This window comes from Marvinbryantia sp. (assembly GCF_047017445.1).
GTDB lineage: Bacteria > Bacillota > Clostridia > Lachnospirales > Lachnospiraceae > Marvinbryantia.
Map to the genome: position 1 here is coordinate 288,025 of NZ_JBKXTT010000002.1, position 57,671 is coordinate 345,695.

Annotated in this window: 51 protein-coding genes (2 of these 51 only partly in view); 7 read left to right on the forward strand and 44 right to left on the reverse strand. The window is 51.9% G+C overall.

Features of this window, described 5'->3' with window-relative positions:
• The 15 genes from ACLU9Q_RS03240 to ACLU9Q_RS03310 form a co-directional block, all read right to left on the reverse strand.
• On the reverse strand, positions 1 to 459 hold the 5' end (the start) of the coding sequence (locus ACLU9Q_RS03240; RefSeq protein WP_412624649.1) for an ATP-dependent RecD-like DNA helicase. 2,472 nt of this gene lie to the left of the window's left edge; only the first 459 of its 2,931 coding nucleotides appear in the window; its start codon is at positions 457 to 459; its stop codon lies beyond the left edge, outside the window.
• A 187-nt stretch (positions 460 to 646) separates the two neighbouring features.
• The gene (locus ACLU9Q_RS03245) at positions 647 to 2,026 is read right to left on the reverse strand and encodes an MATE family efflux transporter (protein WP_412624650.1); all 1,380 of its coding nucleotides are present in this window, start codon (positions 2,024 to 2,026) and stop codon (positions 647 to 649) included.
• A 137-nt stretch (positions 2,027 to 2,163) separates the two neighbouring features.
• Positions 2,164 to 3,192 (reverse strand): LacI family DNA-binding transcriptional regulator, encoded by a 1,029-nt coding sequence (locus ACLU9Q_RS03250; protein ID WP_296831767.1) that lies wholly within the window; start codon positions 3,190 to 3,192, stop codon positions 2,164 to 2,166.
• 92 nt (positions 3,193 to 3,284) lie between these two features.
• Positions 3,285 to 4,769: a 4-alpha-glucanotransferase gene (gene malQ, locus ACLU9Q_RS03255; protein ID WP_412624651.1), complete on the reverse strand. Its 1,485-nt coding sequence runs from the start codon at positions 4,767 to 4,769 to the stop codon at positions 3,285 to 3,287.
• Positions 4,770 to 4,803: 34 nt separating this feature from the next.
• Positions 4,804 to 5,643 carry a carbohydrate ABC transporter permease gene (locus tag ACLU9Q_RS03260; protein WP_412624652.1) on the reverse strand — a complete coding sequence of 280 codons (840 nt, stop codon included), beginning with the start codon at positions 5,641 to 5,643 and terminating at the stop codon, positions 4,804 to 4,806.
• Positions 5,643 to 6,491 (reverse strand): carbohydrate ABC transporter permease, encoded by an 849-nt coding sequence (locus ACLU9Q_RS03265; RefSeq protein ID WP_412624653.1) that lies wholly within the window; start codon positions 6,489 to 6,491, stop codon positions 5,643 to 5,645. The genes ACLU9Q_RS03260 and ACLU9Q_RS03265 overlap by 1 nt, the downstream gene beginning before the upstream one ends.
• Before the next feature lie 88 nt (positions 6,492 to 6,579).
• Positions 6,580 to 7,854, reverse strand: a complete 1,275-nt coding sequence (locus tag ACLU9Q_RS03270) for an ABC transporter substrate-binding protein (protein ID WP_412624676.1) — start codon at positions 7,852 to 7,854, stop codon at positions 6,580 to 6,582.
• A gap of 353 nt (positions 7,855 to 8,207) precedes the next feature.
• Positions 8,208 to 9,044, reverse strand: a complete 837-nt coding sequence (locus ACLU9Q_RS03275) for an LPXTG cell wall anchor domain-containing protein (RefSeq protein WP_412624654.1) — start codon at positions 9,042 to 9,044, stop codon at positions 8,208 to 8,210.
• Positions 9,041 to 9,553, reverse strand: coding sequence for a hypothetical protein (locus ACLU9Q_RS03280; protein WP_412624655.1), 513 nt, complete (start codon positions 9,551 to 9,553; stop codon positions 9,041 to 9,043). The genes ACLU9Q_RS03275 and ACLU9Q_RS03280 overlap by 4 nt, the downstream gene beginning before the upstream one ends.
• Positions 9,554 to 9,609: 56 nt before the next feature.
• A complete protein-coding gene (locus tag ACLU9Q_RS03285; RefSeq protein WP_412624656.1) occupies positions 9,610 to 10,179 on the reverse strand; it encodes a hypothetical protein in 570 nt (189 codons plus the stop codon).
• Positions 10,180 to 10,285: 106 nt separating this feature from the next.
• A complete protein-coding gene (locus tag ACLU9Q_RS03290) occupies positions 10,286 to 10,822 on the reverse strand; it encodes a hypothetical protein (protein WP_412624657.1) in 537 nt (178 codons plus the stop codon).
• Positions 10,823 to 10,925: 103 nt separating this feature from the next.
• Positions 10,926 to 11,468, reverse strand: coding sequence for a hypothetical protein (locus ACLU9Q_RS03295; RefSeq protein WP_412624658.1), 543 nt, complete (start codon positions 11,466 to 11,468; stop codon positions 10,926 to 10,928).
• Positions 11,465 to 18,178, reverse strand: a complete 6,714-nt coding sequence (locus tag ACLU9Q_RS03300) for a GLUG motif-containing protein (RefSeq protein ID WP_412624659.1) — start codon at positions 18,176 to 18,178, stop codon at positions 11,465 to 11,467. The genes ACLU9Q_RS03295 and ACLU9Q_RS03300 overlap by 4 nt, the downstream gene beginning before the upstream one ends.
• A 126-nt stretch (positions 18,179 to 18,304) precedes the next feature.
• Positions 18,305 to 18,907, reverse strand: a complete 603-nt coding sequence (locus tag ACLU9Q_RS03305; protein ID WP_412624660.1) for a hypothetical protein — start codon at positions 18,905 to 18,907, stop codon at positions 18,305 to 18,307.
• Between the two features lie 7 nt (positions 18,908 to 18,914).
• Positions 18,915 to 19,295, reverse strand: a complete 381-nt coding sequence (locus tag ACLU9Q_RS03310) for a hypothetical protein (protein ID WP_412624661.1) — start codon at positions 19,293 to 19,295, stop codon at positions 18,915 to 18,917.
• 385 nt (positions 19,296 to 19,680) lie between these two features.
• On the opposite strand from ACLU9Q_RS03310, the gene ACLU9Q_RS03315 reads away from it, so the two are divergent.
• The 5 genes from ACLU9Q_RS03315 (at position 19,681) to ACLU9Q_RS03335 (ending at position 24,892) form a co-directional block, all read left to right on the forward strand.
• Positions 19,681 to 20,403 carry a LytR/AlgR family response regulator transcription factor gene (locus ACLU9Q_RS03315; protein WP_412624662.1) on the forward strand — a complete coding sequence of 241 codons (723 nt, stop codon included), beginning with the start codon at positions 19,681 to 19,683 and terminating at the stop codon, positions 20,401 to 20,403.
• Positions 20,400 to 21,758, forward strand: coding sequence for a GHKL domain-containing protein (locus tag ACLU9Q_RS03320; protein WP_412624663.1), 1,359 nt, complete (start codon positions 20,400 to 20,402; stop codon positions 21,756 to 21,758). The genes ACLU9Q_RS03315 and ACLU9Q_RS03320 overlap by 4 nt, the downstream gene beginning before the upstream one ends.
• A gap of 77 nt (positions 21,759 to 21,835) precedes the next feature.
• Positions 21,836 to 22,930 carry an AAA family ATPase gene (locus ACLU9Q_RS03325; protein WP_296841200.1) on the forward strand — a complete coding sequence of 365 codons (1,095 nt, stop codon included), beginning with the start codon at positions 21,836 to 21,838 and terminating at the stop codon, positions 22,928 to 22,930.
• Positions 22,908 to 23,528 carry a PD-(D/E)XK nuclease domain-containing protein gene (locus ACLU9Q_RS03330; RefSeq protein WP_308594321.1) on the forward strand — a complete coding sequence of 207 codons (621 nt, stop codon included), beginning with the start codon at positions 22,908 to 22,910 and terminating at the stop codon, positions 23,526 to 23,528. Before ACLU9Q_RS03325 ends, ACLU9Q_RS03330 begins: the two co-directional genes overlap by 23 nt.
• Before the next feature lie 140 nt (positions 23,529 to 23,668).
• Positions 23,669 to 24,892: an ATP-binding protein gene (locus ACLU9Q_RS03335; RefSeq protein ID WP_296837486.1), complete on the forward strand. Its 1,224-nt coding sequence runs from the start codon at positions 23,669 to 23,671 to the stop codon at positions 24,890 to 24,892.
• Between the two features lie 84 nt (positions 24,893 to 24,976).
• Here ACLU9Q_RS03335 and atpC read toward each other — a convergent pair whose 3' ends face one another.
• The 18 genes from atpC to ACLU9Q_RS03425 form a co-directional block, all read right to left on the reverse strand.
• Entirely contained in the window at positions 24,977 to 25,399 is a 423-nt protein-coding gene (gene atpC / locus ACLU9Q_RS03340; protein ID WP_296837483.1) for an ATP synthase F1 subunit epsilon, read from the reverse strand.
• 8 nt (positions 25,400 to 25,407) lie between these two features.
• Positions 25,408 to 26,799, reverse strand: coding sequence for a F0F1 ATP synthase subunit beta (atpD, locus tag ACLU9Q_RS03345; protein WP_296837480.1), 1,392 nt, complete (start codon positions 26,797 to 26,799; stop codon positions 25,408 to 25,410).
• Positions 26,800 to 26,831: 32 nt separating this feature from the next.
• Positions 26,832 to 27,716: an ATP synthase F1 subunit gamma gene (atpG, locus tag ACLU9Q_RS03350; protein WP_296837477.1), complete on the reverse strand. Its 885-nt coding sequence runs from the start codon at positions 27,714 to 27,716 to the stop codon at positions 26,832 to 26,834.
• 13 nt (positions 27,717 to 27,729) lie between these two features.
• Complete coding sequence (atpA, locus tag ACLU9Q_RS03355; RefSeq protein ID WP_296837474.1) at positions 27,730 to 29,238, reverse strand: F0F1 ATP synthase subunit alpha; 1,509 nt, start codon at positions 29,236 to 29,238, stop codon at positions 27,730 to 27,732.
• Positions 29,239 to 29,259: 21 nt separating this feature from the next.
• The gene (atpH, locus tag ACLU9Q_RS03360) at positions 29,260 to 29,829 is read right to left on the reverse strand and encodes an ATP synthase F1 subunit delta (protein WP_296837471.1); all 570 of its coding nucleotides are present in this window, start codon (positions 29,827 to 29,829) and stop codon (positions 29,260 to 29,262) included.
• Entirely contained in the window at positions 29,817 to 30,332 is a 516-nt protein-coding gene (atpF, locus tag ACLU9Q_RS03365) for a F0F1 ATP synthase subunit B (RefSeq protein WP_296837467.1), read from the reverse strand. Before atpF ends, atpH begins: the two co-directional genes overlap by 13 nt.
• A gap of 168 nt (positions 30,333 to 30,500) precedes the next feature.
• Complete coding sequence (gene atpE / locus ACLU9Q_RS03370; RefSeq protein ID WP_006860439.1) at positions 30,501 to 30,761, reverse strand: ATP synthase F0 subunit C; 261 nt, start codon at positions 30,759 to 30,761, stop codon at positions 30,501 to 30,503.
• 33 nt (positions 30,762 to 30,794) lie between these two features.
• A complete protein-coding gene (gene atpB, locus ACLU9Q_RS03375) occupies positions 30,795 to 31,469 on the reverse strand; it encodes a F0F1 ATP synthase subunit A (RefSeq protein WP_296837491.1) in 675 nt (224 codons plus the stop codon).
• A gap of 64 nt (positions 31,470 to 31,533) precedes the next feature.
• On the reverse strand, positions 31,534 to 31,971 hold the full coding sequence (locus ACLU9Q_RS03380; protein ID WP_296837457.1) for an ATP synthase subunit I: 438 nt from the start codon (positions 31,969 to 31,971) through the stop codon (positions 31,534 to 31,536).
• A complete protein-coding gene (locus tag ACLU9Q_RS03385) occupies positions 31,958 to 32,209 on the reverse strand; it encodes an AtpZ/AtpI family protein (RefSeq protein ID WP_296837453.1) in 252 nt (83 codons plus the stop codon). The genes ACLU9Q_RS03380 and ACLU9Q_RS03385 overlap by 14 nt, the downstream gene beginning before the upstream one ends.
• 155 nt (positions 32,210 to 32,364) lie before the next feature.
• Positions 32,365 to 33,405, reverse strand: a complete 1,041-nt coding sequence (gene ytvI, locus ACLU9Q_RS03390) for a sporulation integral membrane protein YtvI (protein WP_296837449.1) — start codon at positions 33,403 to 33,405, stop codon at positions 32,365 to 32,367.
• A 75-nt stretch (positions 33,406 to 33,480) separates the two neighbouring features.
• On the reverse strand, positions 33,481 to 34,281 hold the full coding sequence (locus ACLU9Q_RS03395; protein ID WP_296837446.1) for an HAD family hydrolase: 801 nt from the start codon (positions 34,279 to 34,281) through the stop codon (positions 33,481 to 33,483).
• Between the two features lie 80 nt (positions 34,282 to 34,361).
• A complete protein-coding gene (locus ACLU9Q_RS03400) occupies positions 34,362 to 35,033 on the reverse strand; it encodes an RluA family pseudouridine synthase (protein ID WP_308594327.1) in 672 nt (223 codons plus the stop codon).
• A 149-nt stretch (positions 35,034 to 35,182) separates the two neighbouring features.
• On the reverse strand, positions 35,183 to 35,383 hold the full coding sequence (locus ACLU9Q_RS03405; protein ID WP_040781595.1) for a cold-shock protein: 201 nt from the start codon (positions 35,381 to 35,383) through the stop codon (positions 35,183 to 35,185).
• Positions 35,384 to 35,630: 247 nt separating this feature from the next.
• Positions 35,631 to 36,881, reverse strand: a complete 1,251-nt coding sequence (gene hflX / locus ACLU9Q_RS03410) for a GTPase HflX (RefSeq protein ID WP_296837435.1) — start codon at positions 36,879 to 36,881, stop codon at positions 35,631 to 35,633.
• 10 nt (positions 36,882 to 36,891) lie between these two features.
• A complete protein-coding gene (locus ACLU9Q_RS03415) occupies positions 36,892 to 37,848 on the reverse strand; it encodes a tetratricopeptide repeat protein (protein ID WP_296837432.1) in 957 nt (318 codons plus the stop codon).
• A 218-nt stretch (positions 37,849 to 38,066) separates the two neighbouring features.
• Positions 38,067 to 39,590, reverse strand: coding sequence for a sodium/proline symporter (locus ACLU9Q_RS03420; protein ID WP_296837430.1), 1,524 nt, complete (start codon positions 39,588 to 39,590; stop codon positions 38,067 to 38,069).
• A gap of 229 nt (positions 39,591 to 39,819) precedes the next feature.
• Positions 39,820 to 40,593, reverse strand: coding sequence for a hypothetical protein (locus tag ACLU9Q_RS03425; protein ID WP_296837427.1), 774 nt, complete (start codon positions 40,591 to 40,593; stop codon positions 39,820 to 39,822).
• Positions 40,594 to 40,812: 219 nt separating this feature from the next.
• Here ACLU9Q_RS03425 and ACLU9Q_RS03430 point away from each other — a divergent pair, with 219 nt between their 5' ends.
• On the forward strand, positions 40,813 to 42,051 hold the full coding sequence (locus tag ACLU9Q_RS03430; protein ID WP_412624635.1) for an IS110 family transposase: 1,239 nt from the start codon (positions 40,813 to 40,815) through the stop codon (positions 42,049 to 42,051).
• A complete protein-coding gene (locus ACLU9Q_RS03435; RefSeq protein ID WP_296928017.1) occupies positions 42,041 to 42,343 on the forward strand; it encodes a hypothetical protein in 303 nt (100 codons plus the stop codon). Before ACLU9Q_RS03430 ends, ACLU9Q_RS03435 begins: the two co-directional genes overlap by 11 nt.
• 118 nt (positions 42,344 to 42,461) lie before the next feature.
• Here the strand turns inward: ACLU9Q_RS03435 and ACLU9Q_RS03440 are convergent, their stop codons facing one another.
• From ACLU9Q_RS03440 to ACLU9Q_RS03490, 11 genes are all read right to left on the reverse strand, one after another.
• Positions 42,462 to 42,680: a hypothetical protein gene (locus tag ACLU9Q_RS03440; RefSeq protein ID WP_296834475.1), complete on the reverse strand. Its 219-nt coding sequence runs from the start codon at positions 42,678 to 42,680 to the stop codon at positions 42,462 to 42,464.
• Positions 42,681 to 42,980: 300 nt separating this feature from the next.
• Positions 42,981 to 43,565 (reverse strand): TetR/AcrR family transcriptional regulator, encoded by a 585-nt coding sequence (locus ACLU9Q_RS03445; protein ID WP_296834473.1) that lies wholly within the window; start codon positions 43,563 to 43,565, stop codon positions 42,981 to 42,983.
• Between the two features lie 199 nt (positions 43,566 to 43,764).
• The gene (locus ACLU9Q_RS03450; RefSeq protein ID WP_296834471.1) at positions 43,765 to 45,864 is read right to left on the reverse strand and encodes a glycoside hydrolase family 36 protein; all 2,100 of its coding nucleotides are present in this window, start codon (positions 45,862 to 45,864) and stop codon (positions 43,765 to 43,767) included.
• Between the two features lie 3 nt (positions 45,865 to 45,867).
• Positions 45,868 to 46,767: a carbohydrate ABC transporter permease gene (locus tag ACLU9Q_RS03455; protein WP_296834470.1), complete on the reverse strand. Its 900-nt coding sequence runs from the start codon at positions 46,765 to 46,767 to the stop codon at positions 45,868 to 45,870.
• Positions 46,764 to 47,630: a carbohydrate ABC transporter permease gene (locus ACLU9Q_RS03460; protein ID WP_296834468.1), complete on the reverse strand. Its 867-nt coding sequence runs from the start codon at positions 47,628 to 47,630 to the stop codon at positions 46,764 to 46,766. Before ACLU9Q_RS03460 ends, ACLU9Q_RS03455 begins: the two co-directional genes overlap by 4 nt.
• Positions 47,631 to 47,700: 70 nt before the next feature.
• On the reverse strand, positions 47,701 to 48,951 hold the full coding sequence (locus ACLU9Q_RS03465) for an ABC transporter substrate-binding protein (RefSeq protein WP_296834466.1): 1,251 nt from the start codon (positions 48,949 to 48,951) through the stop codon (positions 47,701 to 47,703).
• Positions 48,952 to 49,096: 145 nt separating this feature from the next.
• Positions 49,097 to 50,689: a response regulator transcription factor gene (locus tag ACLU9Q_RS03470; RefSeq protein ID WP_296834464.1), complete on the reverse strand. Its 1,593-nt coding sequence runs from the start codon at positions 50,687 to 50,689 to the stop codon at positions 49,097 to 49,099.
• Positions 50,662 to 52,470 carry a sensor histidine kinase gene (locus tag ACLU9Q_RS03475; RefSeq protein WP_302592013.1) on the reverse strand — a complete coding sequence of 603 codons (1,809 nt, stop codon included), beginning with the start codon at positions 52,468 to 52,470 and terminating at the stop codon, positions 50,662 to 50,664. Before ACLU9Q_RS03475 ends, ACLU9Q_RS03470 begins: the two co-directional genes overlap by 28 nt.
• A 132-nt stretch (positions 52,471 to 52,602) precedes the next feature.
• Positions 52,603 to 54,792 (reverse strand): alpha-galactosidase, encoded by a 2,190-nt coding sequence (locus ACLU9Q_RS03480; protein ID WP_296834461.1) that lies wholly within the window; start codon positions 54,790 to 54,792, stop codon positions 52,603 to 52,605.
• A gap of 120 nt (positions 54,793 to 54,912) precedes the next feature.
• Positions 54,913 to 56,781: an alpha-amylase family glycosyl hydrolase gene (locus ACLU9Q_RS03485; RefSeq protein ID WP_412624664.1), complete on the reverse strand. Its 1,869-nt coding sequence runs from the start codon at positions 56,779 to 56,781 to the stop codon at positions 54,913 to 54,915.
• A gap of 11 nt (positions 56,782 to 56,792) precedes the next feature.
• Positions 56,793 to 57,671: the 3' portion of a glycoside hydrolase family 32 protein gene (locus ACLU9Q_RS03490; protein WP_412624665.1), read on the reverse strand. It continues 639 nt past the right edge of the window; 879 of the gene's 1,518 nt are visible here — the last part of the coding sequence; the start codon falls outside the window, past its right edge — the gene reads right to left on this strand; the stop codon is at positions 56,793 to 56,795.

Below are 57,671 nucleotides of genomic sequence, written 5' to 3' on the forward strand. Positions count from 1 at the left end.
ATAATGCTCTGCCAGGTCGACCAGCCTGTGATGCGAAAGCTGCGGCAGCACTTTTCTCGCCAGAATTAAGGTGTCTGCATAATCATTATCCGGCACCTTTTGAAAATATTTCTGCGCATCCCGATACAGAAACTTCATATCAAAGCTGCTGATGTTGTGTCCCACCAGGACCATATCTCCGGCAAATTGAAAAAAGTCTCCAAGAACGTCAGGAAACCCTGGCGCTCCGGCGACCATTTCATCTGTGATCCCGTTCACCCGGCTGGCTCCGGGCGGAATCCTGCGTCCCGGGTTTACCAGCGTGCTGAATTCTCCCGTTACTTTACCATTGTTCACTTTTACCGCAGAAATCTCAATTACCTCATCATATTTCGATGAGATTCCGGTGGTTTCCAGATCGAACACTACATAATCCGAAACATATTGATTTATCAGCTTTCCTCTTTTGCTTCCTAACACGGCGTTATCTCCTCTGTCTGGCAGGCTGTTTTAACGATATCATATCACACACCAAACAGATATGTAAAGAATGGATAGCTTTTACTTATCCGATGGAATAACAGACGTTACTGTTCACGTCGTTCACAGTAACATTCGCAAATCCATTTAAAATTCGCTCCGCGAATGGGATTTGCTCACACCTGTATCACTTTCTTACGGACTTTGCAGTGAATGCAAAGTCCTGACCTGAACAGTAACTAACAGACCTCCTGCGCAGTACCGCAAAGGCGATCACACAGACAACCACCGACAGCAGCGAGCCTCCGGGCGCTGCCATTCCCATCGGATAAAGTGTGTCGGCAAAATATTTTGACGCCAGAAACGCCCCCGGAACGCGCACCAGCAGAATGGACAGCACGTTATGTAAAAACGAAATTCCCGACAGCCCGTAAGCACAGAAATAGCCGCTGAAGCTGAAGTGCACGCCTGCGAACATGCTGTCCCAGATGTACGACCGCAAATACTGGTCACCCAGCCGGATTACCTCTGCGTCCTTCGTAAACAGCCCCACAATGCCGCTGCCGGTAAACTGCACGATAACCGATACCACCAGACCAAAGCCTGCCGCCATCAGAATGGCATAACGCAGCGTCGCCGCCGCCCGGTCATGCCTGCCCGCCCCGATATTCTGTGCGGAGAGCGCGGATACCGTCGACAGCATGGTAGACGGAACCAGGAACACCACGCCGATAAATTTCTCTACGATGCCGACTGCTGCAGCGTCATTTAAGCCTCTGCGGTTGGCGATAACGGTGATAATGATAAACGAGATCTGGATAAAGCCGTCCTGCAGCGCAACGGGGATACCTATTTTCAATATCTGTCCCATGGTCGCTGCCTGAGGCTTAAAATCCTCTTTTCGCAGCGCGATGCCGGTCTTTTTCTTCAGAATGACCGTCAGCGCCACGATCACGCTGATCGTCTGCGCCAGTGTTGTGCCAAGCGCTGCCCCTGCCGGTCCCAGATGAAACACCCCGATAAAGAGATAATCGAGCGCAATATTCGCCGCACACGCAACAGCAATAAAATACATAGGGCTTTTGGAATCCCCCAGTCCCCGGAAAATCGAGCTAATGATATTATATGCGGTAATAAACGGAATCCCGATAAAGCAGATCGTCAGATAAAGGGTCGTCCCGGAAACAGCCTCCGCCGGTGTAGACATCACCGCCACGATCGGCTTTACCAGAATGAGCAGCAACACCGTCAGAGCGATGGACACACCCATGAACAGAGTAACAGTATTTCCGACCGTGAGCGCCGCCTGCTTAGACTGCTTGGCGCCGACCGCCTTCCCGATCGTCACGGTAGCGCCCATCGCCAGCCCAACGATCATCACCGTCAGCATGTGCATGACCTGGCTTCCCACTGAAACGGACGTAATGCTGTCCACACCGTTAAACTGCCCGATGATAAACAGATCCGCCATCCCGTATAGAGTCTGTAAAAAATAAGATAACAGATAGGGTAATGAAAAGAAGGCAATGTTTTTAAACACACTGCCCGTCGTTAGATTTTTTTCCATATTTTTTGTCTGCCGCCGGCCTTTGCCGTGCAGACACACCGCTCCTTCCTTTTTCCATCACAAGGATGAAAGTACTTCGGAGCTTATTATAAACTTTATAATAGTTGTAGAGTCAAGTATCATTTCCAGGTAATTTTTCAGATTTCCCGCACCGACTGCGCTTCCACAAGCTCCCCGTCAAATACGATGTGCCGGTTCTTACTCTTCTTGCGGATCAGCTCCAGCAGCGTCCGGATCGTGGCTTCCGCCATCTCTTCCATCGGCTGGCGCAGTGTCGTGATCGACGGGTTATAAAACTGGGCAATATCCAGACCGTCAAAGCCAGTCACCGAATAATCCTCCGGCACAGACTTGCCGCTCTCAAATATGGCCTTGCATGCGCCGACTGCCATCTGATCCGAGATCGCATAGATCGCCGTGAATTCCTCGCCGGACTCCAGCAACTCTTTTGCCATCTCATAGCCATTCTCCATCGTGTAAGAGCCGATTTCCTGGTTCATGTATTTCACGAGCGACGGATTGGCTGCAATGCCGTGCTTTTTAAGCGCCTGATAATAGCCCTCCAGGCGGAGGCGCCCAATACTTTCGTCGTCCTCCGTGGAGGCGAGGATCGCGATCTTTTCGTGTCCCTTTGAGATCAGGTAGTCCACGATCTTACCGCTCTCCTTCACATCATCCACGGAAACGGACGCGTACTTCTTCTTGTTTTCATCCTCCAGCAGACCGATCGTACTTAAAACAAACGGTACAGAGATCTGCCTGAGCTTATCCTCCGAGTGGGAGAAATAGCCGCCCAGGAACACAATACCCCGCAGGCGCTTTTCTTTTTCAAGCTGGATCGCCACATCCACCTCATCCTGCCAGTCGTCGACATGCTGGAGCACCAGAGAATATTTCTCTTTCTGTGTCTCGGCCTCAAAAATCTTAATCATACGGTTAAACAGAGGATTGCTGATACCCTTTACCAGCACGGCGATGGTTCTTGCGTCGGTCCGTTTTAAATTCCTTGCGCTGTTGTTCGGAACGTAATTATGCTCCGCAATCGTTCGCATGATCATTTCCTTTGTCTCCTGATTAATATCCGGATGATTGTTGATCGCACGCGAGACTGTACTCACGCCCACTCCGCACATCCGCGCAATATCTTTAATCGTAACGCTTTCCATCTATCTTTCCCTCATTTCCTCTGTCGCAGTGTATCTTTCGTGTATCCGCTGTTCCTTTTGCACAGTCTGTTCGCAAAGGAACCCTATCTACTCTAACATCTGCCGTACAGTTCTGTCAATTCCCGAATTTTCTTTTCCATTTCCTCCGTCAGTGCATTTTTCTTCATTCTCCAGATCCAGTTTCCGCCAAGCTTCGACGGCGTGTTGATGCGCGCCGCATCGTCCAGCCCCAGATAATCCTGGATCGGAATGATCGCCGTATCTGCAACGCTCGCCAGCACGGTGCGGATCATTTTCCAGTTGATCTCGTTCTCATCTTCTCTTTTCAGATCCAGATAGCGCACCGCCATCCGGTAATCCTCCTCCGGCAGAGAGCGGAACCATCCGACCACCGTCTGATTGTCATGCGTGCCGGTATATGCCACGCAATTCTGCGTGTAGGTATGCGGCAGATAATTGCTCTCCTCCCTGGAATCAAAGGCAAATTCCAAAACCTTCATTCCCGGATAACCGGTATCCCGCACGAATCTGATCACGCTGTCCGTCAGAAAGCCCAGATCCTCCGCAATGATCCTTGTCTCGCCAAGCTCCTTTTGCAGTGCATGAAAGAGCGCGATTCCCGGTCCCTTCGCCCAGTGACCGCCCTGCGCTGTATCCTGCCCGTAGGGGATGGAGAAATACTCGTCAAATCCCCGGAAATGGTCTACGCGAACGATATCATACAGCCGGAAGCATCTGCGCATACGCTTTATCCACCACGCATACCCCGTCTTCTCATGGTATTCCCAGTCATAAAGCGGATTTCCCCAGACCTGCCCGGTTGCCGAAAAACCATCCGGCGGACATCCGGCGATCGCAGACGGCGTTCCGTTTTCGTCAAACTGGAAGAGTGCCGGCTCAGACCAGGTATCCGCACTGTCAAACGCCACATAAATAGGGATATCCCCGATGATCTCTACCCCATGGCTGTTTGCATATTTCTTCAGCCGGTACCATTGCTTCTGAAAATAAAACTGCTGGAAGCGATAGAAATCAATTTCCTCCGCCAGAAGCTCCCGAAAGCGCTCCATCGCCTCCGGTCTGCGCAGACGGATATCCTCGTCCCACTCGGCGAAGCTTTTTCCGCCGAACCAGTCTTTTACCGCCATGAACAGGCAGTAATCCTCCAGCCACTCCTTATTTTCCTCCAGAAAGTCCTGGTATTCCGGCTTTTCTGCAAGACTGCTTCTTTCATATGCTTTTCTTAAAATGTCAAACCGTGTTTCATATAATTTTTGATAATCAATATACTGACCGTCTTCCTGCGCGTCGATAGCCTCACATTCTTCCTCTGACAGAAGCCCCTCTTCCGCCAGCTGATCCAGATCGATAAAATATGGATTTCCTGCAAAGGTGGAGAAGGACTGGTACGGGGAATCCCCGTACCCTGTAGGTCCAAGCGGAAGGATCTGCCAGTATCTCTGACCTGCTCTCTCTAAGAAATCCACGAAATCATACGCACATCGGGAAAATGTACCGATCCCATATCTGGAAGGCAGGCTTGCGATCGGTAAAAGTATACCGCTTGCTCTTTTCATATTCACCCTCCCTGTCCGCCGGCAAAGGCAGGCATCAGCCTTTTACCGCGCCGGCAACAACACCTTCAATAATATATTTCTGACATGCCATATAGAAAACGATGATCGGAATAATGCTCAGTACCAGCACACCCATCATGGCTCCCATATCCACCGAGCCGTATCCGCCCTTTAAATACTGCACCGCGATCGGGATTGTCTTAAATTTTCTGATATCCAGTACCAGATACGGCAGCAGATAGTCGTTCCAGATCCACATTGCCTGCAGGATCGCCACCGTAATGCAGGTCGGCTTTAAGATCGGCATAACTACTTTGAAAAAGGTCTGGAGCGGCGTGCATCCATCAATCATCGCCGCTTCCTCGATTTCAAGCGGGATTGATTTCACGAAACCGGTAAACATAAATACCGCAAGCCCCGCTCCAAATCCCAGATACACCACAATAATGCCGACCGGATTGCTCAAATGCAGGATATTCGCGATCTTGGACAGTGTAAACATTACCATCTGGAACGGCACGATCATCGAGAACAGGCACAGATAATAAATGGTGGACGTCACCTTGTTCTTTACCCTGCTGATATACCATGCACACATAGAGGTGCAGAGGATGATCGCCGCCACGGAAAATACCGTGATAAACAGAGACCAGCCAAACGCCTGGACGAACCCGGTCTTTTCGATACCGTTTATATAGTTGTCGATACCCACAAACATTTTATCCACCGGGATCGCAAATGGATCTCTGCTGATATATGCTTTTTTCTTAAACGAATTAATCACAACCAATGCGATCGGGTACACATAAAAAATACTGAGGATCGTAAAAAATACGGTTAAAAATCCGCCGTGCTTTGCTTTTCTCGCGTCCATTACTGCTGCACCTCCTTCGATCTCGTAAGCAGATTCTGCGCGATCGCGATCACCGCAACCAGAATAAAGAACAATACCGCCTTCGCCTGGCCGACGCCTTCATATCCGGCACGTCCGTAGAACGTGTTGAAGATATTCAGGGCAAGCATTTCCGACATCTTGGAAGGTTCGCCGTTGGTCAGCGCCAAGTTCTGGTCAAACAGCTTGAAGCCGTTGGTCAGTGTCAGGAAGGTACAGATCGTAATGGACGGCATTACCATCGGAATCGTTACCTTAAACAATACCTGACGGGAATTTGCGCCGTCGATCTTCGCCGCCTCGATAAGCTCCGGCGGAATATTCTGGATACCGGAAATATAAATGATCATCATATAACCGATCTGCTGCCAGCACATCAGGATAACCAGTCCCCAGAATCCAAAGCTGGAGGAATAGGTCAGCGTGCGGTTAAACTGCATCAGAATACCGTTCAGCAGAAGCTGCCAGATATAACCAAGAATAATGCCGCCGATCAGGTTCGGCATAAAGAATACTGTTCTGAAAATGTTCGTTCCTCTGATTTTTTTCGTCAGCAGCATTGCCACCGCAAATGCCAGGACGTTGATCAGGATCACGGATACCACGGTAAACGCCGCCGTATACCAGAGCGAATGCAGGAACGGATCCGTCGGATCCCCGAATATTTTCAGATAGTTGCTGATGCCGATGAATTTCGCATCGGTAACAGTGGTAAACTTACAGAATGATAAATAGATACCCATCACAAACGGGGCAATAAATCCAATCGTGAATGCCAACATGGTCGGAAGCACAAACACCGGCCAATATTTCTTAATTGCCTTATCCATACTCTGCTCCTTATTTTATAAAAGGGCGAGCGAAGCATCGCTCACCCTTTTGCTCAAATTCTGACTGTTTCTCTTATTTCTGCTGTGATCAGCCCTCGTTTGCCGCTGCGTACTCTGTAGCCCATCCGTCTACGAATGCGCTTACCACGCCGTCCCATTCGCCGGTGCCCTGTGCGTACTCAAGAAGTGCGCTGCCGACGCCGTTCTTCCAGTTTTCAGACGGCATTGTTGTGAAGCACCATGCTACTGCGGTATGTCCTGCTGCGATGTCCTCGTTTGCCGCTACAACCAGCGGGTTAGCCGGAGCATATTCATCACCGATAGAGGAGAACGGAGTTACAAAGCCCATATCCTGTGTCAGAGCAGTCTTACCGGTCTCGCTGGTTACTACCCAGTTCAGGAAATCAAGTGTTGCCTGGATGTCTGCTTCAGACGCTTTGCTGTTTACGCACCAGTAGTTCTCAGAACCTGTGCAGAGACCCTGATTCTCTTCGCCTTCTGCGCCAATGTAGATCGGCATCATGCCAAGATCCTCGTCTGCTACTTCATTACCCTGGATATCGCCGTATGCCCAGGTACCATTCTGATAAAATACTGCCTCGCCTAATGCGAATTCAGAAGCTGCATCCTCGCCAGTTTTGCCGGAGAGCATCGTCGGCTCACAGGTAGCGTTGTTGATGTACAGATCCCAGATTGCTTTGTAGTTGTCAAGGTAAGTGCCCTTGATCGCATCGGTGGAACCGATACCGTCTGCCTGATATTCATAGTAGATCGGCAGGTTTGCAAGGTGTGTCTTGAATCTCCAGTCAGAGGAGGAATCCATACCTGCGGAAGTGAATGCGCCGAGAATTCCAAGCTCATCCTTCTTCGCCTGGATATCTTCTACGACTGCTTTGAAGGTATCAAAGTTGTTGATCTCGTCCATAGAGGTAACTACTGCGCCCTCTGTCTCGAAGTAAGCGTTCATCAGCGCCTTGTTGTAGATGATGCCGTAGGTCTCGATTACATATGCGATACCGGATACAGAACCGTCATCATTTACCAGCGCAAAGTCGTCGCTCTTTAAGTTCTTGTAAATCTCGCTGTCCTTTAAATCCAGGCAGTAATCTTTCCATGTTGCAAGGCCAACCGGACCATTTACCTGGAACAGTGTCGGAGCTTCGCTCTTTGCCATCTCGGATTTCAGCGTGGACTCGTAGGTGCCGGAAGCTGCGGTAACAACCGTAACCTCTACGCCCGTCTCATCCGTGTAAGCTGCCGCCAGGTCTTCCCACTGCTCAGCCTGCTCCGGCTTGAAATTCAGGTAATAAACCTTTCCGGTTTCTTCTGCGCTTGCCGGTACGGCTGCCAGACCTGCTACCATTGCTGCGGATAATGCCACTGATAATGCTTTTTTCATTGTTTTCATAGTGCCTCTCCTTTTCTTTTATAAAATTGATTTCTTTTTGGAAACGTTCTCGGTATTGTTACCGGTAACGTTTCCGGTTTCTGGTATTATAATAGCACTGTTTGGAAGTATTGACAAGTCCTTTTTTCTCCCTTTACACTATTTCGTTTGATTTTCACAAAATCAACGTCTTGTTTTTGTGCATTTTCTCTAATACCTCTGCGTTTACCACGTTGTTTCACACTCTGCATCTGCTGCCCGTAACTGTTCAAAAAAGGGCAAACAATACGGCGGCCGGATTCTTCATCCAGGCCGCCGCATTGTTGCTGCTAGACCACCGTTTTCCGTTTGCGCCTTGTCAGTATTACGGCGATGCCAACGCCGGAAATACACATCAGGGCGATCCACATCCATATGCCGGAGTCGTCGCCGGTCTTTGGGCTGGCCTTCCCGGCGCTGCCGGTTTTGCCGGGACGGGTGCTGTTACCTGCCGCCGGGCCGGATGTCCGCTCCGTCTCGCTGCCTGGCGTTTCGGTTTCCTCCGTTTCACTGCCGGGCGTTTCCGTTTCCTCCGTTTCACTGCCGGGCGTTTCCGTTTCCTCCGTCTCACTGCCGGGCTCCTCTTTCTTCTCCGCCAGCACATAATAACTGTTATGATCCGTCTGAAATGTGATCCGCTTTCCGTCCACGCTGCTGTCCATCACAGTCACATTGCCTCCCGTGGAAAGGTGGCAGATGACCGGGGACGCATACGCTTCCAGCGTCTCCACTGTGACCGTGACCGTCCGGCTGACCTCCACACGGTTCCCATCCTGATCGATGAAATAAATATCCATCGGATAAATATTTGTCCCATAGGCTGCCATGCAGCTTTCAAACCAGCGAAAGCCCTGTGCGTCCGTTTTCGGGATGGGATATACCACCAGACGGAGTTCGTTCCCCGTGACGCCGCTGACCGCCACGCTGCTCCCGTCCCCCAGCGTGACCGCCGCTCCCCCGTTTTCCACAGGGGCAGTATACCGGTCTGACTCCTGGATATACCGCGCACGTACCTCAATCTCGGTCTTTCTGCTTTCCGTCAGCGCTGCCGCAGAACAGGGGAGCGCCATAAGCAGGCACAAAAGCAGGGCGATGCCCAAAGCCCCGGTCCGTTTCCTTTTCATCATTTCCCACCTCCCATCGTGACTGTCGTTTTCAGGGATACGCTTCCCTCTGAGTAATAGGTCTCCGGCTCATATGCCATCAGCTTCAGTGTGACGGCGTCTCCGTCCTCTGGCAGCGCATCAAGGGTGACGGACTGCACATATTCTCCGGGTCTTATCAGCCCGGTCTCTCCGAGCGTATCTCCCTGCGCATCCAGCACCCGCAGCTTTAACCAGACCGTATTTTCCGCCGGGTTCGTCAGCCAGATATCCGCCGTGTCCCCGTCCAGGATGACAGCACCGCAGACGGAGACCTGAAAAGCCTGCGCATCCAGTTCCTCCCATCCCAGACCATCCGGTACGTCGGGCGTCCCCTGCACAGCAGAAGGATCAAAAGGAGGAGGGGTAAAATCTGTCTGTCCGCTTCCTTTGCCGGCGCCGAAGGCAAGCACTGCGGTCATCACCGCCAGGGCAGCCGCACAAAGGACTGCCGCCAGCAGTAACAGCAGATCTTTCTGTTTTTTCTGATTCAAGATGTTCTGCCCCTCCTCTCATGTTTCTTTTGACCACTATTTTTAGAGCCGTCCTGTCAGTTCCCTGCCTGTTCGGACGCCGTGATCGTAACCGTGATCGTGCCGATGGTAGCCCCATTTGTATTTTCCGGGAGCGTACCGGTCGGTGTGACGGTCAGTATCCCTCCCGTCTCCTTCCCTGCGCCATTCTCACCGTTCCCGTTGTCGGCGGTACCAAGCTGCAGGGAAGTCTCCGTAAATTCCATCCCGGCACTCTCATAACCTGTTTTCGCCTCATAAGCGGGCGTTGCCGTGATCCCGGCATTGGAATGGTTGGTAACGGTAATGGTTCCTGACTGGCTGCCCCAGCCGCCCTCTGTAGCTCCGTTGTAAGTATGAGTGTCCGGATCCCACGTGCCTTCGGAGCCGGACGTATAAGTAAAGCTCAGGTCCGTCCATGCGATATCTACCTTATATCTTGCAGCGCCGGACTGTCCTTCTTTATAAGTACCCGTGACATTCGCCACAGCGCTGCCGCCGATCTGGTCAACTGTCTTGGGGCTTTCATCCGCTGCAAAAGCGGTGATGTTCACGCTGCAGGCCAGCGCAAGGGAAAGAAACAATGCTGCTGTCTTCTTATCTCTCATAATAAATCATCCTTTCTTCAGAAAATTACATTTCGCGTCTCTGCGATTCGGGAATGCTTCCGGAAGGCCAGAAACAGTCCCGTGCCATTCTGCGCAAAACAGCTGTTTACTGTGCGGCGGAGACCTTTACGGTGATCGTACCGACCGTCACGCCCTCAACGCTGACCGAAGCGTTCGGCGTTCCGCTGATGGTAAATGTGGACTTTTTGTTGTCTGCGGAAGCATAGCCGTTTTCTGTGCCGGCTTTCAGGGTATATGCCGGTTCATCCAGCGCGCCGCTTATGCCGTTCCCCTCAACCGGAACGTATTCCAGGGCAACGGCAACATCCGCATTGGAATGGTTCGTCACGGTAACGCCTGCCGTGGTCTTATCCCATCCGGCGGAGGTGTTATCCGTGTAGGTGTGGTCGGACGGGTTCCATGTACGGGTACCGCTCTCGTGATAGGTAAAAGTCATATCGTCCCATACGATATCCACGCTGTAGACCGTATCCGTGGCGGTGCCTCCCGTATACTTTGCCGTGACGTCAATGGGCTGGCTCCCATTCTCCCCGACAGTCCCGCTGCCTCCCGCTGCCAGAGCGGCGGTTCCCATGCCTGCCATCAAAGACAGTGCCAAAAACGCTGTGATCATTTTTTTCATGATATATTCCTCCATTCAGTTTTGATCGTCCGGGCATTTTAAGGGCGCCCGTTTCCCTGTTTATCTACACCTCCAGCTGATGCTTTGAGGCTGTAAACCACTTTCATTCGCTGACGGTGATGGTGACAGGTATTTCTGTGTTCACCACTGCCTTCTCCCCGGTGTCCGGGTCATAGTACAGCACTGCAAATTTCCCTTCGTAGCCTCCCGCCGACAGCTTCCCCGCCGCGCCGTCCAGCAGCTCCAGCGCTGTCACCTGGTTTCCGGGCTTCAGCAGGCCGGACTGGACGATGATCTCATCCTGTACCACGATCTGCAGCACCATGTCCTGCGTGGATTTCGTCGGGTTGGCGAAGAAAAGCTTTGCCGTCCCCGCTGACAGGGAGATATCTACTTCGTTGGAATAGCTTAAAGATACGGCTCCGCCGCCCTCCTCTGCTTCCAGCTTTTCATCATCCTCATCCCCAATAGGTTCTGCGTTCGTTTCTTCCTGCTGGGGCGCATAGTCCGGCGTAAGTGCCGGAGCCGTGTCCCGGAAGAACAACGCCCATATGGTCACGCCGACGGCGATGACCGTGATGAGCAGGAGAAGCAGGATCAGGATCTTGCTCCTGTTCCCGTTTTCCCTGTTTGCATTCTGCATCATTCCTCACCTCCTATCGTGACTGTGACCGTGCCGAGCGTCCCGGCGGTAAAATCAGAAGACGGTCTGCCCGCCAGCGCCAGGTGCGCTTTTCTTTCTTCTCCCCTGGCCAGAGCCACAGGCGCATCGATAAAGTTCCCGTCATCACCGGAAAATCTTCCGGATACGGTTGTAACAGACGGGCTGTACAGATAAGAAACCGTGGTATCCACGCTGCCTGTGTTTTTGACTGTAATGGAGTCTCCTCCATTGTCCGCCGTCCACTTACCTTCCTCATAGGTGTAGGTGTCCGGATTCCATGCGCCGTCTGTGTAGGTGTATTCCAGCGCATCCCAGGAAACCTCCACGGAGATAACATCTTCATTTGAATTCTTTACGGTTACGGTGCCGTAACCGTCCGCCGCAGAAAGACTGCTGCCAGCCGCAGCCTCCTCTGGAATCAGTGTCTGCGTACCATCTTCCGCCACAGCATACAGGGAATATCCCTCTGCCGGCAGATCGCCGGCAACTGTTCCGTCCTTCAGATATACGCTGCATACACTTCCGGTAAAGGTTCCGCCAAAAAGCTCTGGAACCCTCTTATTCTCAACCCCCGCGTAAATACCATATTCTCCATAAAATGTCCCGCCATAAATACAGATCTGGACTTCCGCTTCTGTGCTTCTTTCGTACAGATAAATACCGCTTCTTGCGCCGTCGAATTCTCCTCCGCGGATTGTCAGCTTCACCGCCTCTTGCGTACCATGCTCGGCATACACTCCGTGATATCCCGTTCCGCGGATTGTTCCGCCAAGTATCTCCGCCTCCCCATAGGACATGTAAAGCCCGTAATCGCCAGTAACGGTTCCTCCGGAAACTGTCACGTTTCCGCCTACATTCCAGATACCGATATCAATTCCGCTGACCAGACCGCCGTTTACTGCAAGCTTCCCGCCCTGTACAAACGTTCCAAAAGACAAACTATTTCCTGTCGCTTTGATCTCGGCGTCTCCTTCGACAGAAACCTGCCCGCCATATATCCCTATTCCACAACCATATCCTGCAATCAGTCCGCCGCTGATCTGTACCGAAGCATCCTCCCCGGCGCCCTCCGGCAGATAAATGGCATAATTGCCGACCACCTCTCCGCCTTCCACACTGAGACTGCCAGACTCCACGTAAATACCGAAGCCCTGCCCGCCATAGCCATAGGTAATGGTATTTCTGACGGTTCCACCGGCAAGCACGAAACTGCCTCCGGTAATCTTGATAATGCCTCCCGTTTTTTCGTTATTGCTGCCTGACAGCGCGATATCGTCCGCCATTTTCAGTGTAATGCTGCTGCCTGCCGGAACCTCCAGAGAATCCGTTCCGATATTTATGTTCTGCAGAAGCGTGACTGTTGCATTCTCTCCCGCTGCCGCCGCAGCACTCCATGCCGCATTGAGAGCATCCAGAACAGTTTCATATTCTTCTCCGGTGGAATACAAGGTTTCACTGCCGCCCATCTCCACCAGCGCAACATACTCCAAATTGCGGGCCACCGTGACCGTACCGTAACCGTCCACTGCAGAAAGCTCTGTGCCACTTAGAACCGTATCCTCAATTCTGACCGTTGTGTCATCTTTTCCAACGTAACAGTCATGATACTCTGCCAGCAGCCCCGCCAGGGCGGTATTATCCTTACAGGATATGCTATAGGTGCCGCCGATAAAGGTTCCGCCGGACAACTGTGTATTATCAGCTTCGGTAGAAAGTCCGATCTCCGTGCCGGTAATCGTTCCGGACAGAACCGACAATCTGCCCTCGTTATTCACACCTGTTTTCCCATTGATGGTACTTCCGTCAATTTTCATCGTTCCCAGACTATGGATTTTTACCCCGTTATCCGCACTGTCGATGGTTCCTCCATTCAGGTAAGCCGTTCCATCATACACATATACGCTGGCGCTTTCTCCGCTGATTTTCCCGCCGTTTATACTGACGCTGCCGGAAAACACCTGTACACCATACTGTCCGCCGGAAATTACAGTATCACCTATGGTAACACTTCCAGTGACACCGTCGTTTATTCTTATATATACTCCGTCTCTCGTGCCGCTGACATTCCCTCCTTTCAAATCAATGTTTCCTCTCGCATATATTCCATAGTAGCTGTCGTCGCCGTTGGCCGCAATGCTCCCGTCTTCAAGCGTAAAATTCCCAGAATCAGGAACCCATATTCCATATGGTCCGCTCGTAACGATACTGCCGCTTTTCATGGTAAAGCTGCCAGAACTACTTACATAGATTACATAGTTAGCTTTTTCTGCAGACAGGACAACCCCTTCCTGCATAGCAAGTGTGATATCCGAACCAGTCTCCACCCACAGAACCGACTGGCATGTCACACTCGTCAGCAGCATAACCTCTGCGGAATCCACAGCGTTTGCCGCCGCCCATGCTTCATCAATATCCGTATACCAGGCCGCCTCTCCGTCCGCTGTCACGCTGGCTACAATCGTTCCCTGTGCATCGCAGCCATCTACCGTACACCTTCCATTTTCATCCCAGGTATGATTTTCTGACACCTTTGCGCTGCAGACCACGCATTCTCTGCTGTGGGTTTTTCCATCCCCGTCATCTGTCCATGCGCCGTAGCTGTGTTTGCACTCGCCTATGGTCACGGTGCCGTACAGCCTTGTTCCAGTCAGATCCGTAATCAGATTTTCTGCAATCACATCCGTTCCGCTGTAATATGCCATGCCCGGTTCCAGTATCGTCTGCAGCGTTCCGCTCACATTCCTTAGTAGTACCGCAGCCGAATTATCAGCAACCAGATAGGTTCCCGTAAAGGTTCCGCCGGAAACAGTGCCGGAACCGCCGTCTACGATTGCCAGACCGTTGTATCCGCTGGCGCTTCCCCCGTTTATCTCCGCCGTTCCTCCTTTGTATACGCAGATGCCGGAATGTCCGTCCGCCTGTGCGACAGCCGAGCCGCCGTTCATGATAAATTTACCGCCGCCACTTACTGCAATGGCATTGCTTCCATTTTCGCCATTTTTGACAGTTCCGCTCACCAGTGTAAACGTACCGCCTGCGATATTAATCAGACCGCCATTCGTTTCGTTTGCGTCGCCGAACAGGGTATGATTCGTCCCCGCCGCACTGGCAAAGATGATGTCGTCGCCGCTTTCCACGGTCAGCGTCGTGCTGACTGTCACATTCTGGAGCAGCGTCAGTGTTGTCTGCGTATCCCCGTTGCTTAGCTCTTTTGCCGCTGCCCACGCTTCTTCTATGGAAATATAATACTCTGCCATCCTGCCGCCGTCCCTGCTCACGCTTGCCGCTGCCGTCTCTGTCGCGTCGCAGTTTTCACAGGTGCGAATATAGTTTCCGGAGCTGTCTGCTCCCCATGCACCCCATTTATGCTCTCCGCTCTCCTCTGCGCCGCAGTCCGAACATGTCCGGATATGGTTCCCGGTTTCCTCATCCTCTGTCCATGCTGTCCAGTTATGGGCTGCGGTTTCTCCGGTTCCGCAGTATTCGCATACATGAGTGTGGTTTCCATCGCCCGCGTCAGACCAGCCGCCATAGCTGTGATTCTCGCACCTGCCCACGGTATAGATTCCGGCCGGAAGCGTCGGACTTGTCGTATTCACACCATAGGACGGGGTCTCCGCCACATTCTCTCCGCTATAGTAGGCATAGCCTTCCTGCAGCAGTTTTCCAACGCCGGCAGAATCGGTGTCGCAGGAAATCGCACGGTAATCTCCGATAAATGTGCCGCCGGTAAGTACTGCGTCTTCACTACCGATAGAAAGACCATCGCAGCTGCTCTTTATTGTTCCTCCGGTAACAGTAACCGTAACTAAGGAAGCGGCAAACATTCCATAAGCAGGTTCACCGGTCCTTGCATTGGTTCCGCTGATCGTTCCAGACTTAATTTCAACAGCGCCACTCATTGCATAAACACCAGCAGCGGGGGAATTGCTGTCAGTAACTCCAGAAAGCATTCCGCCCTCGACAATCATTTCGCCTCCATTTACACAGATAACATACGCATGCGCATCATCCCCGGCAGTGGTATTTGTAATATTGCCGCTCCGGACAGTCAGCTTTGCATTCTCCGGCACAATAATCATTCCGGAAGACGCTGTGGAATGCGAACCGGAAAGGGTAAATGACTGACCTTCCAGCGTAACATCGCCGGAAATGATAATATTCTTTTCTGTTTCCAGGTTCACATCGCAAAGCAATGTGACCGTCGCCAATTCCCCTTCGCCGACGGATCCGAAGGCATCCGTGATATCCGTATAATAAGCCGTTTCCTCATTCGCCGTCACCCGTGCGACCATCTGTGCGCCGCAGACCGTACAGCAATAATTCTCTTCACTGATCTGGTGCGCCTCTTTCTTCAGGCCGGGATCGTTGGTCCAGCCCGCTTCGCCGCTGCAGCGTTCATAATAGTAAACTGTCGCTCCGGAAAAAACGGGCAGGCTGTCCGTCCCGATTTCCTGCTTCCAGACGTCTCCTTCCGGCTCCGTCACCGTCCCGTCCTCTGCGATGCTCCCGCCGTTCAGCAGCCATGCCGCCATGCCGGAAGCAAATTCCTCCGCCGTCAGGCTCACGGTGATGCCGGAGCTTACGTCATCCGCGATGCCGGTTCCCGCTGAGGTATCCAGATAATAGCAGACCGTGACCGAGCCACTGTTGTATCCTACAATGCCCGCAGCAGCAGTGTTGCCGCTTATCTCGCCGGTGCTGCAGCAGCCTTTGATGCTACCATAGCTCATTCCCGTAATGCCGCCTACATAGGTTCCTCCACTTACCTTGCCGGTATTGGAACAGTTTGTAACGGTGCTGCGCTGAATATCCCCGACAATGCCTCCGGCATAATAGCTGCCATAACCGCCGCCATTCACCGAGCCGCCGTTAGCACAGCCGGTAATCACTGTGCCGCCATCCGCTCTCCCGGCAATGCCTCCCACACCAACACTTCCGCTTACTTCACCGCTGAAGCTGCAGCCCGTAACCTTGCCCCTGGTGTTATATCCCAGAATTCCTCCCACATCGCTGCTCCCGACCACTGTGCCGCTGAAGCTGCAGCTTTCTATCGTGCTGTCGAAGGCGAATCCCACAATGCCTCCCACATACTCGGAACCTGCTACTGTACCGGTCACATAGAGGTTCCGGACCGTGCCGCAAAAATACCCGAACAGCCCCTGGTAATTCGAATCTGAGCTGACTGACAGACCGCTGACGGTATGTCCGCCGCCGTCAAAGACGCCGGCGAATCCCGCGCCCGGATTTCCAATCGGCGTCCACGGGCGGTCCCCAAGATCGATATCCGCCGTCAGCACCGCGCTGGCTCCCGGATCTGCTTCCTGTCCGCCGCTTCCGTTTACAAGCTCTGCAAACCAGAAGAGCTGCCCCGCGTTCCCGATCTCATATCTGCCATTCTCCTCCTTCCACACGGCCGGTTCATACGCGCCGCAGGCCGTGCAGATACCATCCGCATACGCATGCTCTTCGGTCATTTCCGTCCCGCAGTACGCGCACACCCGGCTGTGCCCGCTGTCGCCGCATGAAGCCCATTCACCAAAGGAGTGGCTGCCACACTTCCCCACGGTATAGGTTCCCGCCGGAAGGGCGTCGTCCGTGGAATCGACGCTAACGGCAGGCGTCCCCTCAGCCGTTCCTCCCGGATAATAAACAAAGCCATCCCCCAGCAGGTCGACCGCGTTTGTCTCCGTCTGCTCCGAATCGCAGAACACCGCACTCACGCTGCCGGTAAATGTGCCGCCGGTAAGTGTCCCTCCGCCAAGTCTTACGTACAGCCCGTACTGGCCGCTGAAGGTTCCCCCGCTGATATTCGCACTGGTATCTGTGAGGTTATAGGCAATCTCCGCTCCCTTCAGGCTGCCGCTGATGATGCCCCCGGTAACGGTAAGGCTGCCGTTTTCCGCACATACGCCGGCTCCCTCTCCGTCCGGTGCAAGGCCGCTGATCGTTCCCCCGTTTATTTCAGCAGAGCCGTTTTGATTCACATAGATGCCATAAACGCCAACAGAATTGCCCACATAACTGGATTCTGCGGTGACTGTCCCGGCGTTGAACACAAGCGTCCCGCCGCTGCCGACATATATGACAATGGTGCCATGCTTTTGTGAAGAAGTATTCTTATAGTTACCGCCGTTGACGGTCAGCTTCGCTTCCGGACGGACATCGATCATCCCCATCACAGGATAAGACATGTGCGAACCGGAAATCGTGTATGCCCCGCCCTCCAGCGTCACCGTACCGGTAACTTTGATATACCCCGAATCATACCCGGAACCTCCCAGTTCCACATCGTCAAGCAGGGTGATCACTGCCGTCTCCCCGTTGCCGACCGATTCAAAGGCCTTTTTAATATCGTCAAATTCCTCTGTTTCTCCATTTTTCTCCACCCTGGCAACCGGGTCGCTGACCGCCTTTTCCGCAATCGAGACGGCAATCTCCGGCAGCTCTGCGCCCTCTCCCAGGTCCAGATAATATTCCATTGTCCCGCCGCCGGTTTCCAGCGTCACTGTTTCCGGCAGTACCGGCGTGTAGACATAGATATTGCCGATTGCCGACTCATCGGAAGAAAATTCCGCCGCGCTGCTCTTTTCCGCGTCAATTTCCCATGTAATCCCTGTCAGCGTGACATTCTCTGTCTGTCCCTCCGTTCCCTGTTCCTCCGCCGCATGGACGGTCATCGCCGGGAACACACGATCCAGCAGGGACGTCAGGACGCCGCCTTCCGTCTGCCTCTCCGCCGGAGCTTCCGTCTCTGCGGGCGGGGCCGCCTGCAGGACTGCAGCGGTTTCCGGCTGTGTCTGGGCAGCTTCTGTCTGCTACACTGCGGCTTCCGTCACAGGATCCGGCTGGCTGGCTGCAACGGTTTCCGGCTGTGCTTCGGCAGCTTCTGTCTGCTGCACTGCAGCTTCCGTTTCCGTCACAGGATCCGGCTGTGCTTCGGCAGCCTCTGTCTGCTGTACGGTGGCTTCCGTCACAGGATCCGTTTGTTGGACTGCAGCGGTTTCCGACTGTGATTCAGCGGTCTCTGTCACAGTTGTCTCCGGCTCTGTCGGGGCTTCTTCCTGTACTACCGTTTCCGCCCCTACTTCTGCTTCTGTACCCGGTTCTGCAGCCGCCTCCTGCGTTTCCGACTCCGCAGATGCTTCTGTCGCATCCTCGCCGGAATCACCCGCCTGCAGCGCAAGCGCAACGGTCAGCTCCTCCGGCAGACTGATTTTGGACTGTTCCTCGCCGGCTTCCAGCGTCTGCTTCTTTATCTCATCTGAAATTTCCGCAAAGGAAAGAATTACCGCGCTATTTTTATTTTCACCGGCTGCCGCCGCTTCCGCCGGCAGGGAGCCGTCAAAGCTGCTCCCCAGCAAAGCCGCCGCCAGCGCCCATGCGGATATTTTCCGTAATTTCTGTTTTATCGTTCTCATCCCTGTATCACTCCTGTTCCAGAAGGGGTCTGCGCCCCGATTTCCATCCCCACTGCACCGCCGCGTTCCTTACCGTCTCCAGAAAACGTTCCTCTGAAAGCGGTCGGGGGATAAAATCAAAAATGTGGCGGCGGATCGCCATTCTTGCAAAATATTCATCATCTGTCACCCACACGATCATCGCCTGCGGATAGCGGCTGCTGCACTCCAGTACGGTTTCCATCCCCCGCGCACCGTCCAGCGCAATCACGATCATATCACTGTCCCAAAAGCGGAAATACCCATCCTGTTCCATATAATGAAGCTCCGCATCCGGTATCTCCTCCAGCAGCTTCCCCGACAGCATTTGGTATTCTTCCATGGATTCCGTGTAAAACACTGCCCGCATATGTGCGCTCCTCCCTTCTTTCTCTTTCCTGTATAAAAGCCAAAAAAGACCGCTGGCTGCACAGGCATAATACGCCCGCAGTCAACGGTCTTTCTTTTACAATATGGGAAAAGGCAGCATAAAAGGACAGAATTATCCTGTCTGTCTGTCTGTCTGTCTGTCTGTCTACAGATTATCTCATTTGGCAGCATCGTACGCAACCCTTTCCTGGAAAAATTCCTGCCTCGCGGCAGTTTTGTTGTGACGCTATTATAATATTTTTTTGTCTTTATTTCCATAGGGGCGGCACGAATCGTAAAAAATCCGGCACGAATTGTAATCAGACCGTGACCTATCCGCCATCATGTGCTATACTGTATACTGATTTTGGGTAAAGGAGGCTTTTATGCGGATTGCAATTATAGATGATATCGCTGCAGAACGAGAAATCCTGCACGAGCGGGTGAACGTACAGCTTGCCCGTATCTCCCTGCGCGCGGATATTTTTGAATATAAGAGTGGTCATGATTTCCTTTCCGCCGCAGAGGAAGAGCGGTTTGAAATGGCTTTTCTGGACATTTATATGGAAAATGAAAATGGGATGGACACGGCAAAGGAGCTGCGGCTTTTCGATTCCGACTGCCTGCTGGTGTTTACTACCACTTCCCGGGATCATGCACTCGACGGATTCCGGGTCCGGGCAATGCACTACCTTGTAAAGCCCTATACGGATGAGGAACTGACAGGATTGTTTGACGAGGCACTGGAGCGGCTCCCCAGGCCCGACCAGTATATAGAGATAACGCCCGTAACAGGCAGCACTATCTGGCTGCAATTGGGGGAAATCCTGTATGCCGAACACTTCCGGCACCAGATACATATCCATACGGCGGACGGACAGACCACCGTCACCCGCCAGACCTTCCGGGAATTTGCACAGCAGCTCCCAAAGGAGCGTTTCTTCCAGTGCAGCAGGGGCACCATTGTCAATCTGGAATATGCAAAGGATTTTAACGGCACGGCTTTCCTCCTCAAAAACGGGGAAAAGCTCCCTGTCAGCCGTGACCTTACAAAGGACGCGCGGCTTGCCTTCGGCGATTACCTGTTTCAAAGGAGGCCGGGACTATGACAGAATTTCTTTCCCCTGTGCTGGAGATGTCGGTTATCCTTCCCGGTCTGCTGCTGGCATATCTTCCCATGAAACAGTACCTGAAGCTGCCGCCCCGGAAGCTGGCAGCGCTTGCCGTCCCGTTTGCGATCCTGCTCTGCCTCTCTGGCGGCGCGCTTTGCTTTTTCGGTTCTGTCCGGGCGCTGTATATGCTGTTTCCCGTCGCAGCCGCCGCCGGGATCTTTTATCATTTTACATTGGATGTCTCACGTTGGAAATCCGTCTGTGTATTTCTTGGTGTGTGCGGGATTTTCTCCTGTCTCGGCAGCGCTGCAAATGCGGTCGACATCGCTTTCCGGCATGGGGAATCCGTTCTGTGGTTTACCCCTTACGGTTCCCTTTCATGGCTTGGAATGTGCACAGCGTTTCTCCTGGCCGCATGGTATCCGGCTTCTCACGCTGCAAGATCGCTGCTGGAGGATGAGGCTTTCGCACAGACCTGGTATGTGTTCTGGATTCTGCCCATATTGTTTATTTTGCTGAACCTGTTTATGCTCCCTGTCCATCCAAAGCTGCTCTTTGACGGACGGCTGCTGCAGATCTATATTGTGGTCAGCCTGTCGCTGCTGGCTCTGCTCTCGCTTTTTTACGCTCTGTTTTACTTCATGGCAACGAGCCTGAACCGCAACAGCCATCTCCGGCAAGAAAATGAATTTCTTTCCATGCAGCAGGCGCGCTATGACAGCCTGAAAACTGCCATTGAAGAAACAAGGGAAGCCCGCCATGACATGAGACATCATTGCGATGCTCTGCTGCGTCTCGCCTCACAGGAAAAATGGGATAGCCTGACAGAATACCTGTTAAGCGTCCGTGAACGGATTTCCGATACGGAGATGTATCTGTGCGATAACCAGGCGGCAGACAGCGTGGCAGGGCATTATGCGCTGCTTTTTGGCAATGCAGGCGTTCCCTTTGCCTGCGAACTTGATCTGCCCCTCCACCTGCCAGTGCCGGAAATCGACCTTTGCCTTGTACTTGCCAACCTTCTGGAAAACGCACTGGAGGCAAGCCTGAAAACAACACCCGCAAAAAGGAACGTCCACGCACAGGCCTATCTGCATTCCGGCAATGTAATCCTGCTGACCGTAGAGAATGCCTTTGACGGGGAAATCAAAGAAAAAAACGGCGTGCTGCAATCCTCAAAACGCCGGGGAGCCGGAGTCGGAACACAATCCGTGCGTCATATCGCGGAAAGAAACGGCGGGTACTGCCGGTTCCTGTACGAAGACGGGCGATTTGTCGCCAATGTCATGCTGCGCGCGGAAACAGAGAAAATTGCGGAATGCGGTTCCGGTATGCCTCGTGAAAGGCAGTAAAAAAGTAAAAAGACATACAAATACGCTGTTGGAAACCATGCAGTCAGACCGGCGGCCGGGAAGGAGTGTGAAGATAGATGGCGAGAGTGAATCTGCCGTATGGCATTGATAATTTTGAAAAGGTGCGGGAAAGTAATTGCTACTATATTGATAAGACCGATTTCATCAGGGAACTTCTGGATCGGACATTTGATGTGAACCTGATTACCAGACCGCGCCGTTTCGGAAAGACTCTTACGATGAGCATGCTTGCAGAGTTCTTCGACATCCGCAAGGATAGCAGGAAACTTTTTGAAGGACTTGAAATTGCAAAAGACACAGCGTTTTGTTCGGAATGGATGAACCAATGGCCGGTGCTGTTCCTGACACTGAAGGACGTGGATGGAAGCAGTTATCAGGATGCCTATGATCTTTTGCAATATATCATATCCGTGCTTTGTATAGAACATAATTATCTGACTGATAGTGATAAAGTTGATATTGCGGATAAAGAGCGTTTTCTACGGCTGAAAAGTGAAAATGGCAAGGTATCCGATGTAAAAAGTGCATTGGTTACATTGCTCCGTATGATGAATGCGTACTATGGAAAAAAAGTGATCTTGCTTGTCGATGAGTATGATGTCCCGCTTGCAAAAGCCAGCGACAACGGATACTACAAGGAAATGCTGAATGTGATAAAGATGTTCCTCGGCATGGCGTGGAAATCCAATCCGGACTTAAAATTCGCCGTAGTAACCGGATGCCTCCGAATCGCGAAGGAGAGCATCTTCACAGGAGCAAATAATTTTATTTCCAATTCAATATCCAGTAAAAAGTACCAGGATTGCTTTGGGTTTAGTGAGGCAGAGGTGACCGCATTACTGGATGCCGCTGAATTGCAGGATGCTTTGCCTGAAATGAAGAAATGGTATGACGGGTACCTCTTCGGCGGCAAAGAAATATACTGTCCATGGGATGTGATCAACCATGTAGATGCGCTGCTGACCGACCGGACTGCGAAGCCCGGAAATTACTGGATCGACACCAGCCACAACAACATCATCCGGCGTTTTATCGACCACCCGCAGATCAACGTCAACGATAAGTTTGAGACCCTGCTTGCCGGCGGCGTGATCCAGGAGCCGATCCGCGAGGATCTGACCTACGATATTGCCCCATTCCACAGAGGATAACCTGTGGAGCATCCTGTATCTGACCGGATATCTGACACAGGTCCTGCCGGAGAAGCTTCCGGAGGGAATACAGCCGGAGGAAGGAAAAATGGCGCTGCGTATCCCGAACGAGGAAGTAAAGTCCGTGTTTGGCAGTACGGTAAAAAAGTGGTTTGAGGAAAAGATGGTGGCACAGGACCGCACTGCTTTGTTTAAAGCATGGTGGGACGGCGACGCAGAAAAGCTGACGCAGGAGATCACAGACATCCTGTTTGACACGATCAGTTATTTTGACTACAAAGAGGATTATTACCATGCGATGGTCACGGGATTATTCCTGGGAGCGGGATATGCGGTGAATTCAAATTCAGAAGCAGGAACCGGCCGGGCGGACGTCATTATAAAAGAACAGCGGCGCAGGCGTGCGCTTGTGATCGAGGTAAAATGGTTCGGAAAGAAAGAAAATAGAAACAGCCTGGAAAAGGAATGTGCGTATGCGCTGCAGCAGATCGAGAAAGAGCAGTATAAGAAAAACCTGGAGCTTGAAGGATATAAGACCGTGCTGTGTTATGGTGCGGCGTTTCGTGGGAAGACCTGTCTGATAAAGACAGACGACTGAGACTGATACTTTGAACTTTCATCCGGTGTTTTCCACTTTGCCCAAAGGTTCCGGCATACCTGCTTATTTTAGGCTTGACTTGCGCAGATGCTTTGGCTAAAATAAGATTAAATCTTATTTTGGCCAAAGGAGGTCTTGCTGTGAATTATATCAAACGTGACCTTGAAGACAAAATTCTCTCCCTTTCCGAAGAATATTCCTGTCTGCTGATTACCGGACCAAGGCAGGTTGGTAAAACAACAATCCTGCGCAGGCTAATGACACCGGAACGCGGTTATGTTACGCTGGATGACTTAGAAGAGCGACGCATGGCTAAAAATGATCCGGCACTGTTTTTACAGGTTCACGATATTCCAATTTTAATTGACGAAGTACAATATGCGCCTGAGCTGTTTTCTTATATTAAAATTGCTATTGATAATGGTGTTGCTCCCGGCTCTTTCTGGCTGACTGGTTCCCAGGCATTTAAAATGATGGAACTTGCACAGGAATCGCTGGCCGGACGCGTAGCGATTCTGCATATGCCCGGCCTGTCTCAGCATGAAATTTACGGTACCGGACAAAATACGCCGTTTACCGTTGATTTAACTGCACTAAAAGCACGGAAAAGCATCGGGACACCTGTCAATATGGACGGAATCTATGAACGGATCTGGAAAGGTTCGCTTCCTGGGTATGTAAGCGGGAAATTCACTGACCGCAATGTATTCTATTCCAGCTACTTGCAGACCTATATCGATCGGGATGTCAGCGAATTGGTAGCCCTTGTGGATAAACTTCAATTTCAGGATTTTATCCGTGCCGCCGCCTGTCGGGTCGGACAAATGCTGAATATCCACGACATTGCTCAGGATGTTGGTGTTTCAGACGATACCGCCAGGCGCTGGCTGCAGGTCCTGGAGAAGTCCGATATTATCTTCTATCTTCGGCCCTACTCCAATAATTTACTGAAACGCACCATAAAGACACCAAAAATGTATTTCTTCGACACTGGCCTTGTGTCTTATCTGACGCGGTATACCTCTCCGGAGATTTTACAAAACGGAGCGATCAATGGGGCGATTCTGGAAAATTATGTAGTTTCCGAGATTATAAAAACCTACCACAACGCTGCACAGGACTGTCTGCTTTGGTATTATCGTGATAAAAGCAGTAATGAGATCGACATGGTCATCGAAAATAACGGGCAGCTGCATCCATTAGAAATAAAGCGCTCTGTCAATCCCGGAAGTGAACTGATCGGCGCATTCTCTGTGTTGGATAAAGGCTCCGTACCAAGAGGCAAAGGCGCATTAATCTGTATGCGTCCAGAGCTTTCGGCTATCAATGCAGATAATTATATCGTACCAATCTGGATGATCTGATGTGCATGTTTTGGTAGATGAAGCCCGAAAATGCTTCAAAAAGCCGCCCCGTCACCGGTGCGGCTTTTGCATTTCTCATATCTTTTATTTCCCTTTTGCGCTGTCTGCCAGCTCCAGACGCACGAGCGCTTTGCGCAGTGCAGTCTCGGCGCGGTTGAGGTTGAGCATGGGATCTTTTCTCTGCAGGCGGCGCTCCGCGCGAACCTGCGCTTCTTTGGCGCGGTTGATATCAATTTCCTCCGGCCACTCTGCCACCTCCGCCATGATCGTCACCTTGTCCGGCAGCACTTCCATGAAGCCGCTGTGGATCGCGGCAAGCTTTTTGCCGCCGCCCTCCTCCGTGATGGTGACAATGCCCGGCACGATCAGCAGCGTCATCGGGATGTGGTTTTTGTAGATACCCACTTCCCCCTCGCTGGTCGTCAGCTCCACCATACTTGCTTTTCCCTCATAGAATACGCGTTCCGGTGAAATGATATTCAGTTGAAACAATTTATCGTCTGCCATACGCTCACCTACTTCACACGGGCAAGAACATCGTCAATCGTGCCGGCGTTGAGGAAGAAGCTCTCCGGTATGTCGTCATGCTTTCCTTCCAGGATCTCGCGGAATCCGCGGATCGTCTCAGCGATCGGCACATAGCGTCCTTCCGTTCCGGTAAACTGCTGTGCAACATAGAACGGCTGAGACAAGAATCTCTGGATCTTTCTCGCACGGCTTACGATCAGCTTCTCATCCTCGGAAAGCTCGTCCATACCAAGGATCGCGATGATATCCTGCAGTTCCTTGTATCTCTGCAGAATTTCCTGCACACCGCGCGCCACCTTATAGTGCTCCTCACCCACAACGCGCGGGTCGAGGATGCGGGACGTGGACTCCAGCGGGTCTACCGCCGGATAAATACCAAGCTCTACGATGGAACGCGACAATACGGTGGTCGCATCCAAATGAGCAAATGTCGTCGCCGGAGCCGGGTCAGTAAGGTCATCCGCAGGCACATAAACCGCCTGTACGGAGGTGATGGAACCGTGCTTTGTAGAAGTAATACGCTCCTGGAGAGCGCCCATTTCCGTCTGCAGCGTCGGCTGGTAGCCAACGGCGGAAGGCATACGGCCGAGAAGTGCGGACACCTCGGAGCCCGCCTGTGTGAAACGGAAAATATTGTCGATGAACAGCAGCACATCCTTGCCGCCCTCATCACGGAAATATTCCGCCATGGTAAGACCGGTAAGTCCCACGCGCATTCTGGCTCCGGGCGGCTCGTTCATCTGCCCGAATACCATGGTGGTTTTATTGATAACGCCCGACTCAGACATCTCGTGGTACAGATCGTTTCCCTCACGGGTGCGCTCGCCCACGCCGGTGAATACGGAATAGCCGCCGTGCTCCGTCGCGATGTTGCGGATCAGCTCCTGGATGAGGACGGTTTTTCCTACGCCGGCACCGCCGAACAGACCGATCTTACCACCCTTCTGATACGGGCAGAGCAGGTCAACAACCTTGATGCCGGTTTCCAGCATCTCGGTGGAGGTAGCCTGTTCCTCAAAATCCGGCGCTTCCCGGTGGATCGGCAGATACTGCACATCCGTCGGCGCTTCTTTGTTGTCGATCGGCTGACCGATGACGTTAAAGATACGCCCGAGCGTCTTCTCTCCTACCGGTACCGAGATCGGCGCTCCGGTGGAGATCGCCTCCATCCCGCGCACCAGACCGTCCGTCGGTCCCATCGCGATGCACTTTACGGTGTCGTCACCCAGATGCTGGGCAACCTCCACCACAAGCGTGCCGCCATCCGACGTCGGAATATGAATCGCATCGTATATGCTCGGAAGCTTTCCTTCCGGAAACTTAATGTCAAGTACCGCACCGATAATCTGAGTGATTTTGCCTTTTACTTGTTCTGACATTCTTTTTCTCTCACTCCTTATCCGCCAATGCTTTAGCTGATCGCTTCCGCACCGGCAATAATCTCTGTTAATTCCTGCGTAATCGAGCTCTGACGCGCCCGGTTATACTGCAGAGACAGTTTTTCAATCATTTCTTCCGCGTTGCTGGTCGCCGAATCCATCGCCTGCATTCTGGCTCCGTTTTCGCTTGCCGCCGCCTCGATCAGCGAACCAAACAAAATACTGGTAACGTATTTCGGGATGATGATATCCAGCGACTGATCCTCCGCCGGTTCGTAGTTCATCGGCGTATTCAGATCCGCCTCACGCTGACGCGTCTTCTGCGTACCCGCCTCCAGCTCCTCCTCGGTAAATTCCACCGGCAGCAGCTTCATAAGCGTCGGAACATGCACCACCGTATTTTTAAACGCGGTGTACGCCACGTAAATCTCACCGATCTCGCCGTCCGTGAATGCCTTCAGCACCGCCTCACTGATCTCGCGCGCATCGGAATACATCGGATTGTTCATAACGTCACTGTAGTCGGCTCGGACATGATAGCCGCGTCTCTCCAGGAAGTCTTTCCCTTTTCTCCCGATGGTGATCAGCTCGATATCCTCTCTGGCAAAGCCGCTCCCGGTGACAAGCTTCTCCACACCGGAATTATAGCCGCCCGCAAGCCCGCGGTTGGAAGTAATCGTGATAATACATTTTTTCTTACTCTCTCCGCCCTGCAGGTAAGGGTGCCTGATCTGCCCGGAATGCGACAGGATATGGGCAACCGTGCGGTACATTTTTTCGAAGTACGGCTTCGCCTGCTCCGCACGCTGCTTTGTCTTCTGCAGTTTTACGGTAGATACCAGCTTCATGGCTTTTGTAATCTGTCCGATGCTCGATACACTGCTTTTACGCCTCTGTATGTCTCTCATGGAAGCCATTTGGTATCACCCCTTACTTTTTAAAATTTGCCTTGCATTCCTCGATCGCCTGCACCAGCAGCTTCTCCGTTTCGTCGGAAATCTCCTTCGTCTCATCGATTGCTTTCGGTATCTCCGGATATTTGGTCTGCACCAGCTCAAACAGCGCATCCTGGAACGACAGAATATCCTCCACTGCAACATCCAGCAGATACTTCTTTGTCGCCGCATAGATAATCATGATCTGGTAGGCAACCGGCATCGGCTGGTACTGCGTCTGCTTCAGGATCTCCTTGATGCGTTCTCCCTGCGCCAGCTTTTCCTTCGTGTCTGCATCCAGCTCGGAACCGAACTGCGAGAACGCAGCCAGCTCGCGGTACTGTGCCAGCTCGACACGGATCGGAGCGGCGATCTTCTTCATCGCCTTGATCTGCGCTGCGCCGCCTACACGGGATACGGAAAGACCGGCGTTTACAGCCGGACGGAAGCCCGCGTTAAACATCTCTGTTTCCAGATAAATCTGACCGTCCGTGATGGAAATAACGTTTGTCGGAATGTATGCGGATACATCGCCCGCCTGCGTCTCGATGATCGGGAGCGCCGTCAGGGAACCGCCGCCCAATTCATCCGAGAGCTTCGCCGCACGCTCCAGCAGTCTGGAGTGCAGGTAGAAAACATCGCCCGGATATGCCTCACGGCCTGGCGGACGTCTCAGAAGCAGGGACAGGGTACGGTAAGCCGCCGCATGCTTGGACAGGTCATCGTAGATGATCAGCACGTCGTCGCCGTTTTCCATCCATTCCTCGCCGATCGCGCAGCCGCTGTACGGCGCGATATACTGGAGAGGCGCCAGCTCGCTGGCAGTGGAGGCAACGACGGTCGTGTAATCCATCGCCCCGTATTCTTCTAAGGTTTTTACAATATTGGCAACGGTAGAGGATTTCTGACCGATCGCCACATAAATACATTTTACGCCCTGCCCCTTCTGATTGATGATCGTATCAATCGCGATGGCAGTTTTTCCGGTCTGTCTGTCACCAATGATCAGCTCACGCTGGCCGCGTCCGATCGGTACCATGGAGTCGATCGCCTTGATACCTGTCTGCAGCGGCGTGTCCACGGATTTTCTGGTGATAACGCCGGGAGCCACACGCTCGATTTCCCTTGTCTTGCTGGAAGGGATGGGACCCTTTCCGTCAATCGGATGGCCGAGCGCGTTGACAACTCTTCCGAGCATACCATCGCCCACCGGCACGGAAACCACGCGTCCGGTCGTCTTTACCGTGTCGCCCTCGCTGATGCTTGACGCATCGCTGAGCAGTACGGCGCCGACATTGTCCTCTTCCAGGTTGAGCACCATACCCTCGACCTCTCCCGGAAATTCCAGAAGCTCGCCCTGCATCGCGCTCTCAAGACCATGGATACGGGCAATCCCGTCCGACACCTGCATGACCGTTCCCACATTTGAAACAGACATTTTGGAGGAATATTTCTTTATCTCGTCCTTAATTACAGAACTGATTTCCTCTGGTCTTAAATTCATGAGGTTTGCATCCTTTCTATATTATTCCTGCCCGCATTTCTGCGGTTCCAGTGACGTTCTCTGAAGCCTGCGGACAACGTCCGTCAGCTTGCTGCGGATACTGCTGTCCACCACGGTGTCGCCGATGCGGATAACCAGTCCGCCGATCAGCGCCGGATCGACGTCGTATGTCATCTCCATCTCCACATACCCGGTAGTTTCAAGCAGCTTCTTTCTGATCCGCTCTTTCCATTCTTCGGAAAGCTCCATCGGCGAGGTGACTTGCGCCCTGCCGATTTTTTTGTATTCCTTTACTCTTGCCACGATATAGTCCAGTATGGCATCCAGCTCGCCGCACCGCTGTTTGTTCACAATGATGCGCAGAAAGCCTGTCAGATTATCGCTGACGCGGCCTTTAAAAATCTTTTCCACCAGATTCAGCTTTTCTTCTTTTCCGATATCCGGATTTCGCAGAACCCGGGCAAGCTCCGGATTTTCTTCAAATGCCTTCCGGACGGCAAGCACCTCCTGCATCATGGCATCCACACTGTTTTCCTCTACGGAAAGGTCGAACAGGGCATCGCCATATGTCTTGGATACTAACTTTGCCATGTATCATCACCTATTTCCTTTAAGGTTTCTTCCATGAGGGATTCCTGCACACTCGTATCGATGGATGCAGCAACCACTTTACCTGCCATGAGCGAAGCAATGGAAATCATTTCTTTCTTCATATCGTCTGCAGCCTTCTTTTTGTCCAGCTCGATCTGCGCCTGCGCCCGCGCGATGATGCGCGCCGCCTCTTCATTCGCCTGCGCTTTGATGTCCTCCGCATTTTGGAGCGCCTTCTGTCTCGCCTGACTTAAGATCTCGTCTGCTTCTTTATTGATATTTTTAATTCTGGCGTCGTAGTCTTCCTTCAGCAGCTTTGCCTGCTCCTTGTCCGCCTGCGCTGTGTCAATGTCGTTCTTAATCCTTTCCTGACGCTTTTTCAGAAAATCCCTTGCCGGGTTGAAAAGCAGATAGGATAAAAGGGTATACATTACCAGCATGGCAAGCATCAAAAGCACGGTATCCGCCAGAAGCTGCGGGTCCAGATTAAATAATCTCTCCAAGGTTTCGCCTCCCTTCTGCTCGTTTTACTCGCAGAACCGCTTCGCGATGCACACGGGCTTCGCCCGGCGCCGCATGTCTCGGGTTTCTCCCTTCCGTTCGAAACTCCTCGCGGAACTACGGCAGTGTTTTTTCTATTTCCTGCCTACTCGCTTTTTACTCGCACTCTTTTACAGTTTTCCGAGCAGCGGGTTTGCGAACAGCAGAATGAACGCGATCGCAAGACCGTACAGACCGGTTGTCTCGGCAACAGCCTGTCCAAGAAGCATGGTGGAGGTGATGTCTGATTTCGCGCCCGGATTTCTTCCAACGGCGTTTGCACCGTAACCTGCTGCGATACCCTGTCCGATACCAGGACCAACGCCGGCGATCATTGCCAGACCTGCTCCGATTGCAGAACACGCTAAAATTAAACCTTCGTTTGTAATCATTTCTTATTTCCTCCTGTTTAAAATATTTTGAAATTAGTTTTCTCCCGGCATCTTGTCTCTGGTAAATACCATCGTCAGCATACAGAATACGTATGTCTGGATCGCTCCGGAGAACACATCAAAGTAGATATGCAGAATACCCGGCCAGCCGACTGCGAATTTTGTGAGCAGCTGATAGATCAGTGACATCATAACAGTGCCCGACAGAATGTTTCCAAAAAGACGCAGGGACAGTGAAAACGGTACTGCTATCTCACCGATCAGATTGATTGGGAACAGAAGCGGCAGCGGCTGAAACAGCCCTGTAAAGGCGCCGACTTTGTTGTACTTGATATTATTGTACTGAATGATCCCAAACGTGATCAGACCGAGCGGCAACGTCACGCCGTAGTCTGCGGTAGGCGGCCGCAGCCCGAAAAGACCGGAAATGTTGCTGACAAAGATGAATAAAAACAGCGCGCTGATATAGTTGACAAATTTCCCGGCGTATTTGCCCATACTGCCCTCAACCATCTTATCCAGCATTTCCACGATCAGCTCCACCACATTCTGGAAACCGCCCGGAATCTCCTCCGCGCGCTTTATCCTGCGGTTCGCCGCGACAGCAAAAATCAGAAGCACCGCCATCACGATGAGGACGCTGACATGTGTCGTGGTAATCCAGAGCTCCTGCCCGAACAGCTCGTATTTGATGAGACCGTGTACCATAAAGTCCACATCGCCTCCGCCTGCCAGCAGAAACCCTCCGCTAAAACCAGCACTTTCCACATTCTCACCTTCTTTCCTTCATAATGGTAGCGTCCTTACGATCTTCCTTTCCGCCCGCAAGCCGGTGGATCAGCGGCTGTGTATATGCCCCCAGCTTCAGCGTGAGCAGTCCCAGAAACACCGCGATGATATCTCCGTGAAGCCGCCACACCAGCACCACCAGGACCATTGCCGCCACGGTCCGCAGAACAACGCCCTTTTTCATGTGCTTCGAAGCATCCTCCTGCGTAAGCTCCAGAGAATCCTCCACAAACCGGCACATGTGAAACGCCATTCCCACGGCTCCGAGAACTCCGGCAAAAAGACTCAGAAAAAATGCTGTTTTCGAATCTGCAAACCAGACAAGCGCCAGAGCAAGCAGCAGTCCCCACAGCAGGATCCCGCCGGTCAGCTCCTTCAGCGTCGGATGCAGATTGCCCAGAAATTTCTTAATCCGTTCCATTGCCGTCATCCTTCTTTCCGGATTTTCCATCCTTCGGCACCAGCTCCTTTACGAGCATCCAGGTATTGCGGCAGCCTGCCAGGATTCCAAGGATCAGAAGCGGCAGTACCGTATGCCAGCCAAAGCGCTCGTCGAGCCAGGTTCCTATAAAGACGCATAAAATAACAGGGGCGAGCATGCTGATGCCTATCTGAGTGATCATTGCGATGTTCCGGTATACATCCTTCTTGAAATTCATACATACCCTCCCTCGTTCATTTGGTTTTCATTCTAATGCATCTTGAGCAAAATGTCCAGTAAAGTTTAAAATTTCACATAGATAATTTGCCGCTGTTATCTGAAAATTGTGCATTTTGTTGTATTTGTTCGTTTTTCTTTAGACAAAACAGCGTTTTATCCTTCCGTCCGCTCATCCTGCAGCTCTCTCCAGATTTCGATGATGAGCATCAGGCTGACAGGTCCCAGCGCAACCCCGGCGACGCCGTACACGCAAATTCCGATGTACACGGCAGCCACCATCGCGATCGGATAAATTCCCATGCGGTCGCCGATCAGCTTCGGCTCCAGAAATTCGCGCAGGGTGTTTGTAACCAGAAAGAGAAGTACCAGACAAACGCCGAACCAGAATTTTCCGGTAAACATCTGAAACGCGCCCCAGGGTATCAGGATCGTCCCGGTCCCGATGAAGGGAAGCGCATCTAAAAGCCCGATGACGATCCCCATCAGCAGCGCATATGGATAGCCAAGAAGCGTCAGCCCCAGCACACAGATGACCGTAACGATGAAAATGATCAAAAGCTGCGCGCGGATCCAGGCTCCGCCCAGCGACATCATCGCCGCATTGATCCTGCGCGCCCGCTCGTAGACGCCGTATTTTTTCAGCACCTCGCCTAGCTTTTCATAGTCCTTCAGGATCAGCATATAGGACACAAATACGATCAGCACCACGCCCAACCATTCCAGCACAGACATCAGATAGGAAAGCGAATTTTTCAGCACGCCCGGCACCGCATAGGTCTGGATGCGCTGCTCCACAACCACCATGTTGTCGTATATAAAGCTTTCCACCGCCTGCGCATGGATGCCGGTGTTTTTCTCCACAGCGCTGCAGCATACCTTCATCAGATGCTCCGCCTTCTGCATATAGGAATCAAAGTTTGCCGCCAGATTGCATATCTGCCGGATCAGACTGCTTCCGAGCAGATACAGCGCGATTCCGGCAGCTCCCGTAAGCAGCACCAGCAAGATGCCGCCCGCCGTCACCTTTTTCAGATGCAGCCTTCGTTCCAGGAAAACCGCTCCCGGCATCAGAAAGCGCACCAGTACCCAGGCGATGAAAAAAGGAATCACAACCGGCAGTATGTATTTCATTCCAAGAAATACTGCAAGTGCGATCCCCGTCAATTTTACAATGTCCTTATATGATCTGCGCATACTGTTCTCCAGAAGGTTTTAGTGGACGGCAGCTTTCTCTGCCGTCTGCTATAGTATGCGCACAATCCTTTCGATTTATTTATCGTTTTCCGCGAGAAGCTTTTCCTTCAGCGTCCGCAGAACGCCGTCCTCCTGGTAAGAGGGCGCCTCGTATTTTGCAGCTGCCTTCAGAGCCGGATGCGCGTTCGCCACCGCATAGCTCTCCCCCGCCTGCTTTATCATGCCGATGTCGTTGCAGTTGTCGCCAAACGCCATCGTCTCCTCCATCGTGATGCCAAGCTTTTCCTGCAGGGCGCGCAGCGCGATGCCCTTGTCCGCCGCTCTGTCCATGCAGTCTATCCAGAAGGTACCCGCCTTCACCACATTAAGCGTATCCCCAAATCTTTCCTGCAGCTCTTTTTCCAGCTTCTCCGGCGCTTCCTGCTGATAGATAGCGATTTTATTTGTTTTCCGGCAGTATGGAATCAGATCCGGCACCGCCTCTGTCTGAATGTGGAGCGATCTCAGCCCTTTCAGAAATTCCTCGCTCGGCGATTCCGTGTAAAGCTTCTCCGGCGTCGAAAGAATAATCTCCGTGACGCCGAGGCTGCGAAGATATCTGACCATTGCCTCCGCTGTCTCTGGCGGAATATAGGTCACGGAAACGATCTCCTCATTTTTCAGCACGCAGGAACCATTTTCGGTGATGAAGTAAATGTCTTCTGCGATCGCATCGAACAGGTACCGCATACTGCTGTAATGCCGTCCGCTCGCCGCCGCAAAAAGGATTCCCTTTTCCTGCAGTCTGCGGATAACCCCGTAAATATCCTCATTCAGTTCGTTTGTCCCCTCCGGGACCAGTGTCCCGTCAATATCGGACGCCGCAAGTTTTATCATCCTACATTTCTCCTTCTGCTGTCAGTTTTTCCAAAAATCCCATCCCTATGCGGGAATACATTCGCAAAAATCTCTATCTCTCATTCCGGACAATGAGCCTGCACGACCGCCGGGAATCCGACCGGCTGACAGGAAAATTCCATTTCTTTTCCAGTCGTCGGATGGGTAAACACCAGCCTGCTTGCGCAGAGCGCGATCTGTTCCCCGCGCTGCGCAAGCGGATTATACTTTGCATCCCCGTAAAGCGGCGCGCCGCTCTCCGCCATCTGCACGCGGATCTGATGATGCCGCCCGGTATGCAGATTTATTTTCACAAGCGCGCGACCTTCCGTCTCCGCAAGCACCCGGTAGTTCAGCTCCGCCCGCTTCGCGCCCGGTGTCTTTTGGGGAACCGCACGCGAACAATTCCCTGACGGTTCTTTTTTTAAATAATGTATCAGCGTTCCTTCCGTCTGCGGCAGCCTTCCGCAGACAACCGCAAGATACTCCTTCTTCATCCTTCCGTCCTGTACCTGAGCGCTTAACTTCGCCGCCGCAGACGGCGTTTTCGCAAAAACAACCAGGCCCTGCACCGGCTGGTCGAGGCGATGCACCACCCCAACATACGGATTTGCCTTTTCGTATTTTTCCATCAGATACGTGCGCACCATGCTCTCCAGATCCATGCGCCCGAAGGACGCATTCTGCACTGCAAGTCCCGCGGGCTTTCTGCAGACAAGAAGCTGTTTGTCCTCATATATAATATCCGGCATAAAATCTCCTAAGTATACCCTCATTTTCTGCCGGGACGTAAGCTCCCGACACTCAAATCCCGGTGATATAAAAAAGCGCTGCCGCAGTTGACTTTGCAATCAATCGTGCGACAGCTTCTTTTTTACGCTAGTAGGAATTACTCTGTCATTTATAATTTAACAACGTTAGCTGCCTGCATTCCGCGAGCGCCTTCTGTCAAATCGTAAGAAACAGCCTGACCTTCTTCCAGAGATTTGAATCCTTCACCCTGGATAGCTGAGAAATGTACGAATACATCTGCTCCGTCTTCGCCTGTGATAAATCCATAACCCTTTTCTGCGTTGAACCACTTAACTGTACCCTTGTTCATTTCGGTACCTCCATAAAATAAATAAAAAATTGTAGAATGTAGCTACATCTGCATTATATGCCGAGGTGGATACCCTTGTCAAGGAATTTTTTGGCTAAAGAGTTACTATTCGCAGCCGATGTGGCTATACAGTCAGGCTCGTCATGCCTGCATGTAAGAGACTGGTTGTATAGCCGCATTAAGTCTGCGAAGCAGACACTCCGCCCACATAAGCAGTCTTAGCTCCTCAAGGAGCGGGACTGGAGCCTCAAAGAGGCGACACTGCGCCGTAGATCTCCATCGGCACATAGGCGCGCACGTAGATGCCATCCGCGCGGTATTCCTCCTCCAGAAGCTGCCCGTGCTTGCGGATGAGCTGGATCAGTCCGGCGTTATTGTAAGAATACAGGCGCTCGATCAGCACGTTTCGCTCATTTAAAATTTCTTCGAGGAGCGCCTTCAGTTCCTCCAGATTTGCCCCGTATTTCGCGGACACCGGCAGCACATGATCCGCCCGGCGGTCGCGCAGCGCTTCCTCCGGCAATGTTTTGTCCTGCTTGTTGAACAGTGTGATGACCGTCTTACCGGAAACACCGAGATTTTTCAATGTCTCGTAAACTACAAGCATCTGCTGCTCCGCCTGCGGGTTGGAGGCGTCCACCACATGCAGGATGATATCGGCATATTTCGCCTCCTCCAATGTGCTTCGGAACGCGTCGATCAGATGATGCGGCAGCTTTCGGATAAAGCCGACCGTGTCCGTCAGCAGCATTTCCTGTCCGGACGGAAGCTCCAGCACGCGCGTGGTCGGATCGAGCGTCGCAAACAGCTTGTCCTCCTCCAGCACCTGCGCGCCGGTAAGCGTGTTTAAAAGCGTCGATTTTCCCGCATTGGTGTAGCCGACGATCGCTGCTACCGGCGTCTGCTGACGGCTCCGTCTGCTTCTTGTAACCTCGCGGTGACGCTTCACCTCCGCCAGTTCGCGGTTTAACTGCGCGATGCGGTCCTTGATCAGACGGCGGTCCATCTCCAGCTTTTTCTCACCGGGACCTCTGGTGCCGATCCCGCCGCCGAGACGGGACAGGGAATTGCGCAGTCCCACCAGTCGCGCCTGGCGGTACTTTAGCTGCGCCAGCTCCACCTGGATCTTGCCCTCGCTGGTAGAGGCGCGCGCCGCAAAAATATCCAAAATAATCAGCGTCCGATCCATCACTTTCATATCCAGCTCCTGCTGCAGATTGTGAAGCTGGGCAGGCGAAAGTTCGTCGTCGCAGATCACTGCGTCTGCCTCCAGCGCGTATGCCATCTCTTTTACTTCCTCTATTTTTCCTTTTCCGATGTAGGTGCCCGGATGGATCTGTTCGCGGTTCTGGATCATCTTTCCGACCGTAACCGCGCCCGCCGTCTTCGCAAGCTCCTCCAGCTCTGCCAGCGACTGTTCCGTATCGTCGTTCTCCGTCACGCTGACACCAAGTAAAATGACCCTTTCTTCAGGTGTTTCGATTTCAAATCCTGTCATGAAACGCTCCTTATCTTGTACTGAGAAAATCGTATTCTTTCTTTCCTTTGGCATCGTCTGGATACAGCTCCATGAACTGTGCCGCGATTGCTTTTGCCGTCTCAAAGTCATGCTTGCGCTCATACGCGACGATTTCATTATAGAGAAGATCGCGCTTTGCGCTCTCGCTTCCCTCCAGCGCAAGCCCGGTTTCCGCAGCCGATACCGCCGCGTCGTAGTTTTTATCCGCAAGCTCGCACAGCACAATGCCATTGTAAGCCGCAGCTTCCTCGCCGTACTCCGCAATATACTGCTGATACACATTGCGCGCATGAACACTGTCATCCAGCGCAAGATATACCTCTCCCATCAGCATCATCGCCTCTTTATGCTTTGCCTCGGCAGGCTTCGACAGCATTTCCTGGGCCTTTGCGTAATCGCCCAGATAAAAATAAATGCAGCCCTTCTGATAATAGTCTTCCATATCTTCGTTTGGAATATTTAACGCTTTCTGCAAATATTCATCTCCGACCGCTGACTGGCTCTGCTCCTCATACTGTTTATAGATATCCAAAAACAGCCCGTAATCCTCCGGCGTCAGCAGCGATACCGCGTCAAAATCTGCCTTTGCCAGCTCCGTCTCGCCAAGCTTTAGGAAAGCCGCGCCGCGCATATAATATGCGTCTGCGTTTTCGCCAAGCTCCAGAATCCGGCTGCAGGTGTTTTTTACCCCTTCAAAATCTTCTGTCTTAAACTGGCAGGCCGCCTCGTAAAGACTAATGTCGGTTTTCGTCTCCGGCATTTTTTCATCGCAGAGATTATACGCATTTTCAAACGCAGTGATCGCATTCTGATAATCCGCCTGCTCCATATAGCTGATGCCCTCATTGCGCGCAAGCTCCACCTCAGAAGGTCCCTTATCTCTGCATCCGGCGAGCAGCACACACATCGAAAGTACCGCCGCCAGTTTATAAAAACGAATTCTCATCGCTGATTCCTCCCCTGCTGCATTTTCTGATATCCCTGTTCTCTCCGGCTTCCGGATCTGCATACCGGAAACCTGCAGGACCTGCCGCCGGCAGCTCCCTTCGGATGCATAACAGTAAAAATGACTGCCGCAGTTTCCTGTGACAGCCATATCATACCATATTTTCCGCTTCTTTCAAACCCTTTTATTTTACCCTCGTGGCTTTACTGCGAGGTATTTTACTTTCCGCGGGCACGCTCAAATTCATCAAGAATGGATTTATCCGGCGCCGGGGTAAGAAGACTTACCACAATAATCGCAGCAAGCGCTACCAGGAATGCCGGAAGCAGCTCATAGATATTCCAGGCGCCGCCAAGCGGACGCACAAGATACTTCCACACAAAAATCATCACGCCGCCTGCTATCATTCCTGCAAGCGCGCCGTATTTGTTGGAACGCTTCCAGAACAGCGCCGCAAGCACTACCGGACCGAAGGAAGCGCCGAAGCCCGCCCACGCAAAGGATACGATGCCAAACACAGAGCTATTCGGATCTTTCGCCAGAAAAACACCGATCACCGCGATCGCAAGAAGCGTAATCCGCGCCGCCAGCATTCCGCTTTTGTCACCTTTTCCCAGACGCTCTCCGAGAAGGTCAGAGGACACTGCCGAAGATGCTGCCAGGAGCTGCGAGTCCGCCGTAGACATGGTAGACGCCAGGATTCCCGCGAGGATAACGCCCGCCAGCAACGCCGGGATCACACCATACTGACTGAGCAGATCCGCAATTTTTACAATAATCGTCTCGGAATTGGAGCCTTCCAGAACCTCCAGCGCGCCGACCTTGCTCATCGTATACCCGATAATTCCAATAGCAACGCCGACCGTAAGGGAAATAACCACCCAGATACTTGCCACTCTGCGGGACAGGGACAATTTGTTTTCATCCTCGATCGCCATAAAGCGGAGCAGAATGTGCGGCATTCCAAAATAGCCAAGCCCCCACGCCAGCATGGAAAAAATCGTGATGGTTCCGTAGGGAGCCGCCGTCTGTGTGACCGGATCGTAGGTCTGCGTGAAGGACAGATAACCAGGCAGTGCTCTTGCATTCTCTGCAACCGCGCCGAAACCGCCTGCCACACTCACGCCAAATACAAGAACGACAACCAGCGCAATGGACATAATAATGCTCTGCATAAAGTCTGTGGTGGATGCCGCAAGAAAACCGCCGAGCATAGTATATCCCACGATAACGACGGCACTGACCACCATCGCCGTGAAGTAATCCACGCCAAACAGACTGGAAAACAGCTTTCCGCATGCCGCAAAGCCGGAGGCTGTGTACGGAATAAAGAAAATAACAATAATAATTGCGGAGATCATCAGCAGCGCACTTTTATCGTGGTAACGATTCTTAAAAAACTGCGGCAGCGTGATAGAGTTTCCTGCTATATGAGAGTAACGGCGCAAACGCTTTGCTACTACAAGCCAGTTGACATATGTACCAATTGCCAGCCCGATCGCTGTCCAGCCAGCGTCCGCAACGCCGGTGAGATACGCAACGCCCGGCAGCCCCATCAGCAGCCAGCTGCTCATATCCGACGCCTCGGCGCTCATCGCTGTGACAAATGGACCTAACTTTCTTCCGCCCAGATAAAAGTCATCCGTGTTTTTGTTCTGCTTCGAACAGCGATAGCCTATGTAAAGAACCATCGCCAGATACGCGACTATCGCAATCAAAATGCAAATTTTCGCTGTTGTCATAATCTTTCTCCTCCCTCCGGCAGCCGCCCGGCTGCCTATATTTTGAGAGTATAACACAGCGTTTCTTGTACCGCAAGCGGAACGAAGTTTAGACTAAATTCTATACTATTTTTCTGACTATCTTTATTTTTCCCTTTGTTTAAAGCATTTTTTGACAAGACGAAATTAAAAATATTTGTTATACGAAATTGTATTTTTTGTGATACACGCCCAAAGCGACTGGCTGCGGCTATTTTCCCGTAAGCCTTCCGGGTATCCCAAGCTCCTTCATCAGCTTTCTGCGGTAAGCCTGATCCTCCGCTGCCCTCTGCAGATCTTCTGTGCGTCCGCTCTCCAGCAAAGCACTTACCAGATTTCCCATAAGCGTTTCGCCTCGTCTGATGCCGCGCCTCTCGCCACGCTTTTCTCCACGCCTTTCTCCACGTTTTTCACCAAGCTTTTCCCGTGCTGCAAATTCCTCTTCCAATTTCTCCGCATATATTTCCTCGTATAATTCCTTCAGCGCCTCACACATTTCTTCCTCCTTCATTCTCTCCCGGTTTGCGCGAATGATAATGTCCATCATGGACTGATAATCCGCAGAATCCCTGTGCTTTTCGTAATCTCTGAGTACCATTTTAAGCTCTCCGGCATCCAAATCTCCCCGCAGGACGTACAACCACAGATATTTTTCCGGATTCAGCCTGCGGCTGACAATAATCTGTATCGGAAATCGGCTGCCTTCCAAATAATAAATTCCCGCATCTTCCTTTTTCACCCGGATACCATACTGTTTTGCCAGGTGACGTACCAGTTTTACCGGATAACTGCTGCACACAAAGGTAATGGTAACCTCTGCCGGGTCAATTTCCAGTACCCGCCGCGCATCTCCTATAAAAAAGCACGCATAACCGCATACCTTATAAAAGTCATTACAATTTAATTTATCTGAAGGTCCTTTATATTCTACTACTACAATGTATTTATGGTTAATACCCCTTACAGCCAGTAAGGAATTACCCATCTTGTTGCTTAAGCTGTTAGAATGAGTAAGGCAATAGGTCTGGCCACCTTCTACTAGGACTTTACGTCCGTAATTTAGTCAGCCAACCAGCCCTCATTCGCAGCATTCGTTTTACGCAGGTTGAACCCACAGGCGTTCGTGTGATACCCAGTAGATTGAACAGGCAATGAGTAAATCTGGTATTGACCATTGCTGATTCATTGTAAAGGAGTATCCATTATGAACGCTGTTGGTATTGATGTTTCCAAAGGCAAGAGCACTGTTACCATCCGCAGGCCTGGCGACGTTGTCCTGATGCCTCCCCGCGACATTCCCCATACACAGTCCGCTATCAACGGACTGATCGGGCAGATAAAGGAGCTTGACGGGGAGACGAAGGTCTGCATGGAGCACACCGGAAGGTACTACGAGCCGGTCGCCATGTGGCTTTCTGACGCCGGTATCTTTGTTAGCGCCGTAAACCCCATTCTCATCAGGAACTTCGGGGATGATTCCCTGCGCACTCCAAAGACCGACAAAGCGGATTCCAAAAAAATCGCACGCTATACTCTTGACCGCTGGGCAAAACTGAAGCAATATGGAATCATGGATAAAACACGCAACCAATTAAAAACCATGAACCGACAGTTCGGCTTCTATATGGCACAGAAAACTGCCATGAAAAACAATCTTATTGCCCTGCTTGACCAGACTTATCCGGGTGCTAATGACTTCTTTGACAGCCCTGCGCGCAGCGATGGCAGCCAGAAATGGGTGGATTTTGTCCATACCTACTGGCATGTGGACTGTGTCCGCTCCAGGTCGCCGGAAGCCTTCAAAAAGCATTACCAGAACTGGTGCAAACGCAAAGGTTATAATTTCAGCGCACAGAAAGCGGAAAATATCTACCATGCCTCTTCTGACCTGATCGCCGTATTTCCAAAAGATGACAACACAAAAATGCTCATCTGGCAGGCTGTGGCAATGCTTAATACTGCTTCCCGGACAGTAGAATCCCTCCGTCTGGAAATGGATAAGGCTGCTTCCGCGCTGCCGGAATATCCGGTTGTTCTGGCTATGGATGGTGTCGGGCCTACCCTCGGTCCCCAGCTCATGTCTGAGATCGGGGATGTGACACGGTTTACACACCGCGGGGCTCTGACTGCTTTTGCCGGCGTTGACCCCGGAAAGGATGATTCCGGGCAGCGCATCCGTAAAAGTGTGCCTACCACAAAGAAAGGCTCGCCGTATCTGCGCAAAACCCTGTTCCAGATCATGGACGGGCTCATCAAACGTTCCCCTGCTGACGATCCCGTTTACGCCTTTATGGATAAAAAACGGGCGCAGGGCAAACCTTATTACGTCTACATGACCGCTGGTGCGAACAAATTTCTCCGTATTTATTACGGGCGGGTAAAGGAATATCTTGCCTCACTGCCCCAGACATCCGACACGGAGGCGGAGAAGGATGGAATATAAAACATATCCCTGCGAGGTAAATTTCAGATATCTCGTCCTCAAAGGCGTGCCTGTTGTGGCTGGTTTTTTCTCCGAGAAAGACGCGGCGGATTATGCCCTGTCCATTGGAGGAACCGTCATAAAAGCGAACGAAAATCCACGCAATGCCGGAAGGATACCGAAATTCTCTGACCGCGAGAAAGATGCTATCAGAGAATGTATCGCACAAGGAATTCCCATGCGTCGTATTGCCCGGGAATTCCGATGTTCTGTAGGCTATGTTCAAAAATTAAAATGTGAACATCCCTTATAGGTGGCACAATATATGGCTTCCTTTTTTCTTAAGCCAGCGTAAACCGGTGGCTTAACGTTTATGCCCTAATTTCAACCTGTATAAAATTTTCAAAGTTCATCAATTTCTGCTTGACTTTTTATTTGCAGACTATATTGTGTTTTCTGAAAATCCTTCCGATGCTATTTTGCATCTCATTTTTCTGATCGTTCTTCGTAATCAGAACATCAATCTGTCTGGGTTTCGTCCCCAGATTATATTCCCTTTGTATCTGCAGGCTGCACTGCTCTTTTTCCTCCATTGCTTTTAAAGCTGCGAAAAAAGCCGGGTGCCACTGCAGCGCTCTCTTCCGTCCCATTTACGTGCTCCCTTTCGTCTCTGTTTCTCTGAGGGCGGCACGCTTCCGTTCTGCGCTCCTGCATCCCCCACAGCTGTATGTTCATTCCTGTAATAATGGCGAGATGCCAGAACTGTTACAAATGTTTTAGAGTTATTTTGATGATATCATATTCTTTTTGAAGTGTCAATTATATTTTATGACAATTAAAATTCTTTTCATATTTCTCTTTTTGATTATAATCCCATTTATCCGGCAACACACCGGACAGGACCAGGTGAACCGGAAAGAGTACGGCGCCTCTATACATTCCGTCCCGGTTTACACCCGAAAATCCGCCAGCAGCATCGGAAGCATCCTCTGCGAATAGCTGCGCAAAGAGTATTCGCCGCCCGATATGCACCAATCGTAAAGGAAGGAGCGCTCGCAGAGCGCATAAATTTTTACAATTTCTCCCGCCGAAACATCCGAACGGAGTTCTCCCCGTTCCTGCCCCTCCGATATGATCTGGCGAAGCAGCCGGTAATACAGACGATTGCGGTCAAGCAGCGATTTTTCACCGCGCGTAATGAGCTGCGTTGACAAAAGCCTCGCCAGCAGGTCAATGGAAATGCTGTCCTCTATCATCGTGAACAATTCATTATTTAAGTAAATCAGCTTTTCAAAGCTGCCCATGCTGTCATCCATCTGATCCAGCAGCTCCTCGTATTTTTCGTCAAACAGGTATGCCAGCGTGCTTAAAAGAGCGTCCTTGCCGCTGAAGTAATGATAGAAGGAGCCTTTCGAGGTCTGTGCTGCCCGGATAATTTCATCAACTGTGGTATCCTCATACCCCTGCTCATAGAAAAGCTTCCATGCCGCCGCTATGATTTTTCCTTTCGTGTTTCTCGTCTGTGTCTTTCGCATAATATCCCCCGTCTCTTTCTTTTCATTATGCCAAAAATCGGCGCAATGTCAATCATCTTCACGCCCGGATTGACATTTTCTTTTTTCGATGCATAACAAAAACAGGGCATATGGTGTTTGCAAAATCGGAACCACTGCAGGTCACTCCCATTTACTATATAAAAAGCAGTTCCGGAGCAACTCTCCGGAACCGCCTTTTTTACTTCTTCTGCAGGTATACCGCCACCGCTTTCCAGTTTCCCTGCGGACGGTAATGCAGCTTCCCATCTTTTACCAGCACCGTTTCCGGTGTGTCAGAATAAATATCCGCCACATGCTGCGGCGCGCCCTCCGGCAGCGCCAACTCGATTTCCTGCGGATAAGCTCCGCCGAAGGTATGGATCAAGGCATAAGCGTCTCCGTTCCGGCCCACACGCACGATGCCCTGCCAGCCCTCCGGATGGCGGATACGCGCGATCTGCGGGCTGAGGTGATAGGTCTGCCCATGTTTGATGATCGGCGCAATTTTGCGGTAAAACGCCATGCCGCGCCCGATAACCTCCCACTGCTCTTCGTTTAAATCTGCGACGTCCCCGGAAATACACATCCTGCCAAGGAAGGTATTCGCTACGGAGTAGGCAATTCGCTTTAAGCTATCGCTCTCACGGATGACCGCCCATATCTGGCTCTGGCGCGGAAGGATCGCCCGATGCAGATTTGCCGCAATGATCGGAATCTCCGCACACTCGTGCGCGTCGGAGAAGGAAGACATCGCCGTTGCCGCCAGAAAGCCCGGTTCGAGGCGGTGTCCGCCGGACGCGCAGTTTTCCAGGATGATGCCCGGCACTTCCCGCTTCACCTCTTCAAAGAACGCCATCGTCTCTTCCATGTTCCGGCGCAGTCCCTCTCCGAGAGAATCCTCGTGGTCGCATCCGATGCCGATCGTATCGTTGTAATCCACCTTCATGTATGCAAAATCATATTTTTTCAGCGTCCCGATCACGCGTTCCCGCAGATAATCCTTCACCCACGGATCGGACATATCCCAGAAACGGCGGCGGCTCGTTGTCAGCGGCGCTCCGTCCCGTTTCAGAAGGTGCTCTGTCTTGTGAAAAGCCTCGGACGCATGACCGACATTTTCAATCTCAAACCAGATACCGGGCCTCATGCCTGCCTCGCGGATCGCCGCGGTCGTTTTGCCAAGCCCCTCCGGGAAAAGCGTTTTTGACGGAATGTAGTCTCCCATACTGATATCCCACGGTACGCCGTCCGCCTTATACCAGCCGCAGTCGATCACGAAATATTCAAATCCTTTCCCCCTGATAGCGTTCAGGATCCTGCTGATATTTTCATGGGACGGGCATCCCCAGGTCGTGCAGTATTCATTAAACATGATCGGCAGACTCTGCTCACACTCCGGCGCCGCATCCGCCGCTTTTTCCCCCGCTTCCACAAGTCGCTGGCACAGATCATCAAGCAGCTCTGTATGCGCCGTCGTCAGGATCGCCGTCGGAGCCGAAAAGCTTTCGCCCGGACGAAGCGTTTTCATCCAGTGCCCAAACTCCCGGTCCGCAATTCCGCCGCTGACCGCAATGTTCTCATCAACGCGATAGATTTCCATCTGCCAGGACGCCGGGCAGGAAAGCTGCGCTCCCCAGAACACGTGATTTTGGGTATCCTCCACAGCGAGGAACGGGAAATAGTGATCCACCGGCATCGATCCGATCTGCCCGAAGCGCTCGCAGCGCACGGAATCCATGTTCCATGAGGTCTCCAGCTGAAGCTCCTCCATAGTCTGCGACAGCAGCCGTCCCTCCTGGCTCCAGCGCGACTGCAGCCGGTGTACGGTAATATCTCCGCTGCAATCCCCCGGCAGATACGGTGAGATCCCCGTGAGTGAAAAGCTTGAAAACAGCTCCAATGTAACCGCATGGTCGCTCTTATTTTCATACGTACAGTTCACGCGTATAAAACGGTCGCCCTCCTCCCAGCCTGCCGTATGGATCGCCTGACAGCCGCGCGCGTCCTCCAGCACCGTGTCTACGAAATGCTTCACGCCCTCTGACCTTAAAGTCTGCTCCTTTAAGGTCAGATTCATCGTGCTCTCAGAGCCGCGCAGCGTATTTCCCGGCGCATAACAGCCTTTATACATGTCCCCCGTCAGCTTTACCTGCACAAGCGGATCAAGCGCCGCCTTTTTTTCCGGATGCTCCGGCGCCGGAACAGATGCCGGATACAGTATCAGTCCGACATGTCTCTGCTCATCCGTCTCATAGCGCAGAACCATATCCCCGAAACGATATTCTTTCCTTCTTTCCATAACCTACCCTTTCACCGCTCCTACGGTCATTCCTTTGATAAAATATTTCTGCAGCGACATAAACAGAATCGCGATCGGCACTACCGATATGACGATTGCCGCCATCGCCGTCGTATAATCACTCGTCTGCGCAGAAAACAGCGAGGAAATTGCAACCGTCAGCGTCTTTAGCTGCTTTTTGCTGACATAGAGGCTTGCCAGCAGATAATCGTTCCAGATCTGAAATGCCTGCATAATAATCAGCGTTGCCATCGCCGGCTTCAGCAGCGGAAGCACGATAGAAAAATACGTGCGGTAAACGGAGCAGCCGTCTATGCGTGCCGATTCCTCCAGTTCGATCGGTACCGTGCTCATAAAGCTCGTCATCAGAAAGACGCCAAACGAAATTCCCGTCGCTATGTACATAAATATGATTCCGTATCTGGTATTTGTCAGGTTCAGCTTATAGCCGATCGTGTAAATCGGCAGGAACAGCGCCTGATACGGGATCAGAATGCCTACGATAAAGTAAACATAGCAGAATTTGAAAAATTTATGCCTGCACCGCGCGATCGCCCAGGCAGTCACGCCGCACAGAAGTGCAAGCACAAAAACGCTGATTGCCGTATACAGCAGCGTATTCACAAACGTCGTCTGCATATTCAGCTTGTCGAACGCTTTCACATAATTATCCAGATTCCACTCCTTCGGCAGCGCCAGCGGGCTCTCCAGATACAGCTCCTTTTTCGTCTTAAAAGAATAATTCAGGATAACAAATAATGGAAAAACATAAATGAGCGCAACAATTGTCATGATGATCTGCACGACCGGACTTCCTTTTTTCGTGCTGACCTCTTCCCGCTCTTTTTCCCTGCGCCCTGCGCGCGCGCCCTTTTTCATCGCTTCCGCGCTCTTTTTGCTCATACCTGCACCTCCTTCTTTCTGAGACCCTTCACCTGTATCATCGCAACCATCAGAAGCACAACAACCAGCGTGACCGTCATTGCAGAGCCGTAACCATACTGTCTGCCGTTAATTGCGGTCGTATAGGTCTGATAAATAATGGAGGTGGAGGCTCTTCCCGGACCTCCTTTTGTAGAAGATACCAGAAGGTCGTATACCTTCAGCGAACCGGTCGTGATACCGACCACGCAGATCGTGATCGCCGGAGCCAGCATCGGGATCGTCACATGGAAGAAGCGCTGCACCGCGTTCGCGCCGTCCACCTTTGCCGCCTCGTGCAGATCTCCCGGAACAGACTGAAGGCCCGCCAGATAGATCAGCATCCAGTAGCCTACCCACTGCCAGTTATTCGCGATCAGCAGACCGCCAAGCACCGTTTTGCTGTCTCCAAATAAAAGGAAGTTAATATTCGTTCCCAGCCACTCGTTGATCTCCGGCAGCACATTGGAAAACATTTTCAGCCAGATAAAACCAACGATGATCGCGCTGATCAGACACGGTACAAAAAGCGCCGTCCGGTATACCTTCTGCCAGCGGATACCGCTGTCAAGCGCAACCGCAAACAGCAGAGCCAGCACATTCTGGATAATCGTATTGCCGATAGTAAATTTGATCGTGAACCACCAGGCGTCTATAAATTCCTTATCCTTAAACAAGTTTACATAATTTTTCAATCCCACGAACGTTTTTTCCGCCGACATTCCATCCCAGCTCGTCACCGAATAACGCAGCGATAAAAACAGCGGAACGATCAGACCGATCGTAAAGATAATAAGTCCCGGAATTACCAGAACAAGATACTGGCGAAACAATTTTTTCTCCATAATTCCGTCCTTTCCTGGCACAAAAAGGGTTGCTGCAAAACTGCAGCAGCCCTTTTCATTCCATCACTGTTTAGTTTGCGCTGCTTGCATCCACTCTTGCATCGGAAGCCGCCAGTGCATCTTCAAAGGTTGCATCACCCTGCAGCCATGCTGCAATGTCTTTTGCGTTTTCTTCCTGGAAACCGCCCCATACGAGCTGGTTGTTTCCAAGCGTTACGTCAACGATCATTCCCTCGGAAGCATATTTGTCGATATCCTCCTGGCTCGGATTTGCAAAAGTCGGCGTTACGTCTTTGAGCATGGCAGCCGTCTTCGTATAATCATAGATCTCTACCGCCAGCTCCTTGTCTGTGGTCAGAACCTCCAGAACCTTGTTTACCGCATCCTGATGTTCTGTAGACGCGCTGGTCATAATCGTGATATTCGGCTCGAAGATCAGCTTGGAATCGCCCGTCTGGTTCGGGAACGGGAAGATACCAAAGTTGAAGTTTTCGTCGATATCAAGGAAATTCTGGATAGACCAGGAACCGGAAACCTTCATAGCCGCTTCGCCGAGCACCATCTTCGCATCGCAGTCTGTCTGCTCAAGGGAGAAGGTATTCTCAAAGGTGTTGTCGAAGATCAGCTTGTTATACTGATAAGCTGTCTGAGCCGCTTCGCTGTCTGAGAAGCTTACCTCGCCTGCGCGGAACTTATCACCCCAGGTCGGATCATTGTTAAATACGTCGTTCATCATAAACTGCATCGTTACGTTGCCGATCGACCAGGTATCTACCATATGGCTTGCAAACGGCGTGATTCCCTTTGCATTGCAGTCGTCGATGATCGCCTGAAGATCTTCCTGCGTTTTCGGCACTTCCCAGCCGTTTTCCGCAAACATATCTTTGTTATAGTAAACGCCCTGGTACAGTGCGTTGTAAACAAGTCCATACGTCTTTCCGTCAATTGTAACGTTCTCTCTCGCCGCGTCGAGACCTGCATCCAGATATTCCGCGCCGATCTCCGCCAGAATCCCCTGCGGCGCATAAGTAGCAACATCCTGTGCTTTTCCGATCATAATATCCGGAAGCCCGGACTGCATATACTGCTGCATCTTCGGCTGGAAGTCATTGCCCCAGTCAACACATTCCCATTCCAGCGTGATATTCGGGTACTTCTCCGCGAGCGCCTCGTCGATCATATCTTCGATTCCGGCGTCTGTCGTAGACTGCCCTGCCAGCACCGTCAGCGTGACCGGCTCGTCCTCTGCCGCCGCTGCAAGTCCAAGTGCGGAAACTGCTGCCGCCGTAAGCGCAAGTGTGTACCACATGTTCTTTTTCATAATGAAAGCCCTCCTTTTTTACATCTTTCCGATGTCCGTTTTTAAGATATCTCCATTATAGTCATTCCGAAAAAAGATCACTAGGACAAATCTGGAAAAAACAGTTGGCTCATTTTGAAATTTGTAGTTGCACAAGCTATCCCTGTCATTTCGCAAGCTCCGCGCGGTAATCCCGCGGGCTTTTTCCGGTGATCTTGCGGAATACCCGGTTAAAATAAGTATAATCGTCGTATCCTGTCAAAAAGGCGATCTCCGTAAGGCTTTTTTCCGGTTCCTTCATATATCCCTGTGCGCGCCGGATACGCGTTTTGGCGATATAGAGCATAACGTTTTCCCCGGTCTCCTGCCGGAACAGGCGCGAAAAATACGTATTCTCCACATGGAACTGTTCCGCAAGAGAAGAAAGCGTCAGCTCCTCAAAAAAATGCTCGTCGATATATGCCGCCGCCTGCTTTACCAGTCCTCTTGTCGTATCCGGCACCGTCCCCTGACGGATGGACATCACAAAATCAACCGCTTCCTCCATCACCTCGCACAGATATGCGGCGTCCAGCTGCTCCACCACCTTATCGGCAAGATCCGCCAGATTTTCCATTGCAACGGCGTCCGCCGCGCTCATATCGGCGACAAACTCATTCTGGATCATATTTAAAATTTTTCGGACGGTCTGACGCGCCTCAAGATAGCTCCACTCGTTTTGCACAGCCTCCGTCTCGATCACTCTGCGCAGATATCTTTTTGCCTCCTGCGGCTGGTTTTTGCGGAGCATCTGCTTCAGCTCCTGTATCTGCGCATCCCCGAACCGTGTTTCGATCTTCTGCTCCTGTATTTCATTTCTCTCCCGGCAGAACAGTATCTGATTCTCTCTTAAAAATCTTCTGGTCACCAGGCAGGCGATCGCCTGCGTATAAGCGCGGTGCAGGCTGTCCAGGGAATACGACTGCTCGCTGACGGCGACCGTGACCGGCGCCTGCGTGATTCTGCCAAAATGCGCCGCGATCCTTCCGGCGAGCGAACTCATCTCCCCGATTTCCGCCTCCGTCACGATCAAAAACTCATTTGAGCGGTAGATGTGATTAAACACAAATATATTCTTCTCTTCGCCCGCCATTTCGCGCAAACGCTTCTTTACCTTCCACGACAACAGATTTTGATCATACTGACAGGCTTCCGTCAGCTCCCGCATATTATGGATTTTTATCAGCATCAGGCTTGCCGCCGCAAAATCAAGCTTACTGTTCATCGTGATATTCGGTGTGAACGGCACCTCCTGTTTTTCCAGCAGGCGGCTGAATTCCCTGTCCTGCAGAAGAGACGCCGCTTTCTGCAGCTCCAGACTCCGGCTCTGTTTTTCACTGATCTTCTCCAGAGCTTTTGACAGCGCGTGAATCAGATCGATCTTGCTGACCGGCTTCAGCAGATAATTGACCGAACCGGCAAGAAAAGATTCCTTTACATAATCAAAATCATCGTATCCGCTGATAACAAACGTGATGACCTCCGGATAGCGTTCCTGCACAATCTGCAGAAGCTTCACGCCATCAATGTACGGCATATTAATATCTGTGATCAAAATATCCGGCGTTTCCTCCTCCATTTTTCGCAGCACATCCTCTCCGTCGCACGCCGGCGGAAGGCAGATCAGCGAATATTCCTCCCACCGCAGCATCCGGCAGAGCTTTTCCCGCGTCCAGTATTCATCATCTGCGATCAGCACCTTGTATTTTCTGCTTTCCATAACTCTACCTCATCCATCTTTCTGCGCGGAATGACAAGGTATACCCTTGTTCCCTTTCCTTCCTCGCTTTCGATCGTCACCCCGTAAGCCTCTCCATACAGCATTTTCATGCGGGAATCTATATTGGAAAGACCGATCGACGTTTCCTGCTCCGTATGCGGCTGCAGCAGCTCCTCCATCCGCTGTGGACGAATGCCGACGCCATTGTCCTCCACAACGATCCGCAGATTTTCCTCCCATTTGTGTGCACGGACAGTTACCCGTTTTTCTCCGCGCGCATTTTTCAGTCCATGCGTAAGCGCGTTTTCCACAAGCGGCTGGATAGATATCCGCGGCAGAGTATCCTGCAGGATATCCTCCTCCACATCAAAAACATATGCTACGGTTCCCTGCATACGGACATTCATTACATAAATATAGTTTTTCAGATGCGCGATCTCCCTGGCGACTGTGGAAAAAGGATTTTTCATATCCAGGCTGTAGCGAAAAATATTGGATAGCGACTGACTGAGCGCGCCGACCTCCGGACAATCTGAAAGCTCGGCAATACTGCTCATCGTATCCAGCGTATTGTACAGAAAATGCGGATTGATCTGCGCCTGCAGCGCCTTGTATTCCGCGCGGTTTACCATCAGCTTCGCCTCGTACTCCCGCGCGATCAGCCCTTCGATGCGGTCGAGCATCTCATTGAAGGTCCGTCCAAGCTGTCCGATCTCGTCCTCCGGCAGATTTGTCATGCGGAGCTGCGTCTCTCCGCCCTTGATGCGCACCATCGTCTCCGTCATTTTTTCAAGCTGCCGTGTCAGACCGCGCGAAATCGGATAAGAAAACAAAACCGCCGCTGCGCTCATCGCGATCCCGATCATAAGCAGATACCGCGTCAGCGTCCGCTGGTTTTTCTCAAGCAGGCTCTGCGGCATCAGCGCATAGCTTCCGATATTGTATTTATCCTGCTGCACACGGAAGAATACCTGATTTTCACGCTCCGTTATCGCCTCTTCCTCTGCTGATTCCGCCATAATTTCTGAGGAAGCACTCTCAAAATTCGCCTGCTGTGTCTCCGAAAGCTCTCCGGTCGCCGTGATCGCACGGTCTCCCAGGGGCTGGATCCATACATAGCCTTCCCCGCCCTCTGTATATTTCTTCATTAAATAGCGCAGCGCCTTTTCATCGGTATCGCAGACGGCATAGCCGATCACCTGACGGTTGTGGTAAAGCTTTACCGCAAAGCGTGCAATATCCTTTTGCCGGTATACGTTGTAATAGCTGCTCACCAGCATGATTGAGTCATCCGACGCTACATAATCCTTTACCTTCTGCGCATTTGTATCCTGCGTTTCGTCATAAATGTCCGCCGGATAGGTATGCTTCGGCGTCATGGCCTTGCGGTAAGTACTGATGATCTCGTGGTCTGCAGTGTATAAATAAAGCGCAAGAACACTCAGGGAAGTGTCAAAATTTTCATTCCCGATATTATATGCCAGCCGGTTCCATTTCTCACGCAGCGTCTCCACTGACACACCCTTTCGCAGATCTGAAATAAAACCGCTCTGATTATAAAGACGCAGCAGTCCGTTTTCTATCGACCGCGCATAGCTCTCAATCTCATTCTGCATATTTTCCATCAGACGTAAGTTTTCTTCTTTTGCCTCCCGGTAGATCAGCGTAGAAGACGTCCGAAGATATAAAACCGTCTGCAGGATCAGCGCCGACAGGGAAATTCCCAGGCACAATGCCAGTATCTTCCCGCGCATACGCATGCTTTTCCTCTTTCCTCCCATATCCTTTCCCCCGCACTTCTCATTCTGTCTTATAGTTTACCAAACCGCGGCGGAAATTGGTATATGGAATTGTAAAAAAGCCTTCTCTGCCGTACAGATGACAGAAAAGGCTTCTTTCTATTTTTCTATTTTTTATTTTATCTTTTTCATACACACCATATAGGAATCGTAATTGCACGCCGGTTTGGGCAGCACCAGCCCGCCCTGCATGAGCGCCGCGCCGGTATACGTTTCTTTGCCGACCTCATAGAGCGCGTCTTTTTGCAGCCCTTTGCATTTCACGCGCAGCGGCTTCGGGTTTGCATGTAAATCGGTAAATACCACGCTCAGCGAAGCGCATGTTTTATCCTGCGACACATAGCTCCAAGCCGTAAAATCACGGTTTTCAAACGGCGAGCTCAGGCGGTAGTAATCGCCCTGCCGGAAAAGCTCGCTGTATTCATTATAAATCGCGATCTGTCTGCGCGCCTCCTGTTTATCCTCCTCGGACAGCAGGCTTAAATCCAGCTCGTAGCCGAACGACCCCTGCATCGCACAGATTCCACGCGTCTGAAACGGCGTGACGCGTCCGTTCTGATGGTTCGGGCACACCGAAACATGAGCGGCAACCGCCGACATCGGGTAGCCGAAGGAGGTTCCATAGTGTATCCGCAGACGCTCGATCGCATCCGTATTGTCACTGCACCAGATCTGCGGCGCGTAGTAAAGCATTCCGGCATCAAATCTTCCGCCGCCTCCGTTGCAGCCCTCCAGAAGAACGTCCGGGTATCGCGTAATCAAATACTCCTGGAGCTCGTACAGCCCCAGCACATAGAGATGACGGATCGCTCCCTGGGAAAGCTGCGGGTTTGCATTGCTGTAAATATTATCAATACTGCGGTTGATATCCCATTTTATATAGGAAATGTCGGCGCTCTGCATCACCCGGTCAATGCATTCCTTCAGATATTCCAGCACCTCCCGGTTTGACAGATCCAGCGCAAGCTGGTTTCTGCCGCGCCCCGGCTGCCTTCCCGGAATAGTCAGCGCCCATTCCGGATGCGCACGGTAGAGGTCGCTGTCCTCGGAAACCATCTCCGGCTCTATCCAGATGCCGAATTTCAGTCCCAGCTTCTTTATTTCCTCCACAAGCTCTCTCAGGCTGCAGCCAAGCTTCTTTTCATTCACATACCAGTCGCCAAGCCCGGAATTGTCGTCGTCGCGCTTTCCAAACCAGCCGTCGTCCAGCACCATCATATCCAGACCAAGGTCCGCCGCCTGCCGTGCTATCGCCAGCAGCTTTTCCGCGTTGAAATCGAAGTATGTCGCTTCCCAGTTATTTACCAGAGCCGGGCGCTTTTTGTTTTTCCACGGGCTGCGTATCAGACAGTCAAAATAAGCCCGCTGCAGACACTGCGACAGATCCGTCAGCCCGTCCGGCGTGTAGGAAAGCGCCGTCTCCGGCGTATAAAAGCACTCCTGCGGCTGCAGCGTCCAGGAAAATTCGTCGTCGGAAAGTCCGCAAACAAGACGCAGGCTGTCAAACTGATCGCGCTCCATCTGAATGCGGAAGCAGCCGCTGTATAAAAGCGAAACTCCATAGCAGCCGCCGGCATCCTCCGTCGCGCCCTTCTCACAAAGGATCACGAACGGATTGTGCTGGTGACTGGAAGTTCCCCGTCCGCTGCCAATCTCCGTGATGCCGTGCGGAAGCGCTCTGCGCTCCGCCTGCCGCTCGCCCGCGTGCTTTCCGTGAAAATGAAGCAGCTCCAATTCTTCGTGCGGAAAGTCTATTGACATGCCCATCATACGTTTCAGCTCCACCGGAGCCGTGCCCCGGTTTTCCACCGCCGCAGCACGGGTGATCACATTTTTCTCTGCAAACACCCCGTAAAAAAGCTTTACATAAATCTCTTCATATAAATCCTTCAGCGTGATCTCCAACGTCTGCACATCGCTCTCCTGACCGGCAAACATCGCCGGGAGCTGCGGCAGCGCATATTTTCCATCGTAAATCTTGTGCGAGACATACCGCAGATCCAGCGCCGGAACCATTCCTGCCCTGCCCGCCTTCATCGCAGACACGCGGAAATCGCCGTTCCCGTAAACCGCATACTCCAGCGGATAGTAATCCATCGAGTAGGTGCGCTCATTCACATCGCCCGGCTGCCCGGAAAAGCCGTGATCCTCCGGAACGATCAGATAAGAAAAATCACTTTCATCAGCAGGTGCGCCGTAGTACGTGTGCAAAAGCACGCCGTGATCATCTACCTTCATCTGGTAAGCGCTCTTTGCCGTCTGGAGTGTAAACGTTTTTGCCTGCTCATTGTATAAAATCGCCATATCCTATGCCTCTCCTTCTCTGCCTGTCCGACTCATCCTTCTATGATATACTTTATGATGCCTGCGGATTGCGACGCGCAGCTAGTCCTTTAGGGCTCTATGCTACGCCCTCCCGCAATCCTACTTTACTTTTTTCAGCCAGAAGAATCCATTTCCGGGAACCTTCACCGCCGATGCCGTCACATTCTTCCCGGTCACCAGATCCCGGTATTCTCCGTCTGTTTCCTCGATCCAGGCGGTCTTTTCAAATTCGCTGAAGTTAAAAAGCCCTATCAGCTTTTCCCCCGCATATCTGCGCACAATACAAATTACCGCCTGCTCGCCGGTCTCCAATGTATAAAAATCCGCCGTCGAAGTAAATACCGCCTCCTCACTGCGGATTTTCTCCAGTTTCTGCAGTCCGTGGAATATACGCTCCGAGACCGTGCCGGTCTGCTCTATCTCGTCAACCAGCTCCCAGCGGAATTTTCCGCGGTGAACGTAACGGGAATCCGGCGCCTTTTCCGGAACCTCCCTGTATGCGTAATCGTTGGTCTGGCCCACCTCGTCGCCGCTGTAGAGCATCGGAATGCCGGACTGTGTAAACATAAACGCATGAAGCATCAGATCCCGCTGGATCGCATACGTCATCTGTTCGTCATCCTGCTCGAAGCCCGCCTTCTCCACACCGCACATGGAAGCCGCCGTTCCGCAGAAGCGCGCGTCCCCCGTCACCGGGTCCGCATTATAAAGCTCGCCGCGGCTGTAGCTGCCCGCCGCCTTCCCGGTAAAAAAGTCGTTAATATACTGCTTGTGGGACCGTTCCTCCATGCCCCACCACTGCAGCGTTGCGTAATCCAGCCCCCAGCCGATGTCGTCATGGCAGCGGAGGTAATTCAAAAATACATATTCCTTCGGAAGCTGTGCCAGAATATCCATCTGCCGCTTCAGAAGGCGGGTATCTCTGGTCGCCAGCGAATTCCACATGGTCGCCATCGTGGTCACATTATACAGCATGTGGCATTCCGGCTTCTCCACTGTTCCAAAATACGGAGCCACCTTGGACGGCTCCATCACCACCTCGCCCAGCAGCAGCACGCCGGGGCAGACAATCTCGCCGATCATACGCATCATGCGCACAATGGTGTGGACCTGTGGAAGATTACGGCAGTCCGTACCCAACTGCTTCCAGATATATGGTACCGCATCAATGCGTATCACGTCAATTCCAACATTGGCAAAAAACAGGAAATTATACATCATTTCGTTGAAAACCCGCGGATTGCGGTAATTCAGGTCCCACTGATACGGGTAAAAGGTCGTCATGACGTAATGACCGATTTCCGGCAGCCAGGTAAAGTTGCCGGGCGCCGTTGTCGGGAACACCTGCGGCACCGTCCGCTCGTACTGCTCCGGGATGCTGTAGTTATCATAGAAGAAGTAGCGGCTCATATATTCGCCCTCGCCCTTTCGCGCGCGCACCGCCCACTCATGATCCTCTGACGTATGGTTCATCACAAAATCCATACACACACTCATCTGCTTTTTGTGGCATGCCTCCGTCACCGTCTCCAGATCCTCCATGGTGCCAAGCTCCGGCTGCACCTTTCGGAAATCCGCCACCGCATAGCCGCCGTCCGAGCGGTCCTTCGGGCTCTCCAGCAGCGGCATCAGATGAATATAATTTACGCCGCACTCCTTTAGATAATCAAGCTTTTGGCGGACACCCTGCAGATTGTCGGCAAAATTATCCACGTACAGCATCATGCCCATCATGTCGTTCTGTTTAAACCATTCCGGATTTTTCTCGCGCCGGCGGTCCATTTCCTTCAGACTCTCGCGCCGCTCCAGATAAAACCGGTGCATCTGTCCGCACAGCTCGTCGAACATCCAGTCGTTCTGATATAATTCCATATAGAGCCATTTCAGCTCGTCCAAATTCTTCCGAAAACGCTTCTGATATTCTGCTTCCTCAAAAGCAAGCCTGTTTTTCTCTTTCTGCGTTTGCATGGTTCTCCTCCTTACGGCTTCCAGGTACAGATCCTGCCCGTTCCCTTTCCGCCCTTAATCACAATTTTCCCGCACAGAACGTCCGAATCCGTCTCATAGTACACATTCATCGTCCCGTGATTTGCATAAATTTCCAGGATTCCCCGGTCGATCAGAATATGGATATCCTCGATTTTCTCCGGCAGCGGCGTCCACTCCTCCCTGCAGAAAATCATTTTATCGCGGATAGCCATCTCCTGTCCGAAAAACTGCATGGAAATACTTTTCGCATCTGTCGGCTCCAGAATGATCTCGGTCACGGCATCCCTCTCCGTCTCCAGAACGAAGCCGTCATCTCCAAGCGCAAATTCTGCCGCCGTCTCTTTCGTCTCCTCGTATTCGCGCACCGGAAGCAGCGAAAGCAAAATTTTTCCGTTTCGTTTCACCAGACTCAGCTCGCGCCCAAGCCCCATCATGCCGGTATAAAGCTTCCCGGCGTTGTGGGTGCGCAGCCACGGAACGCTGATCACGCGGTCTTCCACGCCGCTGTAGGTCTGCGCCGCATAGGGCAGATTCGTAATGTACGCCCTGTGCTGCACGCCGTCTGTCCGGAATTCATAGCCATCAAACTGTCCCAGATAATAAAAGCCGTCAGCGCTTGTAAACACCCAGATGGATTCGTCCCCGCACGCCAGCCGGAAAAGATCGGGGCACTCCCACGCCCCGGCAAGGTCGATGCTGTCCGTCATCTCCCAGTCCTTCAGATTTTCCGAGCGGAAAAAGCCAAATTTATTCTCACAGAGCCAGAGTACCATGATATAGGCGCCCGTCTCCTCATGCCAGAAGATTTTCGGGTCCCGGCTGTCCGGCTCGATCACGCCGATCGCCTCCTTCGGAAGCTTGACAAGTGT

Bases quoted from the DNA above. Each gene is read 5' to 3' on its own strand.
- ACLU9Q_RS03245 (WP_412624650.1), bottom strand. From the start codon at position 2,026: ATGGAAAAAAATCTAACGACGGGCAGTGTGTTTAAAAACATTGCCTTC.
- ACLU9Q_RS03250 (WP_296831767.1), bottom strand. From the start codon at position 3,192: ATGGAAAGCGTTACGATTAAAGATATTGCGCGGATGTGCGGAGTGGGC.
- malQ (WP_412624651.1), bottom strand. From the start codon at position 4,769: ATGAAAAGAGCAAGCGGTATACTTTTACCGATCGCAAGCCTGCCTTCC.
- ACLU9Q_RS03260 (WP_412624652.1), bottom strand. From the start codon at position 5,643: ATGGACGCGAGAAAAGCAAAGCACGGCGGATTTTTAACCGTATTTTTT.
- ACLU9Q_RS03265 (WP_412624653.1), bottom strand. From the start codon at position 6,491: ATGGATAAGGCAATTAAGAAATATTGGCCGGTGTTTGTGCTTCCGACC.
- ACLU9Q_RS03270 (WP_412624676.1), bottom strand. From the start codon at position 7,854: ATGGTAGCAGGTCTGGCAGCCGTACCGGCAAGCGCAGAAGAAACCGGA.
- ACLU9Q_RS03275 (WP_412624654.1), bottom strand. From the start codon at position 9,044: ATGATGAAAAGGAAACGGACCGGGGCTTTGGGCATCGCCCTGCTTTTG.
- ACLU9Q_RS03285 (WP_412624656.1), bottom strand. From the start codon at position 10,179: ATGAGAGATAAGAAGACAGCAGCATTGTTTCTTTCCCTTGCGCTGGCC.
- ACLU9Q_RS03290 (WP_412624657.1), bottom strand. From the start codon at position 10,822: ATGAAAAAAATGATCACAGCGTTTTTGGCACTGTCTTTGATGGCAGGC.
- ACLU9Q_RS03295 (WP_412624658.1), bottom strand. From the start codon at position 11,468: ATGATGCAGAATGCAAACAGGGAAAACGGGAACAGGAGCAAGATCCTG.
- ACLU9Q_RS03305 (WP_412624660.1), bottom strand. From the start codon at position 18,907: ATGAGAACGATAAAACAGAAATTACGGAAAATATCCGCATGGGCGCTG.
- ACLU9Q_RS03310 (WP_412624661.1), bottom strand. From the start codon at position 19,295: ATGCGGGCAGTGTTTTACACGGAATCCATGGAAGAATACCAAATGCTG.
- ACLU9Q_RS03315 (WP_412624662.1), top strand. From the start codon at position 19,681: ATGCGGATTGCAATTATAGATGATATCGCTGCAGAACGAGAAATCCTG.
- ACLU9Q_RS03320 (WP_412624663.1), top strand. From the start codon at position 20,400: ATGACAGAATTTCTTTCCCCTGTGCTGGAGATGTCGGTTATCCTTCCC.
- ACLU9Q_RS03325 (WP_296841200.1), top strand. From the start codon at position 21,836: ATGGCGAGAGTGAATCTGCCGTATGGCATTGATAATTTTGAAAAGGTG.
- atpC (WP_296837483.1), bottom strand. From the start codon at position 25,399: ATGGCAGACGATAAATTGTTTCAACTGAATATCATTTCACCGGAACGC.
- atpD (WP_296837480.1), bottom strand. From the start codon at position 26,799: ATGTCAGAACAAGTAAAAGGCAAAATCACTCAGATTATCGGTGCGGTA.
- atpG (WP_296837477.1), bottom strand. From the start codon at position 27,716: ATGGCTTCCATGAGAGACATACAGAGGCGTAAAAGCAGTGTATCGAGC.
- atpA (WP_296837474.1), bottom strand. From the start codon at position 29,238: ATGAATTTAAGACCAGAGGAAATCAGTTCTGTAATTAAGGACGAGATA.
- atpH (WP_296837471.1), bottom strand. From the start codon at position 29,829: ATGGCAAAGTTAGTATCCAAGACATATGGCGATGCCCTGTTCGACCTT.
- atpE (WP_006860439.1), bottom strand. From the start codon at position 30,761: ATGATTACAAACGAAGGTTTAATTTTAGCGTGTTCTGCAATCGGAGCA.
- atpB (WP_296837491.1), bottom strand. From the start codon at position 31,469: ATGGTACACGGTCTCATCAAATACGAGCTGTTCGGGCAGGAGCTCTGG.
- ACLU9Q_RS03380 (WP_296837457.1), bottom strand. From the start codon at position 31,971: ATGGAACGGATTAAGAAATTTCTGGGCAATCTGCATCCGACGCTGAAG.
- ACLU9Q_RS03385 (WP_296837453.1), bottom strand. From the start codon at position 32,209: ATGAATTTCAAGAAGGATGTATACCGGAACATCGCAATGATCACTCAG.
- ytvI (WP_296837449.1), bottom strand. From the start codon at position 33,405: ATGCGCAGATCATATAAGGACATTGTAAAATTGACGGGGATCGCACTT.
- ACLU9Q_RS03395 (WP_296837446.1), bottom strand. From the start codon at position 34,281: ATGATAAAACTTGCGGCGTCCGATATTGACGGGACACTGGTCCCGGAG.
- ACLU9Q_RS03400 (WP_308594327.1), bottom strand. From the start codon at position 35,033: ATGCCGGATATTATATATGAGGACAAACAGCTTCTTGTCTGCAGAAAG.
- ACLU9Q_RS03405 (WP_040781595.1), bottom strand. From the start codon at position 35,383: ATGAACAAGGGTACAGTTAAGTGGTTCAACGCAGAAAAGGGTTATGGA.
- hflX (WP_296837435.1), bottom strand. From the start codon at position 36,881: ATGACAGGATTTGAAATCGAAACACCTGAAGAAAGGGTCATTTTACTT.
- ACLU9Q_RS03415 (WP_296837432.1), bottom strand. From the start codon at position 37,848: ATGAGAATTCGTTTTTATAAACTGGCGGCGGTACTTTCGATGTGTGTG.
- ACLU9Q_RS03420 (WP_296837430.1), bottom strand. From the start codon at position 39,590: ATGACAACAGCGAAAATTTGCATTTTGATTGCGATAGTCGCGTATCTG.
- ACLU9Q_RS03425 (WP_296837427.1), bottom strand. From the start codon at position 40,593: ATGGGTAATTCCTTACTGGCTGTAAGGGGTATTAACCATAAATACATT.
- ACLU9Q_RS03430 (WP_412624635.1), top strand. From the start codon at position 40,813: ATGAACGCTGTTGGTATTGATGTTTCCAAAGGCAAGAGCACTGTTACC.
- ACLU9Q_RS03435 (WP_296928017.1), top strand. From the start codon at position 42,041: ATGGAATATAAAACATATCCCTGCGAGGTAAATTTCAGATATCTCGTC.
- ACLU9Q_RS03440 (WP_296834475.1), bottom strand. From the start codon at position 42,680: ATGGGACGGAAGAGAGCGCTGCAGTGGCACCCGGCTTTTTTCGCAGCT.
- ACLU9Q_RS03445 (WP_296834473.1), bottom strand. From the start codon at position 43,565: ATGCGAAAGACACAGACGAGAAACACGAAAGGAAAAATCATAGCGGCG.
- ACLU9Q_RS03450 (WP_296834471.1), bottom strand. From the start codon at position 45,864: ATGGAAAGAAGGAAAGAATATCGTTTCGGGGATATGGTTCTGCGCTAT.
- ACLU9Q_RS03455 (WP_296834470.1), bottom strand. From the start codon at position 46,767: ATGAGCAAAAAGAGCGCGGAAGCGATGAAAAAGGGCGCGCGCGCAGGG.
- ACLU9Q_RS03460 (WP_296834468.1), bottom strand. From the start codon at position 47,630: ATGGAGAAAAAATTGTTTCGCCAGTATCTTGTTCTGGTAATTCCGGGA.
- ACLU9Q_RS03465 (WP_296834466.1), bottom strand. From the start codon at position 48,951: ATGAAAAAGAACATGTGGTACACACTTGCGCTTACGGCGGCAGCAGTT.
- ACLU9Q_RS03470 (WP_296834464.1), bottom strand. From the start codon at position 50,689: ATGGAAAGCAGAAAATACAAGGTGCTGATCGCAGATGATGAATACTGG.
- ACLU9Q_RS03475 (WP_302592013.1), bottom strand. From the start codon at position 52,470: ATGGGAGGAAAGAGGAAAAGCATGCGTATGCGCGGGAAGATACTGGCA.
- ACLU9Q_RS03480 (WP_296834461.1), bottom strand. From the start codon at position 54,792: ATGGCGATTTTATACAATGAGCAGGCAAAAACGTTTACACTCCAGACG.
- ACLU9Q_RS03485 (WP_412624664.1), bottom strand. From the start codon at position 56,781: ATGCAAACGCAGAAAGAGAAAAACAGGCTTGCTTTTGAGGAAGCAGAA.